The 57,671-nt window shown below is 32.6% G+C and carries 64 protein-coding genes and 1 riboswitch (1 of these 65 running past the window's edge); of the genes, 5 read left to right on the top strand and 59 right to left on the bottom strand.

Annotated features, from left to right (window positions below; translation table 11 throughout):
* On the bottom strand, positions 1-71 hold the 5' end (the start) of the coding sequence (locus tag GW534_RS01285; RefSeq protein ID WP_407670428.1) for an NEW3 domain-containing protein. It extends 1,042 nt beyond the left edge of the window; only the first 71 of its 1,113 coding nucleotides appear in the window; it begins with the start codon at positions 69-71; its stop codon lies off the left edge, out of view.
* 242 nt (positions 72-313) lie between these two features.
* Here GW534_RS01285 and GW534_RS01280 point away from each other — a divergent pair, with 242 nt between their 5' ends.
* Together GW534_RS01280 and GW534_RS01275 are read left to right on the top strand one after the other, a co-directional pair.
* On the top strand, positions 314-901 hold the full coding sequence (locus tag GW534_RS01280; protein WP_161919244.1) for an RNA polymerase sigma factor: 588 nt from the start codon (positions 314-316) through the stop codon (positions 899-901).
* Positions 891-1,616, top strand: a complete 726-nt coding sequence (locus GW534_RS01275) for a hypothetical protein (RefSeq protein ID WP_161919243.1) — start codon at positions 891-893, stop codon at positions 1,614-1,616. The genes GW534_RS01280 and GW534_RS01275 overlap by 11 nt, the downstream gene beginning before the upstream one ends.
* A gap of 108 nt (positions 1,617-1,724) precedes the next feature.
* On the opposite strand, the gene asnS is transcribed toward GW534_RS01275, so the two are convergent.
* From asnS to GW534_RS01210, 13 genes are all read right to left on the bottom strand, one after another.
* Positions 1,725-3,017, bottom strand: coding sequence for an asparagine--tRNA ligase (gene asnS / locus GW534_RS01270; RefSeq protein WP_161919242.1), 1,293 nt, complete (start codon positions 3,015-3,017; stop codon positions 1,725-1,727).
* 195 nt (positions 3,018-3,212) lie between these two features.
* Entirely contained in the window at positions 3,213-4,400 is a 1,188-nt protein-coding gene (locus GW534_RS01265) for a pyridoxal phosphate-dependent aminotransferase (protein WP_161919241.1), read from the bottom strand.
* Positions 4,401-4,447: 47 nt separating this feature from the next.
* Entirely contained in the window at positions 4,448-4,966 is a 519-nt protein-coding gene (locus GW534_RS01260; protein ID WP_161919240.1) for a cell wall elongation regulator TseB-like domain-containing protein, read from the bottom strand.
* A 127-nt stretch (positions 4,967-5,093) separates the two neighbouring features.
* Entirely contained in the window at positions 5,094-7,841 is a 2,748-nt protein-coding gene (gene dinG / locus GW534_RS01255; protein ID WP_161919239.1) for an ATP-dependent DNA helicase DinG, read from the bottom strand.
* Positions 7,842-8,117: 276 nt separating this feature from the next.
* Complete coding sequence (panD, locus tag GW534_RS01250; RefSeq protein WP_161919238.1) at positions 8,118-8,507, bottom strand: aspartate 1-decarboxylase; 390 nt, start codon at positions 8,505-8,507, stop codon at positions 8,118-8,120.
* Between the two features lie 26 nt (positions 8,508-8,533).
* On the bottom strand, positions 8,534-9,382 hold the full coding sequence (gene panC, locus GW534_RS01245; RefSeq protein ID WP_161919275.1) for a pantoate--beta-alanine ligase: 849 nt from the start codon (positions 9,380-9,382) through the stop codon (positions 8,534-8,536).
* A complete protein-coding gene (panB, locus tag GW534_RS01240; RefSeq protein WP_161919237.1) occupies positions 9,382-10,224 on the bottom strand; it encodes a 3-methyl-2-oxobutanoate hydroxymethyltransferase in 843 nt (280 codons plus the stop codon). Before panB ends, panC begins: the two co-directional genes overlap by 1 nt.
* 377 nt (positions 10,225-10,601) lie before the next feature.
* On the bottom strand, positions 10,602-11,582 hold the full coding sequence (locus tag GW534_RS01235) for a biotin--[acetyl-CoA-carboxylase] ligase (protein ID WP_161919236.1): 981 nt from the start codon (positions 11,580-11,582) through the stop codon (positions 10,602-10,604).
* Entirely contained in the window at positions 11,579-12,763 is a 1,185-nt protein-coding gene (locus tag GW534_RS01230) for a CCA tRNA nucleotidyltransferase (protein WP_161919235.1), read from the bottom strand. Before GW534_RS01230 ends, GW534_RS01235 begins: the two co-directional genes overlap by 4 nt.
* Positions 12,763-13,902 carry an N-acetyl-alpha-D-glucosaminyl L-malate synthase BshA gene (bshA, locus tag GW534_RS01225; RefSeq protein WP_161919234.1) on the bottom strand — a complete coding sequence of 380 codons (1,140 nt, stop codon included), beginning with the start codon at positions 13,900-13,902 and terminating at the stop codon, positions 12,763-12,765. Before bshA ends, GW534_RS01230 begins: the two co-directional genes overlap by 1 nt.
* Before the next feature lie 75 nt (positions 13,903-13,977).
* Positions 13,978-14,382 (bottom strand): methylglyoxal synthase, encoded by a 405-nt coding sequence (mgsA, locus tag GW534_RS01220; protein WP_161919233.1) that lies wholly within the window; start codon positions 14,380-14,382, stop codon positions 13,978-13,980.
* A 39-nt stretch (positions 14,383-14,421) separates the two neighbouring features.
* A complete protein-coding gene (dapB, locus tag GW534_RS01215; protein ID WP_161919232.1) occupies positions 14,422-15,228 on the bottom strand; it encodes a 4-hydroxy-tetrahydrodipicolinate reductase in 807 nt (268 codons plus the stop codon).
* Positions 15,212-15,556 (bottom strand): nucleotide pyrophosphohydrolase, encoded by a 345-nt coding sequence (locus GW534_RS01210; protein ID WP_161919231.1) that lies wholly within the window; start codon positions 15,554-15,556, stop codon positions 15,212-15,214. Before GW534_RS01210 ends, dapB begins: the two co-directional genes overlap by 17 nt.
* Before the next feature lie 177 nt (positions 15,557-15,733).
* Here GW534_RS01210 and GW534_RS01205 point away from each other — a divergent pair, with 177 nt between their 5' ends.
* Positions 15,734-16,603, top strand: a complete 870-nt coding sequence (locus tag GW534_RS01205; protein WP_161919230.1) for a YitT family protein — start codon at positions 15,734-15,736, stop codon at positions 16,601-16,603.
* A gap of 63 nt (positions 16,604-16,666) precedes the next feature.
* Here GW534_RS01205 and GW534_RS01200 read toward each other — a convergent pair whose 3' ends face one another.
* The 35 genes from GW534_RS01200 to sleB form a co-directional block, all read right to left on the bottom strand.
* Positions 16,667-17,290: a zinc metallopeptidase gene (locus tag GW534_RS01200; RefSeq protein ID WP_407670427.1), complete on the bottom strand. Its 624-nt coding sequence runs from the start codon at positions 17,288-17,290 to the stop codon at positions 16,667-16,669.
* 117 nt (positions 17,291-17,407) lie between these two features.
* Entirely contained in the window at positions 17,408-18,193 is a 786-nt protein-coding gene (locus GW534_RS01195; RefSeq protein WP_161919229.1) for a sporulation protein YpjB, read from the bottom strand.
* Between the two features lie 72 nt (positions 18,194-18,265).
* On the bottom strand, positions 18,266-18,853 hold the full coding sequence (gene lhaT, locus GW534_RS01190) for a lipoprotein heptaprenylglyceryl N-acetyltransferase LhaT (protein WP_161919228.1): 588 nt from the start codon (positions 18,851-18,853) through the stop codon (positions 18,266-18,268).
* A 103-nt stretch (positions 18,854-18,956) separates the two neighbouring features.
* Positions 18,957-19,724: a menaquinol-cytochrome c reductase cytochrome b/c subunit gene (locus tag GW534_RS01185; RefSeq protein WP_161919227.1), complete on the bottom strand. Its 768-nt coding sequence runs from the start codon at positions 19,722-19,724 to the stop codon at positions 18,957-18,959.
* 64 nt (positions 19,725-19,788) lie between these two features.
* The gene (gene qcrB, locus GW534_RS01180; protein ID WP_161919226.1) at positions 19,789-20,463 is read right to left on the bottom strand and encodes a menaquinol-cytochrome c reductase cytochrome b subunit; all 675 of its coding nucleotides are present in this window, start codon (positions 20,461-20,463) and stop codon (positions 19,789-19,791) included.
* 2 nt (positions 20,464-20,465) lie between these two features.
* Complete coding sequence (locus tag GW534_RS01175) at positions 20,466-20,999, bottom strand: QcrA and Rieske domain-containing protein (RefSeq protein WP_161919225.1); 534 nt, start codon at positions 20,997-20,999, stop codon at positions 20,466-20,468.
* Positions 21,000-21,135: 136 nt separating this feature from the next.
* Positions 21,136-21,618, bottom strand: a complete 483-nt coding sequence (locus tag GW534_RS01170) for a YpiF family protein (protein WP_161919224.1) — start codon at positions 21,616-21,618, stop codon at positions 21,136-21,138.
* Positions 21,619-22,006: 388 nt separating this feature from the next.
* Positions 22,007-22,552, bottom strand: coding sequence for a ReoY family proteolytic degradation factor (locus GW534_RS01165; protein ID WP_161919223.1), 546 nt, complete (start codon positions 22,550-22,552; stop codon positions 22,007-22,009).
* A gap of 35 nt (positions 22,553-22,587) precedes the next feature.
* Positions 22,588-23,853 (bottom strand): tetratricopeptide repeat protein, encoded by a 1,266-nt coding sequence (locus tag GW534_RS01160; RefSeq protein ID WP_161919222.1) that lies wholly within the window; start codon positions 23,851-23,853, stop codon positions 22,588-22,590.
* 89 nt (positions 23,854-23,942) lie between these two features.
* Positions 23,943-24,104, bottom strand: a complete 162-nt coding sequence (locus GW534_RS01155) for a hypothetical protein (protein WP_161919221.1) — start codon at positions 24,102-24,104, stop codon at positions 23,943-23,945.
* A gap of 457 nt (positions 24,105-24,561) precedes the next feature.
* Positions 24,562-25,848, bottom strand: coding sequence for a 3-phosphoshikimate 1-carboxyvinyltransferase (gene aroA, locus GW534_RS01150; protein ID WP_161919220.1), 1,287 nt, complete (start codon positions 25,846-25,848; stop codon positions 24,562-24,564).
* A gap of 19 nt (positions 25,849-25,867) precedes the next feature.
* Entirely contained in the window at positions 25,868-26,956 is a 1,089-nt protein-coding gene (gene aroB / locus GW534_RS01145) for a 3-dehydroquinate synthase (protein ID WP_161919219.1), read from the bottom strand.
* Positions 26,956-28,128 (bottom strand): chorismate synthase, encoded by a 1,173-nt coding sequence (gene aroC, locus GW534_RS01140; RefSeq protein ID WP_161919218.1) that lies wholly within the window; start codon positions 28,126-28,128, stop codon positions 26,956-26,958. The genes aroB and aroC overlap by 1 nt, the downstream gene beginning before the upstream one ends.
* Before the next feature lie 201 nt (positions 28,129-28,329).
* Complete coding sequence (locus GW534_RS01135; protein ID WP_161919217.1) at positions 28,330-29,103, bottom strand: CheR family methyltransferase; 774 nt, start codon at positions 29,101-29,103, stop codon at positions 28,330-28,332.
* Positions 29,104-29,219: 116 nt separating this feature from the next.
* On the bottom strand, positions 29,220-29,666 hold the full coding sequence (gene ndk, locus GW534_RS01130) for a nucleoside-diphosphate kinase (RefSeq protein ID WP_161919216.1): 447 nt from the start codon (positions 29,664-29,666) through the stop codon (positions 29,220-29,222).
* An 88-nt stretch (positions 29,667-29,754) separates the two neighbouring features.
* Complete coding sequence (gene hepT, locus GW534_RS01125; RefSeq protein WP_161919215.1) at positions 29,755-30,717, bottom strand: heptaprenyl diphosphate synthase component II; 963 nt, start codon at positions 30,715-30,717, stop codon at positions 29,755-29,757.
* Positions 30,718-30,743: 26 nt separating this feature from the next.
* A complete protein-coding gene (locus GW534_RS01120; protein WP_161919214.1) occupies positions 30,744-31,457 on the bottom strand; it encodes a demethylmenaquinone methyltransferase in 714 nt (237 codons plus the stop codon).
* Between the two features lie 90 nt (positions 31,458-31,547).
* On the bottom strand, positions 31,548-32,336 hold the full coding sequence (locus GW534_RS01115) for a heptaprenyl diphosphate synthase component 1 (RefSeq protein ID WP_161919213.1): 789 nt from the start codon (positions 32,334-32,336) through the stop codon (positions 31,548-31,550).
* A gap of 95 nt (positions 32,337-32,431) precedes the next feature.
* Complete coding sequence (gene mtrB / locus GW534_RS01110; protein ID WP_161919212.1) at positions 32,432-32,659, bottom strand: trp RNA-binding attenuation protein MtrB; 228 nt, start codon at positions 32,657-32,659, stop codon at positions 32,432-32,434.
* Positions 32,660-32,941: 282 nt separating this feature from the next.
* A complete protein-coding gene (locus tag GW534_RS01105) occupies positions 32,942-33,214 on the bottom strand; it encodes an HU family DNA-binding protein (RefSeq protein ID WP_161919211.1) in 273 nt (90 codons plus the stop codon).
* Positions 33,215-33,554: 340 nt separating this feature from the next.
* Entirely contained in the window at positions 33,555-35,033 is a 1,479-nt protein-coding gene (spoIVA, locus tag GW534_RS01100) for a stage IV sporulation protein A (RefSeq protein ID WP_161919210.1), read from the bottom strand.
* A 196-nt stretch (positions 35,034-35,229) separates the two neighbouring features.
* Complete coding sequence (locus GW534_RS01095; RefSeq protein ID WP_161919209.1) at positions 35,230-35,940, bottom strand: hypothetical protein; 711 nt, start codon at positions 35,938-35,940, stop codon at positions 35,230-35,232.
* Between the two features lie 18 nt (positions 35,941-35,958).
* Positions 35,959-36,162: a DUF2768 domain-containing protein gene (locus GW534_RS01090; RefSeq protein ID WP_161919208.1), complete on the bottom strand. Its 204-nt coding sequence runs from the start codon at positions 36,160-36,162 to the stop codon at positions 35,959-35,961.
* 364 nt (positions 36,163-36,526) lie between these two features.
* A complete protein-coding gene (locus GW534_RS01085; protein ID WP_161919207.1) occupies positions 36,527-37,576 on the bottom strand; it encodes an NAD(P)H-dependent glycerol-3-phosphate dehydrogenase in 1,050 nt (349 codons plus the stop codon).
* Positions 37,577-37,592: 16 nt separating this feature from the next.
* A complete protein-coding gene (gene der / locus GW534_RS01080) occupies positions 37,593-38,903 on the bottom strand; it encodes a ribosome biogenesis GTPase Der (protein WP_161919206.1) in 1,311 nt (436 codons plus the stop codon).
* A 157-nt stretch (positions 38,904-39,060) separates the two neighbouring features.
* The gene (locus GW534_RS01075) at positions 39,061-39,246 is read right to left on the bottom strand and encodes a capping complex subunit for YIEGIA (protein ID WP_161919205.1); all 186 of its coding nucleotides are present in this window, start codon (positions 39,244-39,246) and stop codon (positions 39,061-39,063) included.
* Positions 39,236-40,135 (bottom strand): YIEGIA family protein, encoded by a 900-nt coding sequence (locus GW534_RS01070; protein WP_161919204.1) that lies wholly within the window; start codon positions 40,133-40,135, stop codon positions 39,236-39,238. The genes GW534_RS01075 and GW534_RS01070 overlap by 11 nt, the downstream gene beginning before the upstream one ends.
* The gene (locus GW534_RS01065; protein WP_161919203.1) at positions 40,132-40,740 is read right to left on the bottom strand and encodes a YphA family membrane protein; all 609 of its coding nucleotides are present in this window, start codon (positions 40,738-40,740) and stop codon (positions 40,132-40,134) included. The genes GW534_RS01070 and GW534_RS01065 overlap by 4 nt, the downstream gene beginning before the upstream one ends.
* 363 nt (positions 40,741-41,103) lie before the next feature.
* The gene (rpsA, locus tag GW534_RS01060) at positions 41,104-42,258 is read right to left on the bottom strand and encodes a 30S ribosomal protein S1 (protein WP_161919202.1); all 1,155 of its coding nucleotides are present in this window, start codon (positions 42,256-42,258) and stop codon (positions 41,104-41,106) included.
* A 90-nt stretch (positions 42,259-42,348) separates the two neighbouring features.
* The gene (locus GW534_RS01055) at positions 42,349-42,930 is read right to left on the bottom strand and encodes a lysophospholipid acyltransferase family protein (RefSeq protein WP_161919273.1); all 582 of its coding nucleotides are present in this window, start codon (positions 42,928-42,930) and stop codon (positions 42,349-42,351) included.
* Between the two features lies 1 nt (position 42,931).
* Positions 42,932-43,609, bottom strand: coding sequence for a (d)CMP kinase (cmk, locus tag GW534_RS01050; protein WP_161919201.1), 678 nt, complete (start codon positions 43,607-43,609; stop codon positions 42,932-42,934).
* Between the two features lie 146 nt (positions 43,610-43,755).
* A complete protein-coding gene (locus GW534_RS01045) occupies positions 43,756-43,935 on the bottom strand; it encodes a YpfB family protein (protein ID WP_161919200.1) in 180 nt (59 codons plus the stop codon).
* A gap of 66 nt (positions 43,936-44,001) precedes the next feature.
* Positions 44,002-44,664: a flagellar brake protein gene (locus GW534_RS01040; RefSeq protein WP_161919199.1), complete on the bottom strand. Its 663-nt coding sequence runs from the start codon at positions 44,662-44,664 to the stop codon at positions 44,002-44,004.
* A 77-nt stretch (positions 44,665-44,741) separates the two neighbouring features.
* Positions 44,742-46,097, bottom strand: a complete 1,356-nt coding sequence (ypeB, locus tag GW534_RS01035; RefSeq protein ID WP_161919198.1) for a germination protein YpeB — start codon at positions 46,095-46,097, stop codon at positions 44,742-44,744.
* A 12-nt stretch (positions 46,098-46,109) separates the two neighbouring features.
* Positions 46,110-47,063, bottom strand: coding sequence for a spore cortex-lytic enzyme (gene sleB, locus GW534_RS01030; protein WP_202630785.1), 954 nt, complete (start codon positions 47,061-47,063; stop codon positions 46,110-46,112).
* A 260-nt stretch (positions 47,064-47,323) separates the two neighbouring features.
* On the opposite strand from sleB, the gene GW534_RS01025 reads away from it, so the two are divergent.
* Positions 47,324-47,938, top strand: coding sequence for a hypothetical protein (locus GW534_RS01025; RefSeq protein WP_161919197.1), 615 nt, complete (start codon positions 47,324-47,326; stop codon positions 47,936-47,938).
* Positions 47,939-48,127: 189 nt separating this feature from the next.
* On the opposite strand, the gene prsW is transcribed toward GW534_RS01025, so the two are convergent.
* The 9 genes from prsW to GW534_RS16740 all read right to left on the bottom strand — a co-directional run bounded on the left by prsW (position 48,128) and on the right by GW534_RS16740 (position 56,145).
* Positions 48,128-48,814 (bottom strand): glutamic-type intramembrane protease PrsW, encoded by a 687-nt coding sequence (gene prsW / locus GW534_RS01020; protein WP_161919271.1) that lies wholly within the window; start codon positions 48,812-48,814, stop codon positions 48,128-48,130.
* Between the two features lie 83 nt (positions 48,815-48,897).
* Positions 48,898-49,869 (bottom strand): YpdA family putative bacillithiol disulfide reductase, encoded by a 972-nt coding sequence (locus GW534_RS01015; RefSeq protein WP_161919196.1) that lies wholly within the window; start codon positions 49,867-49,869, stop codon positions 48,898-48,900.
* 142 nt (positions 49,870-50,011) lie between these two features.
* Positions 50,012-51,292, bottom strand: a complete 1,281-nt coding sequence (locus GW534_RS01010; RefSeq protein WP_161919195.1) for a Glu/Leu/Phe/Val family dehydrogenase — start codon at positions 51,290-51,292, stop codon at positions 50,012-50,014.
* A gap of 190 nt (positions 51,293-51,482) precedes the next feature.
* Entirely contained in the window at positions 51,483-52,058 is a 576-nt protein-coding gene (locus tag GW534_RS01005) for an adaptor protein MecA (RefSeq protein WP_161919194.1), read from the bottom strand.
* A 103-nt stretch (positions 52,059-52,161) separates the two neighbouring features.
* Positions 52,162-52,617 (bottom strand): YpbF family protein, encoded by a 456-nt coding sequence (locus tag GW534_RS01000; protein ID WP_246203827.1) that lies wholly within the window; start codon positions 52,615-52,617, stop codon positions 52,162-52,164.
* A 78-nt stretch (positions 52,618-52,695) separates the two neighbouring features.
* The gene (locus GW534_RS00995) at positions 52,696-52,989 is read right to left on the bottom strand and encodes a hypothetical protein (RefSeq protein WP_161919192.1); all 294 of its coding nucleotides are present in this window, start codon (positions 52,987-52,989) and stop codon (positions 52,696-52,698) included.
* 31 nt (positions 52,990-53,020) lie between these two features.
* Positions 53,021-53,599 (bottom strand): CPBP family intramembrane glutamic endopeptidase, encoded by a 579-nt coding sequence (locus tag GW534_RS00990; RefSeq protein ID WP_161919191.1) that lies wholly within the window; start codon positions 53,597-53,599, stop codon positions 53,021-53,023.
* Positions 53,599-55,074 carry a RecQ family ATP-dependent DNA helicase gene (locus GW534_RS00985; protein ID WP_161919190.1) on the bottom strand — a complete coding sequence of 492 codons (1,476 nt, stop codon included), beginning with the start codon at positions 55,072-55,074 and terminating at the stop codon, positions 53,599-53,601. The genes GW534_RS00990 and GW534_RS00985 overlap by 1 nt, the downstream gene beginning before the upstream one ends.
* A 9-nt stretch (positions 55,075-55,083) precedes the next feature.
* Positions 55,084-56,145: a helix-turn-helix domain-containing protein gene (locus GW534_RS16740; RefSeq protein WP_161919189.1), complete on the bottom strand. Its 1,062-nt coding sequence runs from the start codon at positions 56,143-56,145 to the stop codon at positions 55,084-55,086.
* A gap of 222 nt (positions 56,146-56,367) precedes the next feature.
* Between GW534_RS16740 and GW534_RS00975 the strand changes: the two genes are divergently transcribed.
* Positions 56,368-56,616 carry a ferredoxin gene (locus GW534_RS00975; protein ID WP_161919188.1) on the top strand — a complete coding sequence of 83 codons (249 nt, stop codon included), beginning with the start codon at positions 56,368-56,370 and terminating at the stop codon, positions 56,614-56,616.
* Positions 56,617-56,717: 101 nt separating this feature from the next.
* Here GW534_RS00975 and GW534_RS00970 read toward each other — a convergent pair whose 3' ends face one another.
* Positions 56,718-57,278, bottom strand: a complete 561-nt coding sequence (locus tag GW534_RS00970; RefSeq protein ID WP_161919187.1) for an ECF transporter S component — start codon at positions 57,276-57,278, stop codon at positions 56,718-56,720.
* A gap of 182 nt (positions 57,279-57,460) precedes the next feature.
* A riboswitch (FMN riboswitch) is annotated at positions 57,461-57,606 on the bottom strand.
* Between the last annotated feature and the right edge of the window lie 65 nt (positions 57,607-57,671).

The raw sequence follows: 57,671 nt of genomic DNA, 5'->3' as shown, positions 1-57,671 counted from the left end.
CCAGTATAAGGAGTGAATAAAGATACATTTTCGACAGCTAAAGTTCCTTGTGGTTTGATTAGTGTCATCATTAAGACACTGCAAATTAAAAAAGCTATGATGTTCTTAATTCTCTTATCCATGTTTATTCCTCCTTTAATTGCATTTCCACTATTGTTACGTTACAACTTTAAATTTGGATTTGTTTTTTATGAAAAATTTTAAGAGAATATGAATTTTATCTTGGGATGATTTTTAAATTTTACAGTAACAAAATCAATTGTACTTCCGTCATAATTTATGGAGAAAATTACGAAAACAAGGAGGCAATAAAATGGACAATCAAGAAAGTATTCAATTATTGGAAAATATTGCTTCTGGTTCTCGTGTTGCTTTTAATATTTTCTACGAAAAATATATTTCCTTTGTTTATCAAATTGCATTATCGATCATCCAAGATCAATCAGAAGCAGAAGATGTTTGTCACGATGTGTTTTTAGAAGTGTTCCAAAAAGCAGAGCAATATAGTAAAACAAAAGGTAGTGTCAAAACCTGGCTTGCTGTTAAAACAAAAAGTAGAGCAATAGATCGTATACGAAAAAATAAATATTTACTCGTAAAACGACTAGAACAATTAATTGAAATGAATGGAAAAGTTAACGGAGCAGACTTACAGTTTCTCCAAATGTTCGAGCAAAATTTAGTTTTCGATGCTTTAAATTGTTTGCCTAAAGAGCAACGGGAAGCAATAATTCGCGCTTACTATCGCGGAGAAACACATAAAGAAATTGCTTCAACAATGAAAAAGCCTCTAGGCTCAGTAAAATCTCTCATTCGTTACGGTATAAATAATTTACGAAAACAGAAGGATTTGATTAATTGGATCGATACTAGTCGAGGTGAAAAGAAAAGTGGAGCATAAGCAACATTTGTATGAAGAAAAGATAATTGACTATATATTAGGTAATATCGATGAAAAAGAAGTTAAAAAAATAAGCATACATATTAATCAATGCGCGCATTGTCAAAGGATACTAAATAATTGGAAATTTGTTTTACATAAAAGACCGAATGAAGTGAGAAATCCTTCTAAGTTATTAAAATTGCGAGTGTGGAATAGTATTGAAAACCTACAAAATCGATCTAAACAAATAAATAGATTAAAGCCTTCAATTTTATTTACGAGTATTGCTTTAATAATAATTATCTTTTTTACAACAACAAATTTGTTTAGCGAAAAAACAAATGAGAAATACTTTGCGACAGAACAGCAAAATGCCGATTTTGTGGAAAAAAATTTTCAGGAAAATCAACATACTCAACAATTACCAATCATCCCAGTAAATAATCAAAACGATCTTAACGGTAATGTTTGGGTGAATGTTGTAACGAAAGAGATGCTTTTACAAGTAAAAGGGTTAGAACAAGTAACCAATCAAGATCATCAACTATGGATTATATATAAGGACGATACTTTTGATTATGAAATTCTACCGATTGTTAATGGAGAAACGAAGATTTTTATAGAAGATATTAATGTTGAGGAATTTAAACTCTTAAAAGCAAGTATTGAACCAAAAGGAGGAAGCAGAAATCAAACTGGACGAGAAATATTTTTTGTGGATTTCAAAAAATGAGTTATTGAAAACAAAACTCTAGTCAACATAAAAAAATAAGGTGACGGACGCTTTCCGCCGTCACCTTTATTTTTTGCTTATTCAGCTCATTTTTTATTATCTACAGCATTATGGGAATAGACGATTTAGTAGACGTGGGAATGGGATTGTTTCCCGTACGTGTTCTGCACCAGTAATCCACGCAACTGTACGTTCTAAACCTAATCCGAAACCGGAATGTGGTACGGCACCATATTTACATAAATCTAAATACCAACCATAAGCATCTAATGGTAGATTATGCTTTTCAAGGGCAGCTTTCATTAACTCATAATCATAAATACGTTCTGAACCACCGATAATCTCCCCATATCCTTCTGGAGCAATTAAGTCCGCACATAGTACTACATCATCTCGGTCTGGGTGTGGCTGCATATAGAACGGTTTAATATCCTTAGGAAAGTTAACGATAAATACTGGTTTATCATAGGCATTTGCAATTGCAGTTTCATGTGGAGCCCCGAAATCATCGCCCCACTCAATATCATCAAAACCTTGTTCATGTAAAAACTTAATGGCATCATCATATGTAATTCTAGGAAATGGAGCTTTTACATTTTCTAATTTTGAAGTATCACGGCCTAATGTTTGTAATTCTAATGCACAATTTTTCAAGACTGATTGAACAATGTAAGATACATATTGTTCTTGTACTTCTAAACTTTCTTCATGTGTTGTAAATGCCATTTCTGGTTCAATCATCCAAAACTCAATTAAATGACGACGAGTTTTTGATTTTTCAGCACGGAAAGTTGGTCCGAAGGAGAACACTTTTCCAAAGGCCATAGCCGCCGCTTCCATATACAATTGTCCACTTTGAGAAAGAAACGCATCTTCATCAAAATATTTAGTATGGAAAAGTTCTGTAGTACCTTCAGGAGCACTACTTGTTAAAATTGGCGGGTCAATTTTAATAAAGCCCTCTTTATTGAAAAATTCATATGTAGCACGGATAATCTCATTACGGATAATCATATTGGCATGTTGTTTTTTCGAACGTAACCATAGATGACGATGATCCATTAGAAATTCTGTACCATGTTCTTTTGGTGTAATAGGATAATCGTGAGCTTCATGGATTAACTCAATATTAGTAACTCCTAATTCATATCCAAATGGTGAACGGGAATCTTCACGGACAATACCAGTTACATAAAGTGAAGATTCTTGTGTAATTGATTTTGCTAATTTAAAAACTTCCTCTGAAACTTCTGCTTTAACAACAACACCTTGGATAAAGCCAGAACCATCTCGAAGTTGTAAAAAGGCAATTTTACCGCTAGAACGCTTATTAGCTAACCATGCACCGATGGTTACTTCTTGTCCTACGTAATTTTTAACTTCAGCAATTCTTGTTTTCACAAAATTCCCTCCAAAAACGATTTACTCGTAAATAGTCCTTATACATTATAACGCTCAATTTTCAGTCAAGCAATGTTTACTAACAGTTATTCCCCATAATTTTATAAAATAGAAAAAGGTCTACCCTTCATAAACACTTTCATTAGATTGTAAATTTTAAATCTAACTAGTGTTTAAGAGGATAGACCAAAAATATTATTGTGCCATTTTTTCTTCAACAAAATTTTTAATCCGTTTTGCTGCTTCTATTAAATCCGCCTCACTTGTAGCATATGATACACGAATGTAATCAGGTGCTCCGAATCCTGCACCAGGTACGACAGCAACATGAGCCTCTGATAAAAGAGCTTTAGCAAATTCATCTACAGTACTGTATCCGCATAATTTTGCTGCTTCTTTTACATTTGGAAATAGGTAGAATGCTCCTTTTGGTTTCAAGCAAGTGAAACCTGGTATATTGACAAGGGCTTCGTGAAACATATTTAATCGTTTTTCAAATTGAATACGCATTTCCTCAACAACATCTTGTGGACCATTGAATGCTGCAAGGGCTCCATATTGGCTTGGCGTAGTAGGGTTAGATGTGCTATGACTAGCAATCGAGGTCATCTGTTTAATTAATTCTTTATTACCTGCCGCATAACCAATTCTCCATCCAGTCATTGAATATGCTTTTGATAAACCATTTATGATTACCGTAATTTGTTTTAACTCCTCTGAAAGCTGGGCGATAGAAACATGTTTTTGACCATCATAAACTAATTTTTCATAAATTTCATCGGAAACAATTGTAATGTTATGTTTCAAACAAATACTTCCAATTTCAAGTAGTTCCCTTTCAGAATAACACATTCCCGTTGGATTTGATGGTGAATTGATAATAATTGCTTTTGTTTTACTTGTCACAGCCCCTTCCAATTGACTTGCCGTGAGTTTAAATTCATTTTCCTCAGTTGTTTCAATAATAACAGGAACTCCACCAGCTAATTTAATTTGTTCCGTGTAACTTACCCAATAAGGCGCAATAACAATCACTTCATCGCCTTCATTTAACAAAGCTTGGAATAATGTGTAAAGTGCATGTTTTGCTCCATTTGTTACAATGATTTCAGAAGTTTCATATGTCAATCCTTGATCTTTTAACAATTTATCACATACAGCTCGTTTTAATTCTTCTATTCCACCTGTAGCTGTATATTTTGTTTTACCATTTAATAACGCTTGATAAGCTGCCTCAATAATATGATCTGGTGTATTAAAGTCAGGTTCTCCAGCTCCTAAGCCAATGACGTCAACTCCACTTGCTTTCAATTCTTTTGCCATCGCTGTAATTGCTAATGTTGCTGAAGGTGTTAATGTTTTTGTTCTGTTTGCTAAATCCATTTTTTATATCCTCCTCGTCGGATTTAACCGAATTAGACAAATTTTATCTATAAATTGTATACTCGATACCAATCACCATTGTAAAAATCTAAATATAATATACTATGACGATTTTTTCGGTCTTTATATGTGATTTCATAGGCTGGAGCATCTTCAACCATACCTAATTTAATACTTATAATTTTTTTCGGACGTTTTTCTGAAGAAAAATCATCTAATCCATTTTGAATTATGTGAATGACCTCTTCTTCTGATAATCCTTCTTTAGCATTTTTAACTAAAACTTCCTTTTTATCATCTTCAGGCACCCAAACATGAATTTTTTCACCATTATCATTCTTTCCTGTAATTACATAATACTTGTCGAGATAATGAAACCACTCAATTGAATTTACTTCTGTTAAATCTGTTTCTGCTTTTGCTCGTTCAACAGCAGTCTCTTCTCCCCTCTTGATCGGTGATGTTGATGAAAAATATATAATTACAGAACCAATAATTATTAAAATTAATAGTGAAAATATACTGATTAGTAACCCCTTTTTCATACTACACTCCTTTTCTTTCATCTATCATATAAAAAATTTTTTCTCCATTATACCAACAAAACCGATAAAAGATAATACATTTTTACAATAATATCGGAAAAATTTCAATATAAAAAAAGATATATTTATGACAATCCTGTGTAAGGTTTTATACGTCCTCTAAACATTGACAAAGTTCTGGTAAATCTACAATATTCATCGAAACTGTTGGAAGTGAATCGATAAAAGCTGGACCATATTTACTGTCAAAAATTCTTTTATCAAAGACAATGAAAAATCCCTTTGTATGATTTAATTTTAAATATTTTATATAACTATGTTTAAAACGTAAAATCGCATCTGGTAAAGACAATTCATAAAACGGACTTTTTCCTTTACTCTTAATTACTTTTAATCGATTAGCAAAAACAGGTTCATTAGGTGATGCAAATGGTAGCCGAACGACAATCATTGCATCTATTTTTCCTTCTAGCTGCAAGGTTTCTATGTGGGATGTAGTACTGAAAAACAACGCTTTTTCAAAACGATTAAATTGTTTAGCTAATCGATGCACACTTCCACCAGAAACCCCTTGTGCAAGAAGCACAAACTCATCTAATAATTCACTGTCCTTAATCAAATTATAAGCTTTTTTTAACATTTCATAAGAGCTAAAAGTTATGAAAAGTTTCCCTTGAACAGTTTGTGCAATGGCTATAATATGATTGCTAATGATTTCAATAAATTCTTCCTCCGATACTTCTAAAATATTGGGAATGTCATTCATCGCATACAGATGCACACTTACTTCTTTATTTATATTTGTTTGAAATTGTTTCGAAACGTATGGAAATGAATCGAGTCCCAATTGTTCACTCGTATAGGCAAATGAATTTTTTATCGTTAATGAATGTGAGATAAATAAAACGGCTTTTTTCGATAAATAAAAATCAGCCAGTTGTTCGTGAATATCAACAGGTAAACTCTTCCACACAATTGTTGATTGAGGGCTTTTTAAATCCGCCTCTAACCAAATTATGTTTTTTACATCTTCCATAGTAAATTCCTGTTGCATGTCACTTATTTGTGTTAATTGTTTTATTAAAAAAGCAAAATCTTCAACTAATAATTTTTCTTGATCTGTCATATTTTGATAATTGTCAAGCAAAGCCAATAATCGTTGATAAAATGCTTGATGTATATTTAAGTATGCATCATAAAACCGTTCCCAGCAGTATAACAGACTATCATTTTCATGAATTTCAATTTGAAGGCTAATTTTTCCCTGTTCCGAATCCTTTTTTGAAGTTTTCAATAGATGATAACATAATTGGAAGAATTCCTCGCCTTTTTCTGAAAAGTCTTGTAAATAGTTCTGAATCATCAGTGTCGATTCTTTTGTGTAAATACTTTTATCTTTAATTAATTTTTCAATTTTACCAACTAGTTTTAACTGTTCAGGACTTCCAAGTTGGTTAAGATAAAATTTTAATGATGAATAACTTAATCTTTTGCCAAAATATTTTTCGGCATTTTTTTCAAAGAGGTGAGCATCGTCAATAATGCAGTAATTCATATTAACATTTGGCAACACTTTGGACCGGTTAGCCATTAAAAAGTGATGATTAGTTAGTATAACCTGGGCGTGTTGAGCATTGTTTATAGCATTTTTATAAAAATCACGGTTTTTCCACGGATTGTTGTGATCTGCCTCTGCAATAGTTATATCAGAAATTTTTTTCAAAAATTGTATGCCGGCACTAGATAAATTAATTTCACTAACATCTCCAGTTTCAGTTTCCGTTAGCCAAACGAGCATTTGCATCTTCGTTATTATTTCGTCGTAATTTTGATTTTCATCTTTTAATACTCTTTCGAACTTCCATAAGTTTAAATATTGTTGTTTACCTTTTAACAACTGAACATGGATTGGAACTTTTAAAATCGACTTTAATTGTGGTAGTACTTCATCAACTACCATTTGTTGATTGCCGATTGTCGCAAGAGAAACTACAACCGGTTCTTGTTTTATTATCGATAGAGCGGTAGCAGCTAATAAGTATGATAACTCTTTTTTTTGTGTCAAATCTGCCTCAACTAAAGAAAGCTCACCATCACTGAGACATTTATATATGTATTCAACTAAATTCCATTGTTCCGCCCGTAGTTTATCCTTATTAATAAAATCTTCTAAATCATATTCTTGATTTCCATCGATAATTTGTTCAGATTGATTATCAATTAATTTTTGCTTCTTATATACGATTCCTCGATAAATTTCCAGGTGTTCTGGAAACTTCTCTTTTGTTTCAGTTTTCTTCTCGTAAATTTCGTCTAATATTTCATAAAGATTCGTCCGTAAACCTTTCGAATATTTACGTAATTGATTGATTGTCCTTTTTGGAAAAGTATTTATTTTTTGTAGTAAAGTTAAAAACCATTCTGCAGTAACAAATGCATCACTATCCGCTTGATGTGGCCTATCATGGTCGAAACCGGCAAAAGTAGCAATATCGTTAAGCTTTAAACTTTCGATTGTTGGCATAAAAATCCTAGTCATTTCAACCGTGTCAAGAAGCGGACAATTAAGTAGTGGAAAGTTATTTATTTCTAATTGTTCCTGTAAAAATGTGTAATCAAAATGAACATTATGAGCGACAAAACAAGCACCATCTAATAATTGAATAATATCTTCTGCCACTTCATGAAACAATGGTGCTGTTGCTACTTGTTCATTATCAATTCCAGTTAATTCGGTAATAAATGGAGAAATTGGAATCTCAGGATTGATGTATGTAGTATATATATCAACAATTTTTTCATTTTCAATGACAACACCAGCAAATTGTATAATACGATCGCCTTTTTTTGGTGAGTGACCTGTTGTCTCAATATCAACAATTACGAATTTATTCAAATTAAACACCTCATAATTCTAAAAGCAAACCTATTGTTTGATTTAATCGCGGTAACATCCATCTTAACTAAATCAACAATCTTCATGTTTAAATATATCCAATATATATAATTTGTTAACTATAGAAACATTATCATATTTATTGATTATCGAAAAGTAAAGCTATATAAATTATGCATTTAATACAATCAGAAAAATACATAAAAAAGACATTTAATCAAATCTATTAAAAGAATGATTAAATGTCTATTCAGAACTATTTTCATCTAAGTTTCATTATGAATTTAAGATGTATGTTTCAGGTTCTGATTCAATCATTTCAACAATTTTATTTTCTTCATCTAATACTGCAATTTTTGGTTGATGATATTTCGCTTTTGCTTCTTCAATCATGCAGTAAGAAATAATAATGATAACATCTCCTGGTTGAACGAGACGGGCGGCTGCTCCATTTAAACAAACTACACCACTACCTCTTTTTCCAGGAATAATATATGTCTCCAATCGGGCTCCATTGTTATTATTTACAATTTGTACTTTTTCATTTGGTAACATGTCTACGGCATCAAGTAAGTTTTCATCGATTGTAATACTACCTACATAATTTAAATTCGCTTCTGTTACTCGAGCACGATGGAGTTTCCCCTTCATCATTGTTCGATACATTATTAACCACCTTTTATTGAGTAAATTCACGTTACATTTAAAATGATATTATCGATCAATCTTGCTTTTGAATATTTTACTGCAAGAGCAATGATTATTTTTCCTTCCAGTTGTCTTAATGGAAGTAACGATGGGAATGAATGAATTTCTACGTATTCAACTTCCCCTGAAATGTGTTCTTTCAAATACTCATTCATTGCTGCAATGACAACATCTGGATTACGTTCACCAGATTCAATTAACCTTTTCCCTTCTAGTAACGATTTATATAAATATGATGCTTCCTCTCTTTCAGGCATCGTTAAATTAACATTACGGGAACTTTTCGCCAGTCCATCTTCTTCGCGGACAGTTTCTACAGGACAAAGTTCAATTGGTAAATTGAAATCTTGAATTAAGCCATCAACTACAGCCACTTGTTGGGCATCCTTTAAACCGAAATAAACTCGATTTGGACGGATTATTGAAAATAACTTTAACAACACAGTTGCTACGCCATCGAAATGACCTATCCGATTTTTACCACATAAAACGTCTGTTCTTTTTGTAACTGTTAAATTTGTCGTCATTTCAGTAGGATACATTTCTTGTACAGAGGGGTAAAAAATATAATCTACCCCGGCTTCACTTGCTAACTTTTTATCTCTTGCAAAATTTCTCGGATACGTTTCATAATCTTCGTTTGGTCCAAATTGCAGTGGGTTAACGAAAATACTGATTATCACTTTAGAATTTTCTTTGCGTGCTTTCTTTATTAAGGTTAAATGTCCTTCATGTAAATAACCCATTGTTGGAACATAACCTATCGTTTCTCCAGATATTATTAATTTGCTACTTATATTTTGCATTTCTTTAACAGTTTCAATAACAGTGATCATCCTTTAATGCCTCCGTATAAACTTTCAAGTACGCCATCTTTCATTGTGTAGCTAGTCTTTTCATCTGGAAAAACACCAGTTTTAACTTCATTAATGTATGCCTGAATTCCAGAAACGATATCCTCTTGAATATTAACATATTGTTTAACAAACTTTGGAAGGCGCTCGACACCATAACCAAGTAAATCATGATAAACTAAAACTTGGCCATCACAATTTGGTCCGGCACCAATGCCAATCACTGGAATCGTTAATTGTTTCGTAATTTCTTCAGCTAATTGGCGTGGAACACATTCTAATACGATTGCAAAAGCCCCTGCTTTTTCACATTTTTTCGCTTCTTCAATAAGTTTCTGTGCAGCCTCTACAGATTTACCTTGAACTTTATAACCACCAATAACAGCAACAGATTGTGGAGTTAAGCCGATATGAGCTACAACCGGTATTCCTGCAACCTTTAACGCTTCGATATGTTCTAAGATAATGTCTTCCGCTCCTTCAAGCTTTACTGCATGGGCTCCACCTTCTTGCATTAACTTTGCGGCATTTCTAACCGTTTCTTCTCGGCTACTATGGTAAGTAGCGAATGGAAGATCTGCCACGATAAATGTATCGATTGCTCCTCTTTTTACTGCCTTTGTATGATGAATCATATCATCTAGGGTTACTTGGATAGTAGAATCGTACCCTAGCATTACCATACCTAAAGAATCCCCGACTAAAATCATATCAATTCCTGCTTGCTCAGCCAGTTTTGCCGATGGATAATCATAAGCAGTAATCATCGTAATTTTTTCATTTCTTTCTTTCATTTGGTAAAAATCAGTTGTTTGTTTCATAAATATTCTCCTCTCATATAATATTAAGAGGTAATGAAACAAGAAAAAGTGCATCAAAAAGGGACGCTCCCATACAAAAAGCATTATCTAGTAAATTTAAGATTATGAATAAACTAGAAATGCTTTTTATCGTATGAGAGCAGTCCCCTGCCCTTGTAAAATCTTTCGTTTCATCCCTCCGTCCCGGTCCAAATAGGCTACAGGCAGATTCTTTTATTATTTTTAAAAATTGAACCGTCTAGATACCGCCCATATCGGTGCAGCTCCAATTCACATTATAGCAAAATTCAAAATGGCTGAATAGTATTTTTATAAAAAAATTCTATAAATATAAAAAGAGTTTCTCTTCTACTGATGTAAAAAAGAAACTCTTAATCTTATTTTATTTCTATATCTGCTGAAAGGATTTCAATTATTTCACCATTTGCTTGTTTTAATAATAGTACACCTTCATCATTAATTCCAAGCGCTAATCCCTCGAACGTACCTTTTAAAGTTCGAGCTGTAATTTGTTTACCAATGGAAATGGCATATGTTTCCCACAATCGTTTAATTGGTGGAAAACCTTCAGAAATATATAAGTTAAGTAACTGCTCTAAATAATAACATAGTTTTTGAATAATTTCGGTTCGATTAACCGTTTGCTCTAATTCAATTTTTAATGAAGTTGCTATCATTTGTATATCGTCAGAAAAATTTTCAGTACTTTGATTTACATTAATGCCAATACCAATAATCACAGATTGAATTCGATCTTCTTCTGCTTGCAATTCTGTTAATATGCCACACACTTTACGCCCATTAATTAAAATATCATTTGGCCATTTTATTTCAGGTATTATGTTTGTTACATCTTTAATCGCTAGAACTACAGCAACTGCTGTCAATAGTGTTAGTTGTGGTGCATGTTGAAGTTGAATATCAGGACGAAGAATAAAACTAGCCCAAATTCCAGTACCTTTTGGGGAATGCCATTTTCTTACCATCCGTCCTCTTCCCTCAGTTTGTTCATCAGCAACAATTAATGTTCCGTGATTCGCACCATTCATTGCATACTCTTTAGCAATTTTTTGTGTGGAAGATACTGATTCATAAAAGTAAACTGATCTTCCTATCGTTTCTGTTTGTAAACCGAGATATATTTCATCTTCGGACAATTTATTGGAAGGAGTTACTAATCGATATCCTTTTTTTCGAACTGCTTCAACTTGAAACCCGTCCTTTTTTAACTCTTCAATATGCTTCCAGATAGCTGTACGGCTACAACCAATAGTCTGTGCTAATTTTTCACCAGAAATATATTCTCCGTCTGCATGTTTAAATGCATCTAATAGTGCTTGTCTTACATTTGACTTCACGTACTGTACCACTCCTTGATCTGCTCCTTGTCATTCATTACTTCACCACGAATAACAGCCAATTCAATTTTTTCCAACGCTTCACGTACCCAAGGTCCACCACGTTTGTCGCTCCATTTCATTAAGTCATTCCCATTTACTGCTAATTCATCCCGATTTTTAATTGGTAATCCAACAAAGGTTTGACGGATTTTTTTAACCGAAGTGTCGGCTTCCTTATTATTAATAGCACAAAAAACTTTTTCTGTATGAATCGCAATATCGAGCCCTGTTAGATAAATTGATTCATTACTCCAAGATTCATTTTGTCTATTTTTATAGGCTTGAATTATCTGCTTTATTTTACGAATCAATTTTACTGGCATTTTCCATTTTCTTAATAATTCTTCAATCGATTCATTTTGAAATAGAATTAATAATAACGCCCATACTTCAACCTCATTTAGATTTCTATTAGAAATATATGTAGTTGCCTTCTTTAGTTGTTCGCGATATTCACTAAATCCAGGTAAAAATTCATATAGATTACTTTCTGCTATTAAATCTAAAGCTTTACTACAATTTTTACCCTTTAATAGTTTCATAAATTCCATATAAATACGTTCTACTGAAATATGTTGAAGTAATGGTGCTAAACGTTCGATTGCACTGTACGTGTTTTTTTCTAAATAAAAGGATAATTGACTAACAAAACGGACCCCTCGCATCATACGGAGTGCATCTTCTTTAAATCGTTCCTCAGGTTCTCCTACAGTACGGATGATTTGATTCTTAATATCTTGTTGTCCATCGAAGGGATCTATTAATTCACCATCTTTTGTCATAGCGATTGCATTCATCGTAAAGTCACGTCGTTGTAAATCTTCTTTTAATGAACGGATAAATGTAACTTCCTTTGGTCGCCTGAAATCAACATATTGATCTTCAGTTCGAAAAGTTGTGATTTCATAATTTTCTCCTTCGTAAACAACGATTACGGTTCCATGTTCAATTCCTACATCAATTGTTTTAGGAAAAATTTGTTTAACTTCATCAGGAAAGGCGCTCGTAGCAATGTCCACATCTTCAATCGGCTTATTTAATAAATAGTCGCGAACGGACCCTCCGACGAAGTACGCTTCAAAACCTGCTTTTTCAATTTTTTCAATAATTGGCACGGCCTTTTTAAATTTCACTAACATTACATTTCATCCATTTCTACTAATCGATAATAAATATCTTCATATTGACCGACAATTTGTGCTGAAGAAAACCTATTTTTCACACGATTCACACTTTCTTTTGAGAATTTTTCGTGAAGGCGTTTATCTTGTAATAAATCAATTGCAAAACTAGCAATTTGTTCGATATTACCTAATTCACAAATAAATCCCGTTTTACCATGGTCTATTACCTCAGGGATGCCACCGATTTTTGTACCAATAACAGGAGTACCACAAGCCATTGCTTCTAAAGCTACTAAACCAAAACTTTCCTTTTCGGATAATAATAAAAGTAAATCACTAATTGAATACAACTCTTCTAAGTTATCTTGTTTACCTAAAAATAGGACGGATTCTTTTAGTTGAAGTTGGTCAACAAGATTTTCAATTTTAGACATATCAGGTCCGTCCCCGACAAGCAATAATTTTGCAGGCATTGACTCTCTAATTTTTGCAAATGTATTTACAATATCTTGAACCCGTTTTACTGGTCGAAAATTCGATACATGAATAATAACTTTTTCATTATTTTCAATACCAAAATTATCTTTTAATTTATGATTATTTTCTCGTTCAGCATATACTCGCTCATCAATAAAATTATAAACAACGTTTATTGGCTTTTTAGCTGTAACTAACTCATATGTTTCTTGTACAAGGGCATTTGAAACAGCTGTTACAGCATCGGATTTTTCAATTCCGAATTGTATTGCCCGTTTTAATGATGGATCTTGACCTAATACGGTAATATCTGTTCCATGTAATGTTGTTACAATTTTAAAGTCATGTTCAGACATTTGTCGGGCTAATAATGCACAAATTGCATGAGGAATAGCATAATGAGCATGTATAATATGTAATTTTTCTCTATGCACTACTTCAGCGATTTTGCTCGCCAATTGTATATCATACGGTGGATATTGGAAAACAGAATATTGGTTTATATCTACTTGATGATAAAAAATATTTGGATACAGCTTTTTTAAACGAAAAGGGATGCTAGACGAAATAAAATGAATTTCGTGTCCCCTCTCAGCTAATAGTTTTCCTAATTCTGTTGCAACAACCCCAGATCCACCAACTGTGGGATAACATATAATACCAATTTTCAATTTCATCTCTATCCCCCAGTATTATCAATTATTGTCATAATCTAAAGTTGATATATGTTCAAAAGAAATAATTAATTTATTTTAACGCATATCTTTAATCACTTTTCGCCAATCAATATCTCCACGTTGCAATCCACGAATTAAAACTTCAGCTGTTCCCATATTCGTTGCAACTGGCACATTGTACACATCACATAATCGAATTAAAGCTGTTACATCTGGTTCGTGGGGCTGAGCAGTCATAGGATCACGGAAAAAGAATACAATATCCATTTCATTTTTAGCAATCATCGCACCAATTTCTTGGTCACCGCCAAGAGGCCCAGATTGGAAGCGTTGAACAGTAAGACCTGTTGCCTCTTGAATTCGTAACCCAGTAGTCCCTGTTGCAAATAATGTATGCTGTTCAAATATATCCTTATAAGCTGTTACAAATTGTACTAAATCTGCTTTCTTTTTATCATGGGCAATTAAAGCTATGTTCATATTACACACTCCTGTTGTTTAAGATTAATAAACTTTTAATTAATCAAGTATATTTTCTAAACCGTAAACGAAACGATCTAATTTCATTACAGTTTCAATTGATAATTTTACACCTGTCATGAATGATGTTCGATTATAAGAATCATGGCGAATCGTTAATGTTTCACCTTGTCCACCTAACATTACCGTTTGATGGGCAATTAAACCAGGTAAGCGAACACTATGTATATGCATCCCTGACATATCTGCACCTCTTGCACCCGGCATTTTTTCTATTTCATCAGGATGACCTTGTTTTTTCGGTGCGCGAACTTCTTCAATCAATTGAGCAGTTTTAATTGCAGTACCACTTGGGGCATCTAATTTTTGATCATGATGCATTTCAATAATTTCTATATCTTGAAAATATTTAGCAGCCATTTGGGAAAATTTCATCATTAACACAGCGCCAATTGCAAAGTTCGGAGCAATAATACAACCGATATTTCCATCATTCGCGATGGTCTCTAATTCATCTAATTCTTCTTGATTTAATCCTGTTGTTCCAACAACTGGACGCACATTATAGGCTAACGCTGTTTTAATATGTTCAAAAGCTGCCTGCGGAACGGATAGTTCTACAAGACAATCTGGTTGTGTATCTTTAATACAGTGCTTAATATCTGTATAAACGAGACAATCAATATTGTTAAATTCATTATCTACTTCAGATAATTTCTTTCCTTCATTTATCCGATCAACCACTCCAACTAGTTGGAAATTTTCGTTGTTCGATACCATTTTTACTGCTTCTTTTCCCATTCTTCCTCTTGGACCTGAAATAATGACTTTAATTGGTGTTTCCATTTTCTTCCTCCTCTATTCTCGTCCAACGATTTGCATCCCGCGTACGGAATTTTTCCATTACCCTGTCATGGGCTTCTTCTAAATTTATATTTAATGAGTTAGCAAAACAAATGAGGACAAATAATAAATCACCTAACTCTTCTTCTACAGTATTTTCTTTTTCTGTTGATTTTTTCGGCTTCTCACCATAATAATGGTTTACTTCTCTTGCAAGTTCCCCTAACTCTTCTGAAAGTCTAGCAAGCATAGCTAATGGACTAAAATATCCTTCTTTAAATTGAGATATGTATTCGTCAACTTCCCTCTGTAAATCTTCCATCGTTTTCATATAATAACACCTCAGCAAGTTACCTAATACACTAGTATCTTTGATTTTTATTGAAATCCTATATCAAAAAACGCATAGGAAAAACGATTTTAGATAGGATAAGAATTAAGAAAGATTAGTTCGGTAGTTATTATTTCTAACAGGTATATTGTATCACAACTAGAAAGGAATAGAAAAATGACAAAATCAATTAAAATTAAAAATATTCTAGTTATCCTTTTAGGAACTGCTATTTTCTCTTTTGGACTCGTTCATTTTAATATGGAAAATAATTTAGCTGAAGGCGGTTTTACCGGTATTACACTGCTATTATACTTTCTTTTTAAGATAAATCCATCCGTTAGTAATTTAGTTTTAAATATACCGATTTTTTGGATAGGTTGGAAAATATTAGGAAGAACTGCTTTTATATATACAATCATCGGAACTATTAGTTTGTCTTTATTTCTAGAAATTTTTCAAAGGTATAGGATTGATATCCCTTTAGAAAGCGATATGTTGTTAATTGCTATAATTGCTGGCATTTTCATTGGTCTTGGACTCGGAATCATATTTCGTGTCGGTGGTACAACTGGAGGCTCTGATATTATCGCTAGACTTGCAAACAAATTTTTCGGTTGGCCAATGGGGAAAACGATTTTTTTATTTGACGCTACTATTATTACACTGTCTCTTATAACATATTTAACACTTCAACAAGGAGTCTATACATTAATAGCTGTATTTATTGGCGCAAAGATTATCGATTTTATTCAGGAAGGCGCATATTCAGGAAGAGGCGCTATTATTATTTCTAATAACTATGAAAAAATTGCAGAACAAATTAGTACTGAATTAGATCGAGGGGTCACTACGCTAGATGGTGAAGGTTTTTTTTCAAAGGAGAAAAAGAAAGTTTTATATTGTGTCGTTGGTAAAAACCAAATAAATCAAGTGAAAAAAATTGCCCTTGCTATTGATCCCTTTGCTTTTGTATCTATAACCCATGTTCATGAAGTTATTGGCGAAGGCTTCACATTAGATGAAAATAAAAAAATAATTACGTAAAATTTTTTCAAAATAAAATAAAAAATGCTGCCATTTTGGCAGCAACGGTCTTTGCATTAAGAATTAATCTTCACTATTCATAGCAAAATACATTAAAATAAAACGTAATAGTTCGATAACAGCAACCGCAGCAGCAGCTACATAAGTCATAGCAGCAGCATTTAATACTTTTCTTGCTCCGCCTTCTTCTTCATTACGAATTAGACCAAGTGAAACAACTTGATTCATGGCGCGGCTAGAAGCGTTAAATTCAACTGGTAATGTAACGACTTGGAATAAAACAGCAAAAGCCATAAAGATAATACCAAGTAATAATAAGTTTGTTGCAGTTAAGAAAATACCGGCAAGAATTAAAATCCATGAAATGTTGGAGCCAAATGAAGCTAATGGTACTAGTGCTGAGCGGAAGCGCAAGAATGCATATTCTTCCTGATCCTGTAATGCATGCCCACATTCATGAGCAGCAACCGCAATAGCTGCTAATGAATGCCCGTGATAAATATCTGATGATAAACGTACAACTTTAGCACGAGGATCATAATGGTCTGTTAAAACCCCACGTATTTCTTCAATTTGTACATCGTATAAACCATGAGCATCTAAAATCCTTCTTGCTACATCATAACCAGTTGCTCCAGTTGAACTCGGAACTTTAGAATACTTGTTATATGTTGTTCTAACTTTCATACTAGCAAAGATTGGGATAAGTGTAATTATCGCAAAGTAAATTAAAAACTCCACCAGTGTTGATCCTCCTGTTTTTATATTTTTCTAAGTAAATCATACAAAACATCGAAAAAAGTGTCAATTTTTTTGTTTCTTTTTATAACGGTATTTTCTTTCTTTGTCAGCTTTATATTTTCGCCAACCTACATATGTTAATGTTAAAATGATTATACCGCCTGTTGAGATGATTACCCACCATAAAGAAGGATCAGCTTCATCTTCTTCCGTTCCCTTAAACAAGTTTTCTAAGTCCATTTGAATTGCTTCCATCGTTTCAATGCCATTTTCACTAATTAATATTTGTTGAGCATTTTGTTCTAAATATTGAATTTGCGCATCAATTTTTTGTACTTTTTCAATTGGCACGTCTAAAACGATACTTGGATAAATGAGGTCATAAATACTCAAAAACCCTTTTAATTCATGAATAAATAAATCATTATCTTTGATATGATAGGCATCTTTTAAAGTTTGAAAGGCAGTTAATACTGAATCTTCCATTTCACCCCATAAAGGCATATGCTCGGTAAAAACAGCATCAACAACTAAACGGTACTTCGTTAAATTTCTTAATACGTGTTCTTCATTAATGGAATCATGATCTAGTGAGCGAATCACTTCATTAAAAGAACTTTGTAAAATTCTAGATTCATCTGCGGTTAATATATAGTGTGAATTTAATATGTTATTTATCGTTTGTACTTTGTTTTTTGCTTCATCAAAACGGTTGGTTTTTGCGAAGTTAAGTGCTTCATCAGCTAATTCGTTTATATAGTTTACATCAATCTCTTGTGCTGACACATTATTATTCAATAATCCAGTGGACATAAAAATGAAAATTATTAGTGCAAGGATCTGTTTCATGCGCTTGTCCCCCCTATCACTAATTAAATGTATGATAGAGTGGACAAGTATAGACCTTAAAATTCTTTTCTTTTAATATAATTGTTTTCGTTGTTTGTAGATTCCATAATAATATGCAAGTCCAATACAAACAACGCTTAGCCAAAATGTGAAATAACCGATTTGTGGTAAATAATCGCCGATTATCGTATATCGTGGATACATTAAAAATAAGTAATCAATAATGTCATTATGTAAAGTCCAAATACCTGCAATTACAATATGTATCCATTTAAACCGATAATAAGGAGCATATAAGATTCCTTCTATTGCCATTGCTAAATGAGAGAACATTAACATATAGCCTGTCCAATGCAGTTCTCCTGTAATCATTAATGTTAATAAATTCATCACTACTGCCCAAATCCCATATTTTACAAGAGTAATAATGGCTAAAGCTTCAATGAGTGGCCAATTTTTTTTCAATAAAAATGCGACTAAAACGAAACAGAAAAATAAACTAGCTGTCGGACTATCAGGAACAAAAATTAAAAAGATCGCTGGCGTTTCTTCTAATTGGTAGCCGTACCAATAATATCCATAAATAGTACCGAGAACGTTAATAATTAATAATAGTGCGAGAATTTCCTTGCGTGTTATAAGATAGTAAAATTTTGTCAATTCGTTCACCTCGCTACTATTATAAACCTTCTTGATTCTTTTAAAAAATAAAAACTGCTTAAGTTCAATTAAATAACTTAAGCAGTTTTTTTAACCTATAATTTTATTCTTCAATTGAAAGTATATACTCTGCAATTTGTTGTAATTCTTCCTCTGTTCCAGTAAATAGTCCTGCAGGCATATCGCCTTTACCATTAACAGCGATATCCATAATTTCTTCTGCTGAAAGCTCTGTACCTACTAAAGGAGGTCCCGTCACAGACCCTTCTAGGTTTTCACCGTGACATGATAAACAAGTATTTGCTTCTAGTATGCCATAGGCAGGATTTTCTTTATCAATTTCTACAACGTCACGAATCTTTCCTTGTTCTTTTGAAGCTTCCCAATCATGATAAGCTGCCGCTTCCCAAGTTAAGTAAAATATACCAGCAACAGCTAATAGCATAAAACCTGTTGCAAAAGGACGATCAAGAGGTCTTCTTTTTGGACTTCTGTCAAGGAATGGTGCTAAAAGAAGTGCTGTAACTGCTAAACCTGGGATAATAAACGCCCCTACAACATTAAAAGGACCGGAAGCAAATGAATATTTCAATAATTGATAAAGAAATAAGAAATACCAGTCCGGTAATGGAATATAAGCTGTATCTGTTGGGTCTGCAACACGCTCTAATGGCGGTGGTTCAGCAATAACAAGACATAAAAATCCTATTAAGAATACAGCCCCGACCATCCATTCTTTTAATAAAAAGTCTGGATAAAACCATTCTGTTTTGCCGGGGTATTCGGAATAGTCAGTTGGAATATTTGGCTTCCGATTATTTATCGAAACCCGGGAATCCCCGACAAACTTCATTCCTTTTCCTCTTTTCATGACACTCCCCCCAAAGTAAATATGACCCTAAATTCGGAGACAATTATTAAAGTAAAATTCAAAATCAAAGCGGACCAGATATTCCTTGCTTACGAATCATAATAAAATGTAATCCAATCAACAGTAACAATGCAGCTGGAAGGAAAAAGACATGAATAGCAAAGAATCGTGTTAACGTTTCTGCACCAATTATATGTTGATCCCCTGCAATTAACGTTTTTAACATATCACCGATTAATGGAGTCGATTGGGCAATATCAAGGGTTACTTTTGTAGCAAATAAAGCTTTCATATCCCAAGGCAATAAATAACCCGTTAAACCTAAAGCTAACATAACCATAAAAATGAGAACGCCAACAATCCAGTTTAATTCCCTAGGTTTTTTGTATGCGCCTTGGAAAAACACCCGTAATGTATGTAAAAACATCATGACGATAACAATACTTGCTCCCCAATGGTGCATTCCTCTAACAATTTGTCCAAAAGCAACTTCATTTTGTAAATAGTAGACTGATTCCCAAGCATTAACAATATCAGGTACATAATACATAGTTAAAAACATGCCAGATAATACTTGAATAACCACTACGAAAAATGTTAATCCACCGAAACAATATACAAAAGCACTAAAATGATGGGCAGGGTTTACATGCTCGGGAACTTCATGATCAGCTAAATCTCGCCAAAGAGGTGTTATATCTAATCTCTCATCAATCCAATCATAGACCTTATTTAACATGATTACTCTCCCCCTACTTCACTTGCTCGTCTACTTAAATAGAGGACGCCATCATTAATTTGATATTGATAACGATCAAGTGGTCCCCTCGGTGGTGTTCCAGGTACATTAGTACCGTCTTTATCATACACTCCTTTATGACATGGGCAGTAAAATTTATCTGGGTAATTATCACTTGAGTTCCAACTTACTGTACAACCGAGATGTTTACAAATTGGTGATAGCGCAACGATTTCCCCATTTTCATCTTTATAAACCCATGCCGTTTGCGTTACAGTAGATTCATACCAACCGTCTTTTTGTTCAAAGTTAAAGTCGACCCGTTGAGGTTCAGTAGTAATTTCATCTACTTTTACATTTGTTGCAATAAAATCTCCACTCGCCTCAGCTTTCAAAACAGGATCAATTGCCATTCTTAACATTGGCATTACAGTAGCAGCCGCCATAAATCCTCCCACACCCATAATTGAATAGGATAAAAATTGGCGTCTTGAAATATCTTGTTTTTCTTTTCCCGACTGCTTTTCTTTACTCATTAGCAAATCCCCCCAATCTGCTAAATTAATAGTTTTTTATATTAAGGTATTTATTTCCAATATTAAATGATATAAATTGTTAGGTCAATTAAAATAAATTTAAATATATTAATTTATTTAAAAAAGATATAATAATTTATTTTTTCTGTAAATTATTACGCCTTTCTACCTCTTGCCAATGGTGAATTATGTGATCAATAACCTGTTCAGCTTGATTATTAATAACCCTCAATTTAGTTGATTCATCCAAATGCTCTAACGGAATCGAAGGAAGCCATATCACTTTATAATTACCATTAATTACTTTTTGCCAGAAAGGATTACTTGTAATGAAAATTATATGTTTAAAGTAACCGTTTTCAATATAATTCTCCCAATAATCAAATAATCTACTTAGTTCTTCTTCAGAAGAACGAAAATAAATAAATGGTGGTAATAAAAGAATTCTGCCTTTAAATTGTTTTTCAATTGCTCTTGTGACTAAATCGATAAATTCGCTTTCATTAGCAGCTGTTTTACCATCTCCTTCAAATGCAATTGGGACTAGTGGTATACAAACCGTATCAATATACTCTTTCTCATTAAAAAAGACTGTAGCGTCTCTCGCATTCCATTTCACAATTTCACCACCCTATTAATCAAAATCTTTCTCTATACATATTTTACCAGAATTATTTAAAAGAATAGAATTATTTGTATATTCTAATTAAAGAATAGCATAGTTACTATTTATTTTTTGAATAATTTGTGAACATTTTCGGACAATTTATCGAACATTATAATTATAGTTATTTAATAAAAAAAGGAGCTATTAAAATTCAGCTCCATAAATTCTGCAAAATAAAGGTGGCGGATAATCTCGTCAAATGGGTTTTATATTCCCACTGAATTTGGACGAAACATTTTTCCAGTCGCGCCACCTTATTCGTAATATTATTTTTTATATAACATTTCTGTTAAAAACTAAAATAAAATGCCATTTACATATTCACTAATTCTAAGAAGTATTATTGCTTTAGAATTTTATTATATTGTTCTGATAGTTTTTGAAAGGCTTCCTTGTCATTATTGTCTAGTGCCTGATCAATTTCTTTCCGTAGTCGCTCTAGTTGAAATTCTTTAATGGAGGATTGTAAAAATTTATTTGCGAGTTCACGTTCTTTTTCTGAAATTTGAACGATATCAGGCATATAAGGGTTATTTTCCAATACTAAAGCATATTGGTGTGATTTATGAACGGACTTAAAATTTAATTGGATATAAATATCTTGGTCACGATTCAAACGAATATCATGGAAGGATTTTTCTGCATCAGTTGTCATGATCGAATCTTTATAAAATCTGAATGGAACATCATCAACACAAATTGTACTCATCACAATTCCTCGTGGACAATATTCCGCATGTTCAACAAAATGCACCTTCTCCATTAGTTGATCATGACTTAAAAGATAATTTAAAATCCACACACACTCCCGGCGCTTTAATTGATAATTATTTAAAAACCAACGGATAAATTCTTTTTTCTCATTAACCGAAACAGGAGCGACCACCGTATTCTCCCTCCTTTAGTTGAATTACATGCATTTTAATCAAGATTTTCTTCTAATCTCTCCAAGAGTTCGATGTATTCAACATTTGTTGGGTCCATTTTTCGAAGTTGTTTAAATACTTCGATAGCTTGTGCTTGATTTCCTTCTTCTAAAAGAAAAATTCCATAACTTTGCATGAACTCCATATTCTCTTTTAAATATTTATATGCTTTTTGGTATGCATTTAATGCTTCCGAATATCGTTCTTCTTGTTCACAACTTACTGCATAATCCCAAAGTAAATATGGATCTTCTTCACCATCATTTAGCATCGGTTCAACTAAATCAATAATGTCTGCATAGCGCATTTGTTTTAAATACAATTTATTTAAAGTTAACACAGCGTCTAAATATGAAGGGTCCAGTTTAATTGCTTCTTTAAAGTAATGTTCAGCGTCTTGCTCTTCCCCAAGTTTTAAACAGATTTTACCGGCATACAAATAAAGTTCTTTTTGAAATGGGTTTACTTCAATTCCTTTTTTAGCAAACTTTAAAGCATTGTCAAGATCCTCAATATGTTCATAACTTCTTGCTAATGGTAAATAAGCACTATGGTAATCTCGGTCAAGTTCTATCGTCTCATTTAGTTTTTCTATTGCACGTTCAAACATACCTGCTTGATAAGCTGTAAATCCATAACCAAATAATGAGTCAATATCAAGTTTTTCATCTAATACTTTTTCATAATAATGAATAGCCTTTTCGAATTCTCCTGCAGTCGAATAAATTTCGGCTAAACGTTGATTTATATTTGTATTTCCGATTTCCTCTGCTTGGGGTAAAATTTGTTCAAATTTATATATAGCTTCAGCAAAGCGACCAATTGAGGCATAAAATTCAGCTAAGGCAAGTTGGATGATTGGTTCATTTGGGTCGATTTTTTCAGCTTCTAATAATTTTTGTTCACAAACTTCGTAAAGTCCTTGTGAATCATACAAGTCTGCTTGGATAATTAGTGATTGTATATAGAATGGGTCATTTATATTTATTTGTCTTAAAATATTTAACGCTTCGTCTTCACGGTCTAATTGAATATAAATGTCAGCTAAAATTGTTAGTAATTCTCCGTCGTCGGGATAATTTTGTAATAAATCTTGATACAAACTTGCAGCCTGTTCTAAAAATCCTAATTGGTTCAATTGTTCAGCTAATAGAAATTGTTCTTCTTCTGTTCCTTGATTTTTTATTGAATCAAAAATTTCTTTTGCACGTGTTAATTGTCCCATTTCCAAAGCTTGAATACATTGTTTAACTTTACTCATTACGATTGCTCCTTCTTTACTACATCTATTACTCCAAAATCTACTTCATTTTTTTATTTCAAAAAGGCAGGTTTCATAAGTTTAATTCTTCACCCACCATTTTCTGGAATCCATTTCGCTTTTCTTCCAGCTCGAACAATTTTCCTTTTATGGAAAGTGACAGCTAAAGAAAACTTTTTATGGTCTTCCATTACTTGACAATCTTCATTCAATAAAAATAAATTATAACTTAACTCACCACCTGCTTGCAATTATCCTTTAACAGGGTAATTACTTATCCGCTTTAATGTTTCTATATTAAAAGGTGTATGTTTTTAAGCCGTTTGAATTATGAGGAATTTTTTCACGTTGGGGGATGAATTGCATGTGATATAATAGGACTTCGACTAAATTCTTCTATTTCTAAATTACTGTTTAGTTTAGGTACACTCTTATTTAAAAATACGTAAGTGGAAGTCATAACAAAATCTTTCGCATTCATTTTCATGTATATATTTCGTGAAATTTAGTTGGACAGCTAAAATTCAATCGTTTTTAATAGTAGTGACATCGTTTCCATTTTATCTTGTCTAACCATTGTAACATTTTCAATGATATGCATCATAAATTCACCTCCACTAGTCTTAAGACAAGCTATGAAGAAAAAATGGAAAATATGCTAAAAATTTGCTTATCTTATAACCGTGGAGGTGTTTTTAAATTAATATTCTATTGTGCTATTTTGTTTAAGTCTTCAAAAAAGTTTGGATAAGAAATTTTTATACAGTCCGGATTTTCTAAAATGATTTCACCTGAACTTATAAAACTCGCAATTGCCAGCATCATCCCAATACGGTGATCACCATACGTTTTTACTTGACCACCGTTAAGTTTTGATTTCCCGTGGATAATCATTCCGTCCTTTGTCGCTTCAATATTTGCACCTAATTTTTTTAGTTCAGTTACAACAGCTTCGATTCTGTCTGTTTCTTTAACCTTTAATTCAGCAGCATCTTGAATTACTGTTGTACCTTCCGATTGGGTTGCGATTAAAGCTATGATTGGAATTTCATCAATTAAACGTGGAATAATTGCACCACTGATTTCTGTTGCTTTCAAATCACTATATTTGATTCGTAAATTACCGTATGACTCACCTTCACTTTGAATCGTCTCAATCTCTATATCTCCACCCATTGCTTTAACTACATCGATAATGCCAGTTCTTGTTTCATTTAAACCTACATTTTCAAGAACAAGTTCCGCTCCGGGAACAATTAATGCTAAAGCAATGAAAAAGGCAGCTGAAGAGATGTCGCCAGGTACAAATACATCTGTACCTTGTAAAGTTTGACCACCTTTTATGTTAATTTCATTTTCATTTATTTGTAATTGTACACCAAATTGTTGTAAAAGCTTTTCTGTATGATCCCGAGATTGGATTTTTCCAGTTACTTTTGTATCGCCTTCAGCTAATAAACCTGCTAAAATTAGGGCTGATTTTACTTGAGCACTTGCAACCGGAAGTTCATATTGTATTGCAGAAAGCTTTGTACCACGAATGGCCATCGGTAATTTATTATCATGTTCTCGTCCCCAAATTTTTGCCCCCATTAATTTCAAAGGATCGGCAACACGTGACATTGGACGATTATTTAAAGATTCATCACCATTTAATACAGAATAAAAAGGAAGTCCACTCAATAAACCTAATAAAAGTCTTGCTGTTGTTCCTGAGTTCCCTGTATATAGTATATCTTCAGGTTCTTTTAATCCGGTCGTTCCAACTCCATCAACGATGATTTTACCGTTTACTTCTTCAATTTTTACTCCCATTTTACGGAAACAATCAATTGTAGCTAAACAGTCATCACCACGTAAGAAGTTGGTAATAACAGTTCTTCCTTCCGCTAATGACCCAAACATAACCGCGCGATGGGAAATCGATTTGTCACCCGGGACGGATAGCTTTCCTTTAACTCGAAAATTCGAATTATTTAGTCGAATATGATTCATATACAATACCCTTCCTCTATTAATTCATATTTTCTCTTTTCCATTCTTCTAATGTTTCCAATAGTAATTCTTCTGTTACTTCTTTGAGTACAGGTTTTCCATATCCATCCAACAGGACAAAGCGAATTTGACCTGATATAGTTTTCTTATCATGTTTCATTGTATTTATAAGATCCGAAAATGATAAATCTTCAGGTAAATATGTAGCATAATCAAGCTTTTTTACCCAATTAACAAAACTAGAAATTTGCAAATCTTTCTTGAACATTTTTTCACTTAATTTAAGTGCAAATATAATTCCAATTAAAACGGCTTCTCCGTGGGTGATTTTCCCATAACCAACATTTGCTTCGATAGCATGTCCAAGTGTATGACCTAAATTTAAAAAGGCACGAACACCCATTTCCTTTTCATCTTGTTCTACATATAATCTCTTTGTTTCAATACCTCGAATCAAAGGTTCGATTAATTGTTCACCATTTAAATCTGATACACTTTGAAATTGATTCATAAGTTCCGGCAAGAAGCTTTGTGGATGTATCATCGCTTCTTTAATTATTTCTGCAAATCCAGCGCGTTTTTCACTTTTAGATAAAGAGTTTAAAAACGGCAAATGATATAAAACTGCTTCAGGGTGATGGAAAGAACCTATTAAATTTTTACCAGTTTGTAAATTTATACCAGTTTTTCCACCGACTGAGCTATCATGGGCTAATATAGTTGTTGGAACTTGAATAAATTCAATTCCTCGCATGAAGGTCGCTGCGGCGAATCCGGTTAAGTCACCGACAGCACCCCCACCTAATGCAATGAGAAGAGATTTCCGATCCAACCCTTTTCTAGCTGTAAATTCAACAAGCTGTTTGTATACTTCAAACGACTTTGCTTCTTCGCCGCGTGGTGTTGTAAATAAATGGATTTCGAAATCATCGGATAATTCATTCAAAAAAGCGTCTAAATGTAATTCTTTTACCTTTTCATCTGTCACTATACAAATTGATGAAGGGCTTAATTGATTTAAAATATCATTAATTTTTCTTAAACAATTATTTCCAACAATTACCGGATATGTTTTACTTTCAGCTTTAACTGTAATTAACTTTTCCATTAAAATTCCCTCGCATAACGACGAAACTCGTCAATTTGCTCCTTCATTTTATCCATTTGGTCAGAATAGAATTGTTCTGATAAAGCACGGGCCAGTTCCCAAGCAACTACATGTTCACAAACTACTGAAGCAGCAGGTACAGCACAAGCATCGGAACGTTCTACACTAGCTTTAAATGGTTCTTTTGTTTCAATATCAACACTCGTTAAAGGTTTGTAAAGTGTTGGAATTGGTTTCATCACACCTCTTACAACAATTGGCATACCTGTGGTCATACCACCTTCAAAACCACCTAAGCGATTTGTTTTCCGGAAGTACCCTTGCTCTTCATTCCATAGAATTTCATCATGGACTTCACTTCCCGGTCTACGTGCAGCTTCAAACCCGATACCAAACTCAACCCCTTTAAAAGCGTTGATGCTTACTACTGCACCTGCAATTTTCGCATCAAGTTTACGGTCGTAGTGAACATGGCTTCCAACACCAGGAGGCATACCGGTTGCAATAACTTCTACTACACCGCCAATTGAATTACCATTTTTCTTTGTTTCATCAATTAAGTTCATCATTTTTTGAGCAGCTTCCTCATCTAAACAACGGACTGGAGATTGATCAGCGATTTCTCTAATTTTTTCAACTTCACTTATTGATTGTGCTTCTGCTTTCACGCCGCCAATTTCTACAACATGACTCGCTAACTCAATACCTAAATGTTTTAATAAAATTTTAGCTACTGCACCTACAGCAACTCTTGCAGCTGTTTCTCTCGCAGAAGAACGTTCTAAAACATTACGTAGGTCACGATGACCATATTTAATACCACCATTTAAATCTGCATGACCAGGTCGTGGTCTTGTAACAACTCGTCTAAGGTCTTTAGCTTCATCTTCATCAATTGGCTCAATTCCCATAATATCAGTCCAATGTTTCCAATCTCTATTTTCAACGAAAAAGGATACTGGCGAACCGATAGTTTTCCCATGTCTTACTCCAGCTGTAATTTTTACTTGATCCTTTTCAATTTGCATTCTTCTACCACGACCATAACCACCTTGTCGAAGTCGTAAAGATTCATTTATCTCCTCCGCTGTTAGTGGCAATCCTGCCGGTAGTCCTTCAATAATTACTGTTAATCCCGGTCCATGGGATTCTCCTGCTGTTAAATAACGCATTATTACTTTCACCTCTATTAAATCTATTTTTTCTATTATATCACTTTCAGAGAAAATTTTATTTAAAAAGTTAGAAAAAACTTTTAAATTATTAAAATTATTTTAGTATAACGAGTATATTGGTAATAAATTGTACATTTTATTAAAGTGAAGTATCAATTATATAAAAAATGGACTGTATCTTCTACAATCCACTTTATCTTATATTCTTTGATAAAAAAATGTATCAATTGGTTCTAAATTGTATTTGCCCGGATTAAAAATTTGCTCTGTACTGCCGACGAAAAATATTCCACCTTGTCTTAGCGCATTACTAAATTTATTATAAAGTGAGTTTTTTGCCTCCTCAGTAAAATAAATTAGGACATTACGGCACACAATTAAATCAAAGTTTATCTCAAAAGGATCTGATAGTAGGTTATGCTTTTTAAAAGTTACTGTTCTTTTAATCTCATCACTTATAACATAGTAATCATTATCTTTTTGAAAATATTTTCTTTTCATTTCAATTGGGACTTCATTTAAAGATCTTTCATGGTATGCACCGATTTTTGCTTTTTGAAGGACATTTTCATCTATATCTGTAGCTAAAATTTTAATTTCAGATAAAGGGAGAAATTTACTTAAAATCATCGCAATCGTATATGGCTCTTCACCGGTAGAACAGGCTGCACTCCAGATTTTTAAATTTCGCTTATTTTTCAGTAATTCTGGAATAAATTTTTTCTCCAATACTTCCCATCTTTTCCCATTCCGATAAAACTCAGAAACATTAATCGTCATTCGATCAAGAAAGGCATATAGTAGTTCGTTATCTTTTTCTATTCCTCGATAAAAATCTAAAAACGATTTAAATCCGTGTTTTTCATATAAAGAAGTTAATCTTCTTTTCATTTGTTGTTCTTTATACAGAGATAAGTCAATCCCTGTTTTCACTTTAATTTTTTCAATAAATTGTTCATAATCATTTACCATTATTCTCACCTTATTAAAAATATAATTGATATCTATAAGTATGAAAAAAGAGGCTGTCCCAATATATAGGGGTAGCCTCCTTTAGGCCGTACAGTTATGTATGTACAAACATTAAATTAATAGATCCACTCATTCATTAACTTTGAATAGTTTACTAACTCTTCTTCTTTAAAAAATAAATTAATTTCTCTTTCAGCACTTTCTGGTGAGTCTGAACCATGGATAACGTTTTTACCTACTGTTAAGCCAAAGTCTCCACGGATTGTGCCTGGTTGTGCATCTTTTGGATTTGTTGAACCCATCATTTGACGTGCAGTAGCAATTACGTTTTCACCTTCCCAAACCATCGCAAACACTGGTCCTGATGTAATGAAATCTACTAATTCTCCGAAAAATGGTTTTTCTTTATGTTCACCATAATGTTGTTCAGCTAGATTTGTTGGAATTTGCATTAGTTTAGCACCAACTAGTTGGAAGCCTTTTCTTTCAAATCTCGAAACAATCTCACCAATAATGTTTCTTTGCACTCCATCAGGTTTCACCATCAAAAATGTTCTTTCCATTTTTCTCTCCACCCCATTTTTTAGTAAAATATTCCAAAAAAATAATACCACTGGAATATAAACTTTGCAAATGTTTACATAATTAAAATTAAAAATTCCGTTTTCCTATAAAGTTTAACATCGTTTTTAACATTAATTTTGTATCATTTTCAGGGAGATCACTTAACATTTCATATGCTTTATTTAAATACATCGTACAAATTTGATTCGATTTTTGAATTGCATCTGTATTAATGATTAGTTGAATAATATTATGAAGTTCATCAGGATCCATTAATTCATGTACTGTTGATATTTTTTGTTTTAATTCAGGATCCTTCATCGCAAATAGTACCGGTAAAGTAATATTACCTTGAAGTAAATCTCCACCAACTGGTTTACCTAGTTTTTCTTCCGTCGAAGTAAAATCCAATATATCATCAGTAATTTGAAATGCCATTCCAGCATAGTAACCAAAATAATATAACTTCTTTTGTAAGTGAGAAGGTACATTAGCTGCGATTGCGCCAAGTTTACAACTAGCAGCAATTAAAAGAGCCGTTTTTCTCTTTATTCTTCGAAAGTAATTCGTTATTGATTGATCAAAGTTATATTTGTCACGAATTTGCTCAATTTCACCAACACTTAGCTCTACTATTGTATCAGATAATATTTTATGTGCATTGTGATCTTCAAGGGATGTAATAATTTCTAACGAAAGAGCTAATATAAAATCCCCAGTATACATCGAAATTTTATTATCCCACTTTGCTTTGACAGTAGGACGTCCTCTTCTTGTATATGCATCATCAATTACATCATCATGTATGAGCGAAGCCATGTGAATCAACTCTAGCGCTACGGCAACATCTTTAACTGTATCGATATTATAATCACCAAATTTTGCCGATAAAAGGACAAAGACCGGACGGATTCTTTTTCCTCCGGCTTGCAAATAATGTAAGGACGATTCCTTTAATATTGGAGAATCAGCTTCAAGTACATTTTCTAATTCTTTTTCTATAATTTTTAAATCCTTGTTCAAAATTGAATACACTTTTTTATAATTCATTTGTTCCACCTAGCTTGTCCATACCATTAATTCTCCTCTTGCTTGTAACCGATATGTAAGGCAGCAACCCCACCAAAGTATCTTTTAAAACTTACATTTGTATATCCAGCCTCTTCAAACATTTTTTTCAACTTTTCAGCATCCGGAAACTTAAAAGTCGATTCTTGAAGCCAAGAATATTCTTGATAACTTTTCGCGAAAATTTTGCCAAATAGAGGCATTATGTATCGAAAATAAAGTTGATAAATTTGTTTAAAACCAAACATAGTTGGGTGTGATGTATCTAAACAAGCTACAATTCCCCCTGGTTTAACGACCCGATACATTTCTTTTAACACTTGCATATAATCCGGAACATTTCTCAGACCAAAGCCGATTGTGACATGGTCAAAGGAATTGTCATCAAAAGGTAGTTCCATTGCATTACCATGAATTAACTTAGCATTTTTAATTTGTTCTTTTTTTAATTTCTCTCTGCCGACCTTTAACATATTTTCACTAAAATCTAACCCTATTACTTCCCCTTCTTCTCCGACAGCTTTACTCATTTCAATTGTCCAGTCAGCCGTTCCACAACAAACATCGAGGGCTTTTTTCCCTTTTTGAACATTCATTCGTTTCATTGTATCTTTTCGCCAGCGAATATGTTGACGAAAACTTATAATTGAATTCATCTTGTCATATTTATGATATATACTTTCAAAAACTCGATGAACTTTCTCTTCTTTTGATTGTTCCATTTAGACTCGCCCCTTGGGATTAATAAGACATAAAAATCAAGTTGGTTCTTTTATTTGAATATATCTAAGTTTGTTCGTACATTTACTAACTTACCTAACAATAGGCGGTTCAAAATTCTTAACAAAAGACGTTTTTATAAATTTATTATAAACCGTTTCATTTTCGATATATTTTGGTAATTGTTCATTTAATTTTTGTATATATTGATTTAATTTATTTTCTGCAAAAAGCTTCGGATCCTCATTCGAAATTTCAATTAAATTATTTTCAATTAAATAGCCAATATATTTTTCTTTATTTTTTAAAATATGATTCGTATGTAACCAATTCGTTGAAATAATTTCATAGTCAGATAATTGATAGTATGATGCCAATTTTTGATATAATACCGTTTCAATTTGTTGCATACTCATCATATAATCATCAAAAGATTTGATTTCGACTTTATATACTCTTATCTTTTGTTCATTAATAATTTTAATTGCACGTGCCAATTGTTTAATTAAATTTATTTCAGGTAAATGGGATAATGTTCGGTAGTATAATCCACTATAGTAATCACCAGCTAAAACGGTTAACTGTTGTTCTTTTAATGTAGTTATATTTGATTTTTTAAAATCCATATCATTTTTAACAAGATCATGGGAATCAAGGGCTACTTGAATAAACATAACAGTCTTCGCAATCGATTCCATTTTTTCTATCGGAAGATTTTTTGCTTTTAAAACGGATAGAAGTAAATATAATTTGTTCGCATCGATATTCGGTATTTGAATATATTTATATAAATAGGAATGATACATATTTTGGTAAATTTTTTCTTGCATTTCTATTACAAATGATTCTTCTAAGTGCACTTGATCACCTTCAAACCCCATAATCTAACCGTAATTTTCCAGACAATATAAACATATTATATCATAAAAATATAATGCTCTTCTTATAAGGAATAAACTTTAGCAAATTCCTATAATTATTCTGAAAATACTTCACCAAATGGCGTTAAAACTTGTGATTTACCACGGATTTTAATTGCTGAAGTATGTTCAGTGAATTGAGCAATCATAACTTCACCTTTATCTAATTTTTCCGAGTGGTGAAAACGCGTATCAGATCCACGAGTTAGTCCGATGACATTAACACCGTTTTCTAATGCTTTTATAACTACAAAATCATTATTATTAGAACGTTTTGTTTCCATTACAATCTTCCTTTATTTCATTTAGTTATTAAAAAGTAAATATTTTCATAAGTTATTTTATGTATATTAAAAATTGATAAATATTATTATAATCTATTACATCTTAGCATACCTATACCAATCGAGCAAAGAAGAAATATTAAAGGATTTAAGAATTCATTATCATATTTTATTCGTTATCTTTACTATAGTTGACATGATTTACTGACGATAACTTGCAAAATAAAAAAAGAAGAGAGTCCATTAATAGACTCTCCATTTTTACATAAAACTTTTATGTAATTATTTAACTGCTTCCTTAAGTGCTTTACCAGGTTTGAATGCTGGCACTTTACTTGCTGGGATTTCAATTTCTTCACCAGTTTGTGGGTTACGACCTTTACGTGCAGCACGGTCGCGAACTTCAAAGTTACCAAAACCAATTAATTGTACTTTTTCACCATTTGCTAAAGCATTTAAAATTGTATCAAAAACAGCATCAACTGCTTTGGAAGCATCTTTTTTAGTAAGTTCAGTAGCGTTAGCAACTGCTTCGATTAATTCTGTTTTGTTCATGCCATTCACCTCCTCCCAAAGAGTGATTATGCAAGTCTTTGCATTGTTTTAGAATTAATAAATGTTCTTATTTCCCTTAATTGGAAGGATTATCAAGAACAATTCTGTTAAAAGATTATCACAATCACCGACGCATAGCAAGAATAAATGTTGAAATTAAGCGGTTTTTTCGAGTTTTTTTCAAAATTTACATCTAACAATTTCAACTTAATTTTATATAAATATTTTTTCCTTTTTTTTCATTATTTAAACATCTTTTCTTTAATAATTCGATTTCTTAGTACATCTTTATTTATTAAGCCAAAAAAGAAAAAGACCCCAATTTTTTGGAGTCTAATTTTTATAATATTATTGCAATCAGTCCGCCTGATCCTTCATTTATGATTCTTTCGAGTGTTTCTTTTAATTTATATCTTGCATTTTCAGGCATTAGTGCCAATTTCGCTTGAATTCCTTCACGGACAATCGAATTTAAATTCCTTCCAAAAATATCTGAATTCCAAATCGATAACGGATCGTCTTCAAAATCTTGCATTAAGTAACGTACGAGTTCTTCACTTTGCTTTTCTGTACCGATAATTGGTGCAAATTCACTTTCAACATCAACTTTAATCATATGAATAGAAGGCGCTACTGCTTTTAAGCGAACACCGAATCTTGAACCTTGGCGGATAATTTCTGGTTCATCAAGACTCATATCTTCAATCGATGGTGCTGCAATACCATATCCTGTTTGCTTAACCATTTTTAAAGCGTCAGCAATTTGATCATATTCCTTTTTCGCATAAGCAAAATCTTGCATTAATTCTAGCAAATGGTCTTTACCACGTATTTCTACACCGACAATTTCTTTAAGCACTTGGTCATATAACTCATCTGGTGCATGAAGATCAATTTCTGCAATTCCTTGCCCCATATCAATACCAGCAAGTCCTGCTCGTTCAATAAAATCAAATTCAGTAAAATTTTGTACAACGCGGTCGACATCTCTTAACCTTTTAATATCCTTTACCGTTTCCTTCACCGCTTCTTGATAACTAGTTCTTAGCCAGTGATCTTCTTTTAGGACCATAACCCAACTTGGTAAATTCACATTCACTTCTAATACAGGGAATTCAAATAATGTTTCCCTTAATACATTGTATACGTCTGCTTCTCTCATGTTTTCTACACTCATTGCAATGACTGGAATATCGTATTTTTCTTGTAGTTCATTTCTTAAGTTTTCAGTATCACGATGAAATGGACGTGTTGAGTTAATGATGATAATAAATGGTTTTCCAACTTCTTTTAACTCTTCAATTACCCGCTCCTCAGCTTCTACATAATCTTCTCGTGGAATCTCACCGATAGTACCATCAGTAGTAATTACAACACCAATTGTGGAATGTTCTTGAATTACTTTTCGCGTACCAATTTCGGCCGCTTCATGAAATGGAATTGGCTCTTCATACCAAGGTGTATTTATCATTCTTGGTCCATTTTCATCTTCGTAGCCCTTTGCACCAGGTACGGTGTATCCTACACAGTCAACAAGGCGAACATTTACATCTAGTCCTTCATCAACATGAACTGTTACAGCCTGATTCGGCACAAATTTTGGTTCTGTAGTCATAATTTGTTTTCCTGCTGCACTTTGTGGCAGTTCATCTTGGGCTCGTGTTCTTTCTGCCTCATGTTCAATATTCGGTAAAACAACTAATTCCATAAACCTTTTAATAAATGTGGATTTACCGGTTCTAACTGCTCCTACGACACCGACATATATATCTCCACCTGTTCGTTCTGCAATGTCTTTAAAAATATCGAACTTTTCCAAAAAATTCCCTCCCGTTCTTCAATAACTGGGATAATTTATCCGTTTTTACTATATTGGACAATACATATTTATGATGTTGTCCATACAACTTATGACTACAATTTATGTTTTTTTACCTCCTTTTTCATTTTCATTTAAAACGAAAAAACCCCTCTCCTACAATATATTTGTAAGATTCAGGGTTATGACTTAATCATTAATTTTTAATAATAAAAACAGGTGCGCCAAAGTCATCAATTATATAAGGTAGTGAATAAGCTGGCACAAATATTGAATCTTCGACTAACAATGAGCGGAGATCTTTGTATTTTTCAACTTGTTCTACGTCTTTTTCCTGTAATATTTGATATATATCTGCACTGTAGTCAACATAAATTTCTCCATCACTCGAGATTATAAATGGTAAATTTTGACCAGAAAAAGGGCTTATTATTACAGGCTCTTGTTCATATCCTAGTTTATTAAAGTCTAGGCTAAATACGTTATCTTGTATAACTTCTTTAAATGGTGGATATTTTTGCATAGACAATCGAATATTTATTTCTCTTATTCTTTCTGCTATTTCCATATCAAAAATTTTCACTGTTGGATTTGTCTCAGGGATTATAATTACGTATTGAAAAACACCACCAGCCTCGTATGCATTAGCGGGGATTTCAGGTAAATATTGTGGAACAAGTTTCGTAAAATCAATTAAATATTTTATGTATTGATCCATTTCTGAGTCTTTATTTTTTATTGGTAAAAGACCATTATTTTCTGATTGATAAGCTTCTACAGCTTCTTGAACCTGTTGGACAGACGTTTCTGCTGGAATTTGCTGTGCAATTCTTTCTTTAGGATATAAGCAACCAGATAAAATACAACTTACAAATATAAGGCTAAAAACCCTAATAATCTGTTTCATTACTAATCTCCTCTTTTCTTAGTCAGGTGTTGGACCAGAGAAAATAAGTAACATCATAATAATCCCTGCATAAATCATCAATCCATAAGCAACGAAGGCTGTAAAGATACGAAAAAATCTCTTTTTAAATTTATAACGGCTCAAATATATAAATACCGCAGATAAAAACATCATTCCCATCGCTATAAATGAAATCCACATTTTCATCATTGCTGGAGACATTATATACTCCCCCTTCATTTCTATATGCTTGTTTGTTCTTGTCTATTTTACCATAATATCTGAAAGTTGTAATGTTTTAGAATTATTGATATCTTAGTGTTTTATAAAAACGCCATTTGATTGAAGTTAATACAAATTATCTTTTGTAAAATATTTTTTTAATATAGTTATCCGAAATAAAAAAAGACCGAGAAAGTGGGGGCACTCACTTCCTTCGGTCATTTTTTGACAATCTACCCATCCCGATTATTTTAATTTCATAGTATATTATGCAAAACATGGTTACTATGTATAATCGAAGGCCTATTTCATCTGTTTTGAACACAAATACTCTTAACAAATATTTTTATATGTGTAAAACAATTTATAATTGCTTATATACTTCTCCTAACATATTAGTTATATCTTCCATCTCATGGGTTTTTCTTCGACTCATTAATTCATCAACTGCTTCTTTAGGTTTTAAGTTTTCAAACAATACTTTATAAAGGATTGAAGAAATTGGCATGGTAACATTATATTTTTCAGCTAGTTGGACAGCAGCCTTAGTTGTTCTAACACCTTCAACGACTTGTCCCATTTCAGCTAATATTTCTTCTAATGATTGACCTTTACCTAACGCATTACCTGTTCGCCAATTTCGCGAATGAACACTTGTACATGTAACAATTAAATCACCAATACCCGTTAAACCTAAAAATGTTAATGGATTTGCACCCATTTTTGTTCCTAATCGGGTTATTTCGGCTAATCCTCTAGTAATTAAAGCTGCCTTCGCATTATCACCATATCCTAATCCATCTGAGATACCGGCTGCTAGGGCAATAATGTTTTTTAAGGCTCCACCAATTTCAACACCAACTATATCTTCATTTGTATAAACACGGAAGTTGTTGTTCATAAATAAATCTTGTACATATTCAGCTGCAGCAATATTTTCCGAGGAAACAGCCACCGTCGTAGGTTGACGTCTAGACACTTCTTCGGCATGGGATGGTCCAGATAATACAACTAAATCTTTCATCAAATCGTCTGGCATTTCTTCCCTGATTATTTCAGATACTCTTTTCAAAGTATCTGGCTCAATCCCTTTACAAACATGAACAAGCGTTTTAGGTGTTTTAATAATCTTGCTAACTTTTTGTACTACTTCTCTTATAGCTTTTGTAGGCACAGCAATAACAATAGTTTCAACATCTTTTAATGCTGTTTGCAAATCTACATAAGCACGAATGTTTTCTTGTAACTGAATACCCGGTAAATAATTTTCATTTGTTTTCAAATTATTTATTTCATTTACTTGTTCTTCATTATATGACCATAAACGAACGTTATGACCATTATCTGCTAAAACGATACCTAATGCGGTTCCCCAACTCCCCGCTCCTAAAACCGTTATATTTTCAAGAGACATAGTTTCACTTCCTCTTTTATTTTCTAGCCCGTGGAATTATTTTAATTGGCGTTCCAACAAAACCGAAAGCTTCTCGAATACGATTTTCTATAAATCGTGCATATGAAAAATGAAGCAACTCAGGTTCATTTACAAATAAAACAAAAGTCGGTGGTTTAACTGACACTTGAGTAATGTAATAAATTTTTAATCTTCTTCCTTTATCGGTTGGAGTTGGATTCATTGCAACTGCATCCATTATTACATCATTTAACACATTTGTTTGAACTCGTAATGCATGGTTTTCGCTTACAGTTTGAATCATCGGTAATAAAGTATGAAGTCGTTTTTTAGTTTTCGCAGAAACAAATACTATAGGAGCATAATCTAAAAATAGAAAATGACTTCTTATTTTTCTTTCAAACTCTTGTAAAGTTTTTTCATCTTTTTCAACTGCATCCCATTTATTTACAACAATAATGACGCCTCTTCCTGCTTCATGGGCATATCCTGCAATTTTCTTATCTTGTTCAATTATTCCCTCTTCTGCATTTATAACAACAAGAACAACATCTGAACGTTCAATTGCTCTTAAAGCACGGAGTACAGAATACTTCTCAGTACTCTCGTATACTTTTCCTTTTTTACGGATACCTGCTGTATCTATAATAACATATTTTTGTCCATCATATGTGTAAGGACTGTCTACCGCATCCCTCGTTGTTCCAGCTATATTACTTACAATAACCCTTTCTTCTCCTAAAATTGCATTAACAAGAGATGATTTACCAACATTCGGTCTTCCAATTAAAGAAAATTGAATAACATCATCTTCATATGCTTTCGTTTCCTTCTTCGGAAAATGTTTCACAACCTCATCTAACATGTCACCTAATCCGATACCATGAGCACCAGAAATTGGGTACGGATCACCAAAACCGAGTGCATAAAAATCATAAATTTGATCACGCATGTCTGGATTATCTACTTTGTTTACAGCTAGAACCACAGGCTTTTTGGAGCGATATAAAATTTTCGCTACCTCTTCATCCGCACTCGTTACTCCATCTCGACCACTAGTTATCATAATAATAACATCTGCCTCATCGATGGCAATTTGTGCTTGTGAGCGTATTTGATCTAAAAACGGTTCATCTCCAATATCGATTCCACCTGTATCAATAATATTAAATTCAGTATTTAACCATTCACCTTTACCATAGATCCTGTCCCTTGTCACACCTGGAACATCCTCTTCGATTGAAATTCGTTCACCGACAATTCTATTAAATATCGTTGATTTTCCTACATTTGGTCTTCCAACAATTGCAACCACAGGTAGAGCCATATGTATACACCTCATTTTCATTAGATTAATCAATAAACTGTCAAATCCATATATAAAAAGAAATAGCTGCCTATAAAGGTAGAGTTCCCTAGACAGCTTTCTTTAACGATCTATCAGCACAATTATATATTTTACCAAATAAATGTACTAATGCCAATTAATGTTTTACTATAATCATAATTTCTTCCGTTAATTTATGAGCTATTCCATCTAATATGGCTTCCAAGTTTGCACCAATTCTATACATCTCAGTCTCATTATCACAATGGAAAACTGCTACACCAGAAGGGGCTTTTTTTGGATTGGTGGTCAATACAGCAAGAATCACCTTCTCAAGCGTCATTGCGATTGCCTCCTTCTTGCTTTTTTCTCTCGGTTGGCATACGAATAGCATTTTCTAATGTTGGTGTATTGCCAATTACTTTAATCGCTTTATCAATATCTCGAATTTGTGGTAAAACAAATATACCGACACGTCCATCTTCTAAGTCTCGTTTCGCTAAAGGTGTTAAGGCAGGCGTACCAGAGTCTTTATAAATTCCAAGAGCTGTTGAAATATCATGTAAAATTGCCTGTCTCTGCCCTAAATTTGCAAGTGTTGTATTGGCATTAAAGTTTTTCGGTGTTAAAATGAACCCCATTCCATATTTCATTATTTCCTCTTGTCTTTCTGGAAGTCCAATATTCATAATGTAAATATTATCAACATACAAACCTTCACCTTCAAAATGTGGTTTAACATATTCAATTTCACAAATATCGCTCAATTTACCTCCATCCATCAACAGCCGAGACAAATATATACAGGCAATTGCAATAATTATTGAAACCCAAAAATCAAATAATATAAATGACAAAGTTGTCGCCATCGATGTAAATATAACTAAGTAATTACGACTTTCGAAAGCGACAGCGATACCTTCGATGTACGTATTACCACGAGATACAAGCTCATACTGATCAAGTTGTTCCAACGTGTTCCTTTCCATATTACGAACCTCACGAAATTGGGAAGCAGCCACCGTTAAAAAGGTAGTTGCTGTAATATTACCTTCAATCAATGATGGAATTGCAATCGAACCAAGAACTGAGGCAATAAACCCTAAAGCTATGTGGATAATCTTCCCATGTAAATATGTTGGATATTGACGGTAGTCTGTTCTTAACATTAATAATCGTGATATTATGCCACACACAATACCGAATAAAACCGGGTATAAATATATGCTCATTTTTGTACTGTTTCTCCTTTTTTCAGTTTTACTTGTCTTTGACTATAATGCGATTGTAAAAATTCGACTCCAGACCAAACAGAAAGCATAAAACAAGTTAATGCACAACTATCAAGTACCGTTAAAGAACCCATCGTATAATTGATATTTAATTTTTTCAATGTAATAAAACTTATACCTTCTGATAAACACATACCAATTGTCGTCCCAAAGATTCGTTCTTTAAAGTTATTAAATAAAACAATGCCTAAGAAAGCGATAACAATACTGTTCATAAAGGGTTGATCAATAAAAAACCATACCGGATCATAAAATGAGACAAACAAACTTGTTGACGATGCCATGGAAATAATTAAAATTCGAATCATCACATAGTGTAAGTTTATAAATGAATTATGGATAAATGCAGTTAAACTTATGATGAAGATGATAAGTAATGCAGTTGTATAAGTGAACTCATAAATTGTTATTTCATAAACAGAAGTGCAAATAATTACGAGTAACCAAAAGGCGATACGGAAACGATAAGAATTTGTCCGACTTAATATAAATGTGACATAAATCCAACTAGACCATGTTAACCAGAAAAATAGAAACCCAGGCATTAACTCTACCTCCTATCGTTTCCATTATGAACAAAAATATGTAATTTCAAACAAAAAGTAATAATTATTCACCTTACTTTCCAATACAAAAAAGAGCTATCTATTTTTAGACAGCTCTAAACATTTATTGATGGCGGACGCTTTCCGCGGGCGTGTCTTGAGCCTCCTCGGACTCGCAAGCTCGCCTGCGGGGTCTCAAAAATCACGCTTGTCCCGCAGGACTTTGAATATGCCTCACTGATTCTGCACCGCAGAAAAAATGTGAAGCATTTTTTCGAGTCGCTGCCACCATCTTATTTCCTAAGTTTTGTTTATAATTTTTACTTTTGTAATTACCTTTTATGAATAATATTATTAAAGGAATTATAAGTTCAATTTCTTTAATTGGTCACCGATCATGTCCCCTAGTTGGAAACCACGGTTTTCTTCTGGTAATTCAATTTTTTCTTCTTCCACTTTCTCTTCAAGTTCTTTCATTGATAAAGACAGACGTTGTTCTTCTTCGTCAATTGATAAAACTTTTACATTAACCGTTTGTCCAACTTCAAGAACTTCATGAGGTGTACCAATATGTTTGTTGGAAATTTGTGAAATATGAACTAAACCTTCAACACCTGGTAACACTTCCACAAAAGCACCAAATGAAACTAAGCGTTTTACTGTTCCTTCGACAACAGAATCAACCGCTAATTTCTCACTTAGATTATGCCATGGTCCAGGTAATGTTTCTTTGATTGATAATGAAATACGTTCTTTTTCAGCATCAACAGCAAGAATTTTCACATCTACTTCATCGCCAACATTTACAACTTCGGAAGGATGGGATACATGTTCAAATGAAAGTTGTGAAATATGAACAAGACCGTCTACTCCACCAATATCAACAAAAGCACCGAAGTCAGTTAAGCGTTGAACAGTTCCTTTTAATACTTCCCCAACTTGTAACTTGCTCAATACTTCTTTTTTCTTTTGTTCTTTCTGTTCTAATTTTACATCCTTATGAGATAGAATTAGACGATTTTTTTCTTTATCTAATTCAACAATTTTAAATTGAAGTGTTTTTCCTTTAAATTCATTTAAATCTTCAACATAACGATCATCTGCTAATGATGCTGGTACAAAACCACGCACACCAACGTTTACAACTAATCCACCTTTAACAACATCACCGATTTCTGCTTCGATGTATTCGTTGTTCTTGAATTTTTCAGCTAATTCTTCCCATGCTTTTTCTGCATCAGCACGGCGTTTTGATAAGATAATTGCATCTTCTTCAACTTTAATTACTAATAAATTTAATTCTTCTCCAACACTAACAACATCTTCAGCTTTTTCTATATGAAGAGGTGATAACTCACTAATTGGTACAATTCCATCCATTTTACTATTTGGGATTTGTACAATTACTTGTTTTTCATCCACCTTTGTAACTTGTCCAGTTACGAAATCCCCTACTTCAAAACTTTGTACTTCTACTTCATTTAGTTCTTGATTTGTATTCTCATTTGTTTCAACCATGCGTATTCCTCCTTAAAATAAAAAACAGTATAATTGCTATTATGAAAAGAGAATCAGTTTCTCTTTTATAAACATTTTCATTTAAGTGAATTATTTATATTGTATCAAAATTTCTTTAATCTGAGTCATAATAAGCTCAGTTGCCTCTTCTAATGATGCTTTATTTTTCTTTAACTCACTGAAATTAATTGGTTTTCCATAGACAATTTTTACTTTACGAAATACTCTATATGGACCTATTATAGCACAAGGAATTACAGTGGCATCAGAACGGAGTGCAAAAAAGCCAACACCAGTTAGTCCTTTACCTAATTCACCCGTTTTACTTCTTGTCCCCTCTGGAAAAATTCCTAAAACCTTGCCTTCTTTTAAAACTTTTAGCCCATTCCGAATAGCTTCCCGATCCGCTTTCCCCCTTTTAATCGGAAAAGCATTTAACTTACGAACTAATTTCCCTAAAATCGGAACGTCAAATAGTTCTTCTTTTGCCATAAAAACTACTGGTCTTTTCATTGTAATTCCAACCAATGGTGGATCGAGATTATCAATGTGATTTGCACATAGAAGGACACTTCCTTCTTTTGGTACATTTTCCAACCCTATAACTTCAATACGATAAAGAATTGACATGAAAAACTTTACTACTCCACGTGCCACTGTATAAAGGTTCATTTTAGCCAATCCTTTCCTGAATGATTGCTAAAATTTTTTCTGCAACTTCATCAATACTTAATGAGGTTGTATCAATTTCAATGGCATCTTCTGCCTTTCTTAATGGCGCTATTTCCCGTTCGGTATCTAATTTATCTCTTGCTGCTATGTCTTTTTTAATTTGTTCTAAATTAGATTCAATACCTTTTTCGATATTTTCACGATGACGACGCTCTGCACGTTCATCAACAGATGCTAATAAAAATATTTTCACTTCTGCATTTGGCATCACATGGGTACCAATATCTCTTCCATCCATAATGACGCCACCCCTTTTACCAATTTCTTGTTGTCTGCGAACCATTTCTTTTCGAACAAGTTCATGTTTTGACACGATTGATACATGTTTTGTTACATCTGGTCGACGAATTTCTTCTGTTACATCAAAACGATCTACATATACTTTTTGTTGCTTTTCTTCATTAACTAATTTTATTTCAGTTTTCTTTAGTAAATCATATAGTTCATTTTGATTTTCTAAATCAACATGTTCACGAAGTGCTTTCCAAGTTAAAGATCGATACATTGCACCGGTATCTACATAAATGTATGAGAGTTTTTGTGCAATAATTTTTGCAACAGTACTTTTACCAGCAGCTGCTGGACCGTCTATTGCTATTGAAATTTTTTTACTAACCATAATTATGTACCTCTTTCAAATTCTATATATCGGGACATATCCCTTAAAATATATTTTATCATAGTTATAACATATAAAAAAAGAGAGTTTCCCATAAAGGAGTTTCTCTCTTCTTTAAACATAAAGATTGTGTAGCATTGCAAAAGTTAAGGTATTTTAAAGGTCTCTAATATTTTTGTGAAATTATCAGCACCTACACCTTCATATTGAATTAACTCTCGCCACTCTGGAAAGAAGTTGTAGTGGTGAAGGAAAATCTGACTAAGCAATAAGAAGATACCTTGTATGAAAACTAATTTAATAATTATTCGCTCTACTCGTTTCATATACTACATCCACACCATACAAGTTTATTTTTATATTAAGTATGGCTGTGAAATTCAAGAAATATACTAAAAAACCCCTAACTCTTTTTGTTTCATTGCAACTTGTGCTTCATAACAAAAACGTATTAAAGTTTGTTCTTCTTGGGAAGATTTATCTAAAAACTGTACTGATACTGTATTTTTAGTAGAGTTAAGTTCTTGTATTCTTACAATTTTACAATTAAATTTTAAATAGTTGTATTCACCATTATTGCGAGGTAAAACAATCCAACAAAATATTTCTTGTCCTTTTTTCAGTTCAATTTGCTTATTAACAATAATAGATGCACCTCCAGCACTAATATCAGAGGTTACCGTAGTAAAGGGAGTAAACTCACCTCGTACTGGGTGAACTGCAACATCTACTGCCCAGTTAATCCGAACAAACTGTCTGCGCTGTATTTTCACAATGTCATTTTCTTTCGGTTTAAACATCATTAATAATGGCATTTTTTCATTTTTCCGTCCCGAAATAAAAGAAATAAATTCATATACCTGACCGTCTTCTTGAACAATAGAGACTTTAACTTGTTCACCATTAGCTAAAAACAATTTTCGATTTGTGTCCACATGGACAGGATAACTAAACGCGATTGTATCGCTATCTATATCCATAATTTTACTTCGATAATTTTGCCATAAATTGTCTTTAAATGCTTCGATCGTTAGCTCTTGACCAACATTGAACATTTTTATCTCCTCGCCCTGTTGCCTAAATTTACTATTATTTATATTATGACATGGAAACTGAAAAAGGAAAAGCCATTTTAGGCTCTTCCTTCAATCACATTATCATATATTGGTTCTGGATTATAAAGTTTTTCTACATATTCTTCCGTACCATCTAAGGCATTAATAAATATGCGATACGTATCATCGCCTAATGTACCGATAAATTCATAACAGAGGACTTCTTCATTTAAATCATTGTCAATAAGTGACATTCGATAATCCATAATGTTTACGTTTTGATTAATTTTTGATCTTGCCTCTTCCACTGATATTTTTGGCTTTGGTAAAGTTCTTTCCTTCTGTTTTCCCAAATACTCTTCTGCAGAAAAACCAATTAGCGAACCATCATCTAAAGCTACTTTTAAGCGAATCGATTCTGGATAAATTAATACATCATCTTGTATTGTAACAAATGTAAAAACACCTGTATTATCATATTGCAGACTTTCATAAAGCTTTAAATTTTCAAACCCATGATCTTTCAAAAACTTTTCCGCTTTAAAACTTCCTTCGTTTAAACTAATTTTTTGTTCGCCAACAGGTCGATTATTTATCACCCAAATTGGATGTCCACCCTTTTTTGTAATGTCTAAATTAAAATCTTTATTTTTTGCTTTTACAGACACACTGTAAAATCCATATTCGGCACCTTCACCATTATCAACGACATTAATTTTCGCATCTTCACCAGCATCTGTATAATTTCTTGCGATTTCTTTCGCTTCTTCTTTCGATATAATTTTCCCTGGTAAACTTTTATAGTTATGATCCTTTTCTTCCATACTGTTAACCATCGGTCCCAAGTTTGTTTCCGAATAACCTTCTACTTTTTTCTCAACAGTTTTAAAGCCATCAATAATCGTATTATCTACCGGCTCTTCCCCTGAAACTAAAATCATTTCAACGTCCATCCATTTTAAATTATCAACTAAAACTGTATTTTGTACTTTTCTTAATTCATCTTGAATCTCAGCTGATTGTTTATAAAGTTCCTTTAATGTGTCATATTCTTCTTGTGTTAACGGATCTTTATCTAAATCCCTCACAGCAGTTTTATAAGTGAATTCACCAATTTGTGCTAAAAATTCTTCTGTTTTGTTAAAGGCCATTAAAGTGAGTGGTAATTGGCCAACTGTATTGTTTGTTTCAGATGCGATTCGCCAAACTTCAGCTAATGTAGGTGATAATGAATTTTTCGAGTTCATCGCTAAAGTTGTACCAATCTTATCATGCAATAAATCAATATTATAAGTAAGCTCATGGAAAGCTCGTTGATAATTGTTTTCAGCATTGATTAACAACGCATTTTTTTCTTTATGCTCTTGATAGCCCCAGACACCGGTTCCTACTAAGCCGACTGCAAGTACACCAATTAAAATATTTCGAATCAATTTTTACACCCCTTATTTACAGAAGATATGTTTTCCGATTTTTTTAATTTGTGGTCGGCTCCAAATCCAAGCATTTGTTGCCGTATCTGGATTAAAGTAGTAAATTGCTTCTCCTGTTGGGTCCCAACCATTTATAGCATCTAACACCGCTTTTTTTGCTTGATCATTAGGAGTCAAATATATTTGACCATCTGCAACAGCAGTAAAAGCCCCAGGTTCAAATATTACACCAGCAATTGTATTAGGAAATGCTGAATTTTCCAGACGGTTTAAAATAACCGCTGCTACAGCTACTTGACCGATATACGGCTCACCTCTTGCTTCGCCATAGACTGCATTTGCCATCAAGTTAATATCATTTTGTGAAAATCCATTAGGAACATGAGTAGCTGTCACTTTTTGTGGTACTGTTTGTCCTTGATTTGTATTTTCAGTATTTGGTCCGGTTGGTTCTTTTGGTTGTTCTTTTGGTTGTTCTTTTGGTTGTTCTTTTGGTTGTCCTTTAGGTTGCTGTTGTTGAGTGTTATTTTGTCCTTTACCTTGATTTTGTGCAGTTTGTTTTTTATTCGGTGCGGACTGTTTATCTAAATCCATTCCCCCATAATGGGTAAATTTATTTCCTTTATTAATGTTTTCTTTTACATGTTGTTCATTATATTTACTAGCCTTTTCTAACATTGCTTTCGTTTTTGATCCCGCTAGTCCATCGATTTCTAAACCAAACTCATATTGAAAGTTTCGTAATGCCCAATACGTTCGCCAGCCAAAAACACCGTCAATTCTTCCATTATAAAATCCTAAATATTGAAGTCGAGATTGTAATTCAAGTACATCATCGCCAACAGCACCCTGCTGAATTACTTGATCAGAAAAAGCGTTCGTTTCCTGTATATAAGTTCCTGAAGACAAAAATAAAGTGCATATAAAGAGTAAACTAATGACTTTCATCCACTTTTTATCAATCATGTTGTTCGTCCCTCCATAGGATGTCTTTTATGTATAGCTAGTTTTTGTAGCTATTGGATTTTTTATACAAAAATATCCGCTTATTGTTTAAAAGAAATGATTGAATTGAACCAGCTGAAGAATTTGAAAATGATTTTGATAATTTTTTTGAAAAAGTTCAAACTATGGATTGACAAAAATAAAAATTTGCGTTATATAATAATCAGAAAGGTCAAATATGGTCAAAGTCAAACTAAATAAATAAAAAGGAGGATTGCTATATGTTTCCATTTTTTAATAAAGACTTTTTCAAACCAATGATAGCTGGTCAAAAAGAATTGGAAATTAAAGCTCCAAACGGTGCTGTTTACAAGTTTTCAACAAACACTCTTGATGACAAAGCATTTGAAGAATATAGAAGAAAATTAGAAGAGGCTGTGAAAAGTAATAATCAGCAAAAATTTGATGAAGTATGGAATGAAATGACCTCACAAAACCAATTACGACCAAGTATTGAACAGGAGTTTCGCAAATTTCATGATGAAATGCAAAAATTTTTCCAAGAAACAAGTTCGTTATTTGGAAACCGTCCTTCACTATTTAACAATCTACTTGAACCTCAACTTCTTACCGAAAGTTCCATAGACAAACAAATTGAACAATACAAACAAAAGATTAAAGAGTTAGAACATAGGAAAAGAAATATTAATAAAGAACAAGAAAAAGCACAACTACAAGCTGAAATCTCGAAAAACAAACAATTGTTAGATGAAAAGTTAAATCAATTTGCGGAAAATCTAGATAATGAAGAAATGAAGAAAAAATTATCAGATGAAATGACGAAGGTTAATAGGAAGATTAAAGAGTTGGAAAAAAAATTAAAAAGTTTAGAATAAAAAACTGAACTTAAATTAGTCTCCTGTATTTAAATACGGTGGCGGACGCTTTCCGCCGGCACGGCCTCAGCCTCCTCGTTACTACGTTCCTGTGGGGTCTTCGGCTCGTGCTAGTCCGGCTGGAGTCGCCGCCACCTTTATTTTTAAAATTTTTTGTTTTAATTTTTTTTCTGTTCTTCTTTGATAAAACTAATATTTTTGAATAGTTGATTGTTCATCTGTATATTTTATTACATATTCATGTTTTGCTTTTTTTACTTTACGAAGTGCTAGCCACCAAAGAAATATCATAAACGGTACGATAATATAAAACCATTTTTTTTCTATTAATAATATATAATCATAAATTCCATGAAAAAGAAATGGAATGAAAAGCGAACAATAAATCCACCTATTTTTCAATTCAGGACTCGAGAATTTTGATTTTCCCAAATAATACCCCATAATCACACCAAATAAGGCATGGCTTGATACTGGTAAAAATGCTCTTCCAATTGCATACTCTATACCGTGGCCGATCAAATATAAAATATTCTCTAATGTTGCATAACCTAGAGACAATGATACTCCATATACAATGCCATCATAATGTTCATCAAATTCATTAGATTGATAGATAGCAAAATATAAAATAAACCATTTAAAAAATTCTTCTAACAAACTTGCAGATAAAAATGCTTTCAAAAAACTTGATGAGAACACTTCTTCTACATCAATGACATATTGAATAAACATGATGGGGAATACTAAACTAACACCTAAGAAAAAGGTGCGGAAAACATGTAATAATGGTTCTTTTTCATATTCATCTTTTAAATAAAAATAACTAAGTAGTGCAAATCCCGGCGCTACCCCAGCCGATATGATGGCGAACATGATTAACCCCATTTCTTATCAGTTTAATTTAATCGTATCATGGAAATATGCCTATGAAAATATATTTTATTAATATTTAATAATTATCGTTCCATGCGCTTTTTAATTTCGTTAGCAATTAAATCTCCATGAAATCGGCCATTTTCAATAAATATTTCATTTGCGTTGTTTCCTGCTGCTATAACCCCTGCGATAAAGACACCACTTACATTTGTTTCCATCGTTTCATCATTAAAAGTTGGTCGACCTGTTTCATCATTAATTCCTACGCCGATTTGTTTTAAGAAACCATGATCTGGATGATAACCCGTCATTGCAAAAACGAAATCATTTTTAATTTCTTTTGTTTCTCCATCAACCTCGTATATAACTGAATGCTCTGTTATTTCTTTCACATGAGCATTAAATACCATTTCAACTTTCTTATTGCGTACTAATGATAAAAATTCTGGTAACACCCAAGGTTTAATATGATTTGAATATTCACTTCCACGATACAATACTGTTACTCGTGCACCAGCTTTGTTCAATTCTATCGCTGCATCAACACTTGAATTTTTACCACCAATTACAACTACATCGGTATTAAAAAAAGGATGTGCTTCTTTAAAGTAATGGAATACTTTTGGTAAGTCTTCACCTGGTACATTCATGTAATTTGGATTATCATAATATCCGGTTGCAATAATTACGTATTTTGCTTCATATTGATCCTTTGAAGTCTTTATTATAAATTTGCATTCATCTATTTTGTTAATTTCTAATACTTTTTCATATGTATTTACACGAATGTCTTTTAGTTCGGCAACACCACGATAATACGCTAAAGCTTGATTTCTCGTAGGTTTAAGATTTTCCGTTATAAATGGTACATTGCCAATTTCAAGACGCTCACTAGAACTGAAAAACGTTTGATGTGTTGGAAAACGATACAATGCTTCAACAATATTTCCTTTTTCAATAACTAACGGATTAATTCCAACGTTTTGTAATGAAATAGCAGCAGCTAAGCCACAAGGACCGCCACCCACAATGATACAATCTTCATATTGCATCTTTTGTATACCTCCTATGTAAACAACAATTATATAAAAAAAGGTCACACCTTGTCACAATTATACAACATCTAGCTATTAACGTTAATAGATAACTAGACATTGTCTATTGTGCGGTCTGACCTTATTTATTAGTTAAATTTTATACCCAACCTCTGAAACGACATGCTTCTGCCATATTTCTAACACCCGCCATATAGGCAGCTAAACGCATATCAATTTTTCTTGTCTTTGCTGTATTATATATATTCTCGAAGGAACGGACCATAATATCTTCTAATTTTTCCGCTACTTCTTCTTCTGACCAATAGTAACCTTGATTGTTTTGTACCCATTCAAAATATGAAACTGTTACTCCACCTGCTGAAGCAAGTACGTCCGGCACAATTAACTTTCCGAGTTCAGTTAAAATTGCTGTTGCTTCCGCCGTTGTCGGACCATTAGCAGCCTCAACTATAATATCCGCTTTAATATTGTGAGCATTTTCTTTTGTAATTTGATTACCAATCGCAGCCGGTACTAAAATATCACAATCTAATTCTAATAATTCTTTATTTGTAATTGTATTATTAAATAGATTTGTAACTGTACCAAAACTATCACGACGATCTAATAAGTAATCAATATCTAAACCATCCGGATCATATAATGCGCCATACGCATCAGAAATCCCAATAACTTTTGCTCCTGCATCGTGCATAAACTTTGATAAATAGCCACCTGCATTACCAAAGCCTTGTACAACTACTCTAGCACCTTTTAAGTCTATGCCACGCTTTTTCGCTGCTTCGCGAATACAAATTGTAACTCCTTTGGCTGTTGCCGACTCACGTCCATGTGAACCCCCTAATACAAGCGGTTTCCCTGTAATAAAGCCTGGCGAATTAAATTGGTCAATTTTACTATACTCATCCATCATCCATGCCATTATTTGTGAGTTAGTAAAAACGTCTGGTGCTGGTATATCTTTTGTTGGTCCTACAATTTGGCTGACAGCGCGTACATATCCTCTACTTAATGCTTCTAATTCACGGATTGACATTGTTCTAGGATCACAAATAATTGCGCCTTTTCCTCCACCGTATGGGACGTTGACTATACCACATTTTAAACTCATCCAAATTGCTAATGCTTGAATTTCTCTTTCGGTAACATTTGGATGGAAACGAATTCCACCTTTAGTAGGTCCAACTGAATCGTTATGTTGAACACGATAACCAGTAAAAACCTTTACTTTCCCATCATCCATGCGAACAGGAATTTTTACTATAAGTGTCCGCATTGGTTCTTTTAATAACTCGTAAACTTCTTCGGAGTATCCTAGTTTTTCTAATGCTTCATGAATTATTTTTTGAGTGGACGTTAAAATATCATCGTTTTTCACATCTTTTGTAATATTTTCAGTACCCTTTTGGGTGGTCATTTGTAAACCTCCTAATTACGATAGCATCCTTCTTCAACATTAGTATACACTGAAAATTTTTTATTGCAAGGAAAATGAAAGCGACTTCAAAAAACAAATTTAAAATAGTTATATTTTAATAGTTTTAACTCAAATATATTAATTATATCTTGTAATTTTTAGTAGAAAAAATAAGCTCGTCACAACGAGCTCATGCTGTTAAAAAATATTTGTTTATTATATCGACCGCAAAACTTTTAATAATCTCAGTTCCATATTCCATTAGAAAAGTAACGGACAAATTTGATGAAAATCCATATTCTGAAATAATCGTTCTTACTTTTAGAAAAGTATTTTCTTCATCTTGAGGAATTATTAAAAAATATTCATCATTATAACTAAATAATGTACCGCCTTTATATAAGTATGATACACGTCTAGCAAATTGAATCACATGCTCGATATCAATAAAACGATAACAAGTAGCTTGTTCAGTCTCAATACTATATTCAATATTATCTTCATCATCAACAAACAATCCATCATCCGTATATAACGTAAATAAAAGGACCATTTCTCGTTGGTTTACTGTTAATATATCAATAAGTAGTGTAGTAACTACACTAAAATCAAACTCGTCATATACTTCATTTACCATATCAAAATATAGTTCATGCCATTTTAATGAATTTTTTTCAACGTCCTCTTTTGTGAGACCACGTTCTGTCAATTCTTCTATTGACAAAAAAAGTTTGATCTGATTTTCCCCAATCCGCTCTAATCGCATATATTTGGCCTCCTGACTGTTGAAACTTCTCATAACATGTTATGAAAATAAAGTAGTAATGGTTCACAGTTGGAGACCATAAAGTTTTAAATTTTAATCATTTTTATTTGTTTTCATGATACAAGTTTATGTCATATTGTTTCTTCATCATTTCAAAAACAATATGTCGTTTATCCCATGCTTCACCTTTCCATAAATCAGGTGCTTTATCGATAATTTCACAGCGAAGGGCATGATATTCCTTTTCATATTTATCGACTTTCTTCTTTAAAACGGTTAAATAGCCATATAAACTAAATGAAACAACGATAAAATATACATTATATGAATTAGATAAAAATGCAGAAAATATCATTGATGCGGAGTATGAGTATGGCATATAAATTTTTGTGTAAAGAAAAATCCCATAAAAAGTAAAACTTAAAATTGTTAGCCATAAAAAGATTAAATGTCTTTTTTCAAATTTATCGAATTTCCGTTTTCTTTTCACAACATTTTGTAACATTTGTTTCGTAGCTTCGTCCGTCCAGTTATCTAAATTTTTTATATGCTCGTCCAAATTAATCAGCCCCCCATACATCAATTTATATATTAAACATATGGGCTTGCTTTCGGACATATTCTAACAAAATATCTATTATTCAAATTCAACTTGGTCGAAATAATCATTTTTCTGATTTTTAAATACTGGATTAGAATCAGCATTAAATAAATGATAAAAATAGAAAATACCAATAATGACCGGTAACATCAAAAATAAAATGACTAAAAGTTTAATAATTGGATATTTTATTTTAGACTTTTTCTTCTTTTTATTCTTCCTTTTATGATATTCACTTCTAAGTGGTAAATTTGATGTAAAATCTATCTCATCTATAGTCTCATTCTTTACTACTTCTCTCAGCTTTTCTGCTTGGTCTTGGTTGTTCATCGGTCTACCCCCTATTCCTGTTTAGCGTGTTTTAATTGCCACTTTTATAATAAATTAGTAAACCTAGCAAACTATCAATAACAAAATGCATCATAAATGTGGCGGCTAAATTTCCTGTATACTCATAAATGTACCCAATAAAGAAACTAAGTAACACGACATATGTCAATAAAAATTTGTTTGCTAGATAGCGAAAATGAACAATTGCAAAAATAAGACTTGCAGCTACGAGTCCGAATTTCGTTTGAATTACACCTCGAAATAATAACTCTTCACAAAAAGCAACTAACAAGGTAATCCAAATTATTTGCCAAAATCCACGGTTTGTAAAAAGTCGTTCATTAATTCCTCCATCATCGAAGTATGATTCGGGTAAAATTTTCATTAGTAATAAATCTAATAAAACAACAATTAAACCTGCTCCACTACCGATGAACAATACTTGCCCTATTTTTTCAAAACGAAAAAGGGTAAATAAATCCGAAAAAGAAGTGAAGAGAAAAGGAGTTAACGATAGAGCAGTAACTAAAATAATCCCTTGGGATAAATAAAAGTTTATCATTAATTCACGATCACTTAATTGATCAATTATTTCTTTTTGTTTTCTCATTATTTTAACTCCTCAATTTGAAAAATTGATTTGAGTCTATCCCTCCACATCCAAGTTTTTTCACTTAATTTTAACTTTTCTTGTTTTTTAAACCGGGTAAAATCAATTCCACAAAAATCACAACAGTTTGAAACCCTTTTAGTTTCCTCTTGTTCAAAAATGTGTAGTATATTCTTCCTGCGACAACCGTTTGTTAGTATCCAGTTTATAAGTTCTTGTAATTTTTCTTTTTTTATTTGCAATCGAGTTTTTACAAAAGATTTCATTGTCGATTGGAATTCATGCACACCATTACTTGACTCATAATATTTCCATAATATACGCCAATGAACTTCTGAGTAACCAGGATACGGTTGATTTCTCGAAAAATCATTCGTTTTGTTACTAGACCGTACCAAATCCGTAAAGACATCAATATGAGTATCATTAGGTAATTCATTTTCAAGTAATTGTTGCTGTAAGAAAAAATCGTCTTCGGAATACAACATTATGGCGATACTTTCGTTACCATCTCTACCAGCCCTACCAATTTCTTGTAAATAGGACTCGATATTTAGTGGTGGATGAAAATGAATGACATATCTTACATTTTCTTTGTTTACTCCCATACCAAAGGCACTAGTTGCACACATTACATCAATTTGATTGTATAAAAATTGTTGTTGAAGTAGTATTCTCATTTCTTGGTCAAGACCTGCATGATAAGAGGCGACTTTACATAACCCTTTCTCATTAAGTAATTGGGCAACCTCATCTGCCTTCTTTTTACTAGAAAAATAAATAATTCCTGGGCCTTGTAATTTATCTACTAATTCTATTAATCGTTGTAACTTTTCTGGATAGTCTCGTATTTTTTCAACTTGAATGGAAATGTTCGGTCGATCCATGGAAAAAATATATTCTTTAGCATCTTCCATAAATAAATATTTTTTAATATCTTTACGAACATCGAATTTTGCCGTTGCTGTTAAAGCAAGTGTCACTGGGTTCCCTAGTTTCTTACGGACATTACCAAGCTCTAAATAATCTGGGCGAAAATCATATCCCCATTGAGAAATACAATGGGCTTCATCAATAACTAGGAGAGAAATTTTTACCTTTTGAAAGATCGAAGCAATTTGTTCGTTTTGCAACATTTCAGGTGAAATATATATAAATTTATAGTTTTCGATATTGTTTAACACGAAGTTACGTTCTTCAAATGTTAGAAAGGAATTGATCGCAACTACTCTTTTTTCACCTTTTAACTTCATTTGTTCAACTTGATCTTGCATTAAGGAGAGTAATGGAGAAATAATTAATATGATTCCATCTAAAATATAACCGGGTAACTGGTAACATAAAGACTTTCCGGTTCCAGTTGGTAATAATGCAAGTGTATTTTTGTTTTCCAATATCGATTGAATAATCTCTTTTTGACCTGTACGAAATGCTTTAAACGAAAAATGTTTTTGTAAAATTTGTTCTAGATTCATTTTCTTCACCTATTTCTGTTCGGTCCATTTTGATAAAACTAAACGAATTGCAAAATAATCTGCATCAGGCACTGCTTCTTTAATCCGTTTTAATTTCCTTGTATTTAATGTATTTATAGCCGAACGAATCTTATCTTGCATGGACGGTGTGACAAATTGATCGATGGAAAATTTTTCGTCCATTAAAGCTATTTCAACAATATGATCTTCAATTGTACTTACCTTTAAGTTTCGTATCCGTGCAATTTCTATTATCGATTTGTTCATACTTAATAAATTTAAAGTTTTTCTCGTTGAATCAGTAAAAACAATTTCCTGTTGTTCATTTTTAATAATTGAGTAAAGTAATGGATAGTCACTACGAAAATCTGAAATCGACTTAATCATAAAATGAAGGAAATTACGAAAAATTATTAAATAATAATACTCATCAATTTTATACTGTTGTGCAATTTGCGAAATAGTTAATCCCGGATTTTCATAGCCAGATAAACGAGCAACGAAAAGTTCAGGATTTTCTTTTTTACTTTCCGCATAAGATAAAAGATGTTCTATCTCAAAATAAAGCTTCTTCGTCAATGTTTGTTTATCATATGTTGTATTCCAATCAAATAACCATCGTTTAACCCATCTTTGTGTATAATAATCACGTTGGACTGGCATAAACTTCCCTTCACCATTTGCCCAATTCGAAACAATTTGAACGATAAGACTAAGTCTTTGCCAAAACTTTTTATCTATATGTTGAAAATTCCAACCATCTAAACTTTTAGGAATTGGTTGCTTTTCAATGTAGTTAGATAACTTTTCTTCACCAGCAGTTGTAATTTGGCATGTTTTTTCATTAATTTCAACAAGCTTGTGTTTTACTAAAAAGTTAATGTGTTCTTGAAATAATTCCTTCTTTAATTCTGGATATATTGAAAAAACATGTTTTAAAGAGAACCAAACCGCATCTTGAACAGTTTGTGCTGACTTCTTCCCTTGTAATAAATAATATACTGCGTTCGTTGAACGTTCTCCTTTAAAACAAGAAATACAATATAAAATAATAACAGTTAAAAAGTTCACAACATATCACCTAAGTTTATTTTATCATGAATTTATAAAAGTTTATCATACAAATAATTTCATTAGTGTTTGTCTATTTTGTTAAATTTATGATTATACGTCCTTAGAAGACCTCATTTCTGTTGAAAAGTATACTTATTAGACTTAAAATAATAATGTTATGCAATATTTTAGACTTTTTTCCAATCAAACACCTAGAATAAACTATTGGAGGTAACGTTAATGCCAAAATATACAATAGTAGATAAAGAAACTTGTATCGCATGTGGTGCATGTGGTGCTACAGCTCCAGATATTTTTGACTATGATGACGAAGGCATTGCCTATTGTATTTTAGATAATAATACTGGAACTGCGGAAATCCCTGAAATATTAGAGGAAGATATGATGGACGCTTTTGATGGTTGTCCTACAGAGTCGATTCGTGTAAGTGACGAACCTTTCGATGGAGATCCAGACAAGTTTGAATAGTTTACTTAAATATGATGAGTAACTTAAATATTTATATGTATTCTACTAGAATAAAAGGCTTTCCGATGAGATTTCACCCATCGGAAAGCCTTTTTATCAAATTAAAATGCTTGGCGCATTTTTGCAATTCGATCTTGCATTTTGCTATAAAGTACATAGAATACAATCGAAATCATAATACATTTAATTAAATTAAATGGCGCTACTGCAATTACAACCATTAATTTCGGAACTTCAAATCCCATGAATATACTATACATTGGGAAGAATACGAAATAGTTAAGTACACTCATTCCTAGTGTAGTAATAATTGTTGCAACTGTTAATCCTGTAATAACACCTTTTTTCGATTGTACCTTTTTGTAAGCATAATAAGTTGGTAAAACGAATAATAATCCAGTTGTGAAATTCGCGATATGACCAACCGGTACACCTGTTTCTGAACCTGTTGAGATTACGTCAAGGATATTTTTAATTAACTCAATAAGTATACCTGCAACAGGTCCCATAATGATAGCACCAACAAGGGCTGGTACATCACTAAAGTCAATTTTTAGCCAAGTCGGGAACATTGGCAACGGGAAGTTAAGTAACATTAATACATAGGCAATGGCACTTAACATTCCAATTGCTACAAAAGCTTTTACTCCTAATTTTTTCATTTTTCCTCTCTCCTTTTTGATTCATCGTAAGAAGAGGGAGACTTGGTTTCGATCATACTTGTATAATTTGCCAAAAAATAAACCCGAAGAAATATTTTCTTCGGGGAGAATTTAAGGTATGACAAATAAATATAGTACACCTATATCAAAATAAAGATAGGTATTACCACATAAATCGAAACCTCCATCTTCTCCCATCCAGACTTTACTGTCGGCTTTGGAATCTCACCAAATCCTGCCTTTATCTTTCAAAAGGCTCGCGGGCTTAAAGGAACATATTTTCCTTAATACCGCCGGTCGGGAATTTCACCCTGCCCCGAAGATGAACCTTTATTTTATTTTCATTTTTATATTACAATATAAAAATTTATATGTAAAGTTATTTGACTTAAG

The organism is Pallidibacillus pasinlerensis (assembly GCF_009996845.1).
Lineage (GTDB): Bacteria > Bacillota > Bacilli > Bacillales > Caldibacillaceae > Pallidibacillus > Pallidibacillus pasinlerensis.
This window is presented reverse-complemented; position numbering and strand designations above follow the sequence as displayed.

What these genes read in the sequence shown, in the direction of transcription:
- GW534_RS01185 (WP_161919227.1), bottom strand. Translation starts at nt 19,724, where the DNA reads ATGAAAAGAGGAAAAGGAATGAAGTTTGTCGGGGATTCCCGGGTTTCG.
- GW534_RS01205 (WP_161919230.1), top strand. Translation starts at nt 15,734, where the DNA reads ATGACAAAATCAATTAAAATTAAAAATATTCTAGTTATCCTTTTAGGA.
- GW534_RS01090 (WP_161919208.1), bottom strand. Translation starts at nt 36,162, where the DNA reads ATGTCTCCAGCAATGATGAAAATGTGGATTTCATTTATAGCGATGGGA.
- GW534_RS01095 (WP_161919209.1), bottom strand. Translation starts at nt 35,940, where the DNA reads ATGAAACAGATTATTAGGGTTTTTAGCCTTATATTTGTAAGTTGTATT.
- GW534_RS01115 (WP_161919213.1), bottom strand. Translation starts at nt 32,336, where the DNA reads ATGGGGTTTGAAGGTGATCAAGTGCACTTAGAAGAATCATTTGTAATA.
- GW534_RS00995 (WP_161919192.1), bottom strand. Translation starts at nt 52,989, where the DNA reads ATGAACAACCAAGACCAAGCAGAAAAGCTGAGAGAAGTAGTAAAGAAT.
- prsW (WP_161919271.1), bottom strand. Translation starts at nt 48,814, where the DNA reads ATGTTCGCCATCATATCGGCTGGGGTAGCGCCGGGATTTGCACTACTT.
- GW534_RS01120 (WP_161919214.1), bottom strand. Translation starts at nt 31,457, where the DNA reads ATGGAACAATCAAAAGAAGAGAAAGTTCATCGAGTTTTTGAAAGTATA.
- GW534_RS01105 (WP_161919211.1), bottom strand. Translation starts at nt 33,214, where the DNA reads ATGAACAAAACAGAATTAATCGAAGCAGTTGCTAACGCTACTGAACTT.
- GW534_RS01025 (WP_161919197.1), top strand. Translation starts at nt 47,324, where the DNA reads ATGTTTCCATTTTTTAATAAAGACTTTTTCAAACCAATGATAGCTGGT.
- dapB (WP_161919232.1), bottom strand. Translation starts at nt 15,228, where the DNA reads ATGGAAACACCAATTAAAGTCATTATTTCAGGTCCAAGAGGAAGAATG.
- GW534_RS01085 (WP_161919207.1), bottom strand. Translation starts at nt 37,576, where the DNA reads ATGTCTCTTGAAAATATAACGGTTTTAGGAGCGGGGAGTTGGGGAACC.
- hepT (WP_161919215.1), bottom strand. Translation starts at nt 30,717, where the DNA reads ATGAATTATAAAAAAGTGTATTCAATTTTGAACAAGGATTTAAAAATT.
- qcrB (WP_161919226.1), bottom strand. Translation starts at nt 20,463, where the DNA reads ATGTTAAATAAGGTCTATGATTGGATTGATGAGAGATTAGATATAACA.
- aroB (WP_161919219.1), bottom strand. Translation starts at nt 26,956, where the DNA reads ATGGAAAAGTTAATTACAGTTAAAGCTGAAAGTAAAACATATCCGGTA.
- panD (WP_161919238.1), bottom strand. Translation starts at nt 8,507, where the DNA reads ATGTATCGAACAATGATGAAGGGGAAACTCCATCGTGCTCGAGTAACA.
- ndk (WP_161919216.1), bottom strand. Translation starts at nt 29,666, where the DNA reads ATGGAAAGAACATTTTTGATGGTGAAACCTGATGGAGTGCAAAGAAAC.
- GW534_RS00970 (WP_161919187.1), bottom strand. Translation starts at nt 57,278, where the DNA reads ATGAAAAAATTAGGAGTAAAAGCTTTTGTAGCAATTGGAATGTTAAGT.
- GW534_RS01135 (WP_161919217.1), bottom strand. Translation starts at nt 29,103, where the DNA reads ATGGTAAATGATTATGAACAATTTATTGAAAAAATTAAAGTGAAAACA.
- GW534_RS00990 (WP_161919191.1), bottom strand. Translation starts at nt 53,599, where the DNA reads ATGAGAAAACAAAAAGAAATAATTGATCAATTAAGTGATCGTGAATTA.
- GW534_RS01210 (WP_161919231.1), bottom strand. Translation starts at nt 15,556, where the DNA reads ATGAAAACGATGGAAGATTTACAGAGGGAAGTTGACGAATACATATCT.
- GW534_RS01265 (WP_161919241.1), bottom strand. Translation starts at nt 4,400, where the DNA reads ATGGATTTAGCAAACAGAACAAAAACATTAACACCTTCAGCAACATTA.
- GW534_RS01010 (WP_161919195.1), bottom strand. Translation starts at nt 51,292, where the DNA reads ATGACCACCCAAAAGGGTACTGAAAATATTACAAAAGATGTGAAAAAC.
- GW534_RS01040 (WP_161919199.1), bottom strand. Translation starts at nt 44,664, where the DNA reads ATGTTCAATGTTGGTCAAGAGCTAACGATCGAAGCATTTAAAGACAAT.
- GW534_RS01015 (WP_161919196.1), bottom strand. Translation starts at nt 49,869, where the DNA reads ATGCAATATGAAGATTGTATCATTGTGGGTGGCGGTCCTTGTGGCTTA.
- GW534_RS01230 (WP_161919235.1), bottom strand. Translation starts at nt 12,763, where the DNA reads ATGTTAGTGAAATTTAAAAAGGCCGTGCCAATTATTGAAAAAATTGAA.
- rpsA (WP_161919202.1), bottom strand. Translation starts at nt 42,258, where the DNA reads ATGGTTGAAACAAATGAGAATACAAATCAAGAACTAAATGAAGTAGAA.
- GW534_RS01065 (WP_161919203.1), bottom strand. Translation starts at nt 40,740, where the DNA reads ATGCCTGGGTTTCTATTTTTCTGGTTAACATGGTCTAGTTGGATTTAT.
- GW534_RS01045 (WP_161919200.1), bottom strand. Translation starts at nt 43,935, where the DNA reads ATGAAACGAGTAGAGCGAATAATTATTAAATTAGTTTTCATACAAGGT.
- der (WP_161919206.1), bottom strand. Translation starts at nt 38,903, where the DNA reads ATGGCTCTACCTGTGGTTGCAATTGTTGGAAGACCAAATGTAGGAAAA.
- GW534_RS01260 (WP_161919240.1), bottom strand. Translation starts at nt 4,966, where the DNA reads ATGAAAGAAAAGGAGTGTAGTATGAAAAAGGGGTTACTAATCAGTATA.
- aroA (WP_161919220.1), bottom strand. Translation starts at nt 25,848, where the DNA reads ATGAATCATATTCGACTAAATAATTCGAATTTTCGAGTTAAAGGAAAG.
- GW534_RS00975 (WP_161919188.1), top strand. Translation starts at nt 56,368, where the DNA reads ATGCCAAAATATACAATAGTAGATAAAGAAACTTGTATCGCATGTGGT.
- GW534_RS01160 (WP_161919222.1), bottom strand. Translation starts at nt 23,853, where the DNA reads ATGAGTAAAGTTAAACAATGTATTCAAGCTTTGGAAATGGGACAATTA.
- aroC (WP_161919218.1), bottom strand. Translation starts at nt 28,128, where the DNA reads ATGCGTTATTTAACAGCAGGAGAATCCCATGGACCGGGATTAACAGTA.
- mtrB (WP_161919212.1), bottom strand. Translation starts at nt 32,659, where the DNA reads ATGGAAACAAAACGTTCTAATAATAATGATTTTGTAGTTATAAAAGCA.
- panB (WP_161919237.1), bottom strand. Translation starts at nt 10,224, where the DNA reads ATGAAACAAACAACTGATTTTTACCAAATGAAAGAAAGAAATGAAAAA.
- bshA (WP_161919234.1), bottom strand. Translation starts at nt 13,902, where the DNA reads ATGAAATTGAAAATTGGTATTATATGTTATCCCACAGTTGGTGGATCT.
- GW534_RS01175 (WP_161919225.1), bottom strand. Translation starts at nt 20,999, where the DNA reads ATGAGTAAAGAAAAGCAGTCGGGAAAAGAAAAACAAGATATTTCAAGA.
- mgsA (WP_161919233.1), bottom strand. Translation starts at nt 14,382, where the DNA reads ATGAACATAGCTTTAATTGCCCATGATAAAAAGAAAGCAGATTTAGTA.
- GW534_RS01075 (WP_161919205.1), bottom strand. Translation starts at nt 39,246, where the DNA reads ATGACGCTTGAGAAGGTGATTCTTGCTGTATTGACCACCAATCCAAAA.
- GW534_RS00985 (WP_161919190.1), bottom strand. Translation starts at nt 55,074, where the DNA reads ATGAATCTAGAACAAATTTTACAAAAACATTTTTCGTTTAAAGCATTT.
- sleB (WP_202630785.1), bottom strand. Translation starts at nt 47,063, where the DNA reads ATGATTGATAAAAAGTGGATGAAAGTCATTAGTTTACTCTTTATATGC.
- GW534_RS01005 (WP_161919194.1), bottom strand. Translation starts at nt 52,058, where the DNA reads ATGCGATTAGAGCGGATTGGGGAAAATCAGATCAAACTTTTTTTGTCA.
- GW534_RS01280 (WP_161919244.1), top strand. Translation starts at nt 314, where the DNA reads ATGGACAATCAAGAAAGTATTCAATTATTGGAAAATATTGCTTCTGGT.
- GW534_RS01200 (WP_407670427.1), bottom strand. Translation starts at nt 17,290, where the DNA reads ATGAAAGTTAGAACAACATATAACAAGTATTCTAAAGTTCCGAGTTCA.
- cmk (WP_161919201.1), bottom strand. Translation starts at nt 43,609, where the DNA reads ATGGTTAGTAAAAAAATTTCAATAGCAATAGACGGTCCAGCAGCTGCT.
- GW534_RS01055 (WP_161919273.1), bottom strand. Translation starts at nt 42,930, where the DNA reads ATGAACCTTTATACAGTGGCACGTGGAGTAGTAAAGTTTTTCATGTCA.
- GW534_RS01070 (WP_161919204.1), bottom strand. Translation starts at nt 40,135, where the DNA reads ATGAGCATATATTTATACCCGGTTTTATTCGGTATTGTGTGTGGCATA.
- GW534_RS01195 (WP_161919229.1), bottom strand. Translation starts at nt 18,193, where the DNA reads ATGAAACAGATCCTTGCACTAATAATTTTCATTTTTATGTCCACTGGA.